We start from the raw sequence: 55,497 nt of genomic DNA, 5'->3' as shown, positions 1-55,497 counted from the left end.
ATTTCAGCGGCGCGATGGCGAGGTCACCCTGACGGTCGAGGACAATGGCGTTGGCATGAATGACAGCAGCAGCAGCTCCGGGTTGGGATCACGGTTCCTCGAAGCTTTCGCGATGCAGCTTGGCGGAACGCTAGCCAAGGCCTCGGCCGAGACCGGAACAACATTCATCGTCCGGCTTCCTATGACCGTTCTCGCCGGAAATGAAAGCTCTGCCACATTGCTCGCGTGAAGCAGGATGCTCGATCGTTTTCGGTAGCAACACCTCGTCGGGCGCGGGCATCCGGGGCGTCGCCGGCGGTGCCGTCTACGCCGCTTCCAAGCACGCGATCATCGGCCTCACCGAATCCGCCGCGATCGACTACGCCAAGTCGAACATCCGCGTGAATGCCATCCTTCCCGGCGATATCGAGATGCCCATGTTGGAACGCTTCACCGGCGGCTACATCCAGAAGGCGATCGACCTCGAGCCGGTCGGACGACTACTGTCGGCTTTCCTGCTCGTTTCGCTCCCAAGCCGACAGTCCCCTTTCCACCCACATCGAGCCATCCCTGCATGCGGTAGCGACGTTGGGTTCGCGATCCGGCAAGTTTGACCTCATCTCGGCAGTAGGGCCGTGCATCCCTTCTATTCAAAGCAGCTATTTGAATCCGGCATTGCGTTGGCCGTTACACGCCAGAAGCGGTGATAGAAAACCAATGCGATGTGCGGTGGACCGCAGTAGGGGTTACAGCCTGCTGTTATGGCCTGAGTATCACCGGTCCGGCGGACCGACCGATCTCGATGGCCTCATGGGCGGCAGCGGCCTCCCTGAGGGGGAACTCCTTCCAGAACGTCGTTGAGAATACGCCCGTCATGGCTGCATCGAGAACATCTGCGGCTCGTTCCCTGTATTCAGTCGCCTCAGTCGCATGGGCTGCGAGCCCTGGACGAGTAAGATACAACGAGCCCTTGGCGTTCAGCGTGCCTACTTCGACGGGCGGAGGTGCGCCGGTGGAGGCCCCGAAGGACACCATTAGCCCGCGCGGGCGCAGACTGTTTATGGAAGCCTCGAAGGTGAGCTTGCCGACGCCGTCGTAGACGACATCGGCCTTGTGGCCATCGGTGAGGGCTGCGACTTTCTCGGCGAGATCACCTTGCCCCCAAACCAGGACATCGTCGCATCCAAGCGTACGCGCTCGGTCCACGCTCGACTCCTTCGAAACGACACCGATCACCGTCGCCCCAAGGTGCTTTGCCCAAGGTGCCATGATCTGGCCGAGCGCTCCCCCTACGCCGTAAAGCAACACGACTGTACCCTGGCCGACCGCGTAGGTTGATTTCAGGAGGTACTGCGCCGTAATGCCCTTGAAAAGGACGGTCGCTGCGGTTTCGAAAGAAACCCCATCAGGCAGCGGGACGACCCGATCCGCGGAAATGGTGCGGCTCTCGGAATAGGCTCCTACAGGTCCCAGGATGTAAGCGACCCGATCTCCGACCTTGAAATCCGTCACACCCGCACCGACCGCGCTGACAACTCCGGCAGCCTCAAGCCCGAGACCGGACGGCAAAGGTATCTTCACCGCGCCATTTCTCTGCGTGATGTCGAGGTAGTTCACGCCAATGGCTTTGTGATCGATAACAACTTCATTCGGACCCGGCGCGACGGCATCAATTTCAGTGGCGTGCAGTACATCGGGACCACCGGTTTCGGTTAGTCGGATTGCTAAAGGCACGAGGAACCTCCTTGGTTACAGGATGGAGCGGGCTGTAATGGCTGAGCGGTAGACATTATTACCTGCGTATTCAGATTAGGCTGCCTCCGACGCCCAGTCGTGATCGCCGGAGGATTGGATGCTACATGAACAATGTCCGACTTACACGGACCCCGAAATCAGCGTCCGGGTTCGTCTTCGGGTCTCCCATCCTCTCGAGGAAGGCCCCAACCGCAAGATCGCGCCGCCTGGGAAGGCGAGCTTATCGGCCGCTGCCAGCGCATCTGGCATCTCGTCGCGTGTGAGATCGGTGGAATACGCCGGAGCGCCCGGCTGCTGCCGCCAGGAATCCGCGATGGTGCCAGAGTAGACGGCGTCGAGGCCTGAATCCTCTACGAGCGTCATCGCGACCTCGCGGTCCTTGTCTCTGTCGGCCGCGACGGGAATGGCAATGCGGTCCGAACTGCCTGCAGGCTTGCCCTTCCTCGCAAAGGAGTCGGAGCCGATCATTTGGGGGTAGCGTCTCGAGGCGTAATCTTCGTCGTCTCCTTATAGGTTTCGACGGCGAACAGCGTCGTGTAGCGGACCACGTCCGGATCACTGTCGAAGAGCCGGTCACAGAACGCCTGATATTCTTCCATGTCGCCGAAATGCCCGATCAGCACCGCGTCCAGATCGCCAGTGACACCGAACGCTTGGGTGATCGCCGGTTCCTCTGAAACGCGCGCGGCGAAGGACGACCGCACGTCCTTGGTGTGGTTGCGCGTCGTGACAGTGACGATAGCCCGAATGCTGCGCCCGAGTTTGGCCGGGTCCGCGAGATAGACGCAGGCTTTTAGGACGCCCGTTCGCCGCAGTTCCGCGACCCGGCGTAGGCAGGTCGAAGGCGTCGAGCCAACCGCCTCTGCCAGCTCCGCCTTGGTGAGCGTACCGTCTGTCTGAAGCGCGGCCACGATCCGCAGGTCCAGTTCATCCATATGCAGCGCCTCCTGTGGTCTGAATCGCCATAATTTCGAATATTTTGGCCACCCTATCCGCCATTTTCGCCGTATCAAAATAAAAAATCGGTGTGGTGAGACGATGAATAATGCAACGCTTGGGTTGATCTGGGCCTTCTCCTTTGTGATCCTGGAAGCGGCACAGGCCGTGTTTTTTGGTGGTGTATTTCAGGACTACGACTCGTTCCTGATCGGCGGGGCAGTCTTTGGATTCACGGCTGCTGGAGCGCTGATCTGGGTGAAGGCGCGGACCCCGGAGCAACTGAGAATTGCGTGGGCCAACAGAGCCAGCCTGTTCGGGTTAAATCTCTCGACGGCCCTTGTCTGGATCGCATATTTCTTCGCGCTTCAAATGATCGAACCGGCTGTGGTGTTCACCGTGTTTTCAGGGCTGGTTCCCATTGCCATCGTGATTGCCTCGGCTTGCGGGGTTCCGGAAGCGTCACCGTTGCGCAACCGGGTCGAAGGCGTCGGCCTGATCACTGTGGTGATCGGCGTTGGTTATCTGGCGGCGATCACGCTGCTTGGACAGTCAGGCTTCGTGCGAGGCGGCTGGACCGCCGCGCTGGCCGGACTGCTGCTGACCTGTGTGTCGGCCGTCAGTCTCGCGGCGATGATGATCTACAGCCGGAGACTCGACAGCCTCGGCATCGCACCGGTTGCGCAATATGGGCTGCGGTATCCTCTTTACGTAGTGGTGGCGCTTTCGGCCGCATGGCTCGGCCTTGATGGGAAAGGTCCGGTCGATCCAAGCGGGCTACTCGCTGTTGTCGTGATCGGCTTCGCGATCATGGCGTTTCCGGTCTTTGCGATGCAGAAGGCGATATCGCTGATGTCCACCCTGACACTGGCCGCGATCACGGCGCTCGGTCCACTGTTCGTTTTCCTGTTTCAGATCATCGAAGGTCGCGTGGCTTACGCACCAGCCACGATGACGGGTCTGATGATCTATTTCTCAGGGGCTGTTCTGGCAGCCTATGGCGAGGCCAGACACTCGGGTGGAAAGGTCTCAGTGACATGACGGACACAGGGCCAGCCTTTTGTCGCAAGGGTAGAATCCCGCGACATGATTTTCGACAGGGAGAAGCCATGAACACCGCAGCATATCCTTTCGTCGCTCCTGTCGATCAGCCGTGGCCCCGCACTACTTGGCAAGGCTGTCCGGGCATGACGTCGCCGCTTGAAGGCAAGATTGCCGCAGCGCGACGAATCAGATCGTCAACGTAAAAACAGACCCGGCACTTGCTGTTTGGGAGTGCCAGTGCCGCGCATGAACGACCCGTTCATGGCTTATTCAGCCAGGACAGTTTAACCAGTCAGGATCGCTTTTACCTGATTGGAGGTTGCTATGAAGAAGTTCGTGTCTGCGCTTTGCGCTGGGTCTCTCAGTCTTACATTTGGACTGGTGCCCGCTGTTCCGTCTGTTGCGGCATCCAATGATGCCAAAAGTAGAGAGCTTTTCCCAAGTTCAGACTGTTCAGTACCGGGACGAGTGGCGTAGGAAAAACCGGAACCATAGCTCCCGTTATCAAAGGGACCATAACCGAAGGGGCTACTGGAAAGGCCATCGCGGCGAGCGGCATAAGCGCCATGGTTATCGTCGTCACAATGATGGGCTTTGGTACCCGCTGGCTGCATTCGGCTTAGGCGCGATCATCGGCGGCGCAATCGCTAACCAGCCGGCACCGGTCTATCGCGAACGTCGCGGCGGCAATGCTCACGTTCAATGGTGCTACGGCCAGTATCGGTCCTATCGGGCTTCGGACAACACGTTCCAGCCCTACAACGGGCCTCGGAAGCAGTGCTATTCGCCTTACTAAGCGATGATCAATGGGAATTGGAAAAGGCGGTCCTCGGGCCGCCTTTTCTATGGGAACAAGAGCGCGTCATCCAGTGTACGGCCAACGCCAGCGGCGGCTTAAGGCTTTGAACCGAATGCGCTCGTCGGCTGGTCGTCCGTTGATCTCACCTCCGCGCCCGCCGCCTTTGTCAGTGGCCTGCCGGTCGGTGCGCGGGTGCAATCCACCTGGCCGAACCTTGATCGGGGCGGCTCATTCCTACGGGGGACTTGACCATGGCGGATGGCAACTACCTCAGCTTTTTCGGCGTGCCGGGTCTGAACTATTCGACCAAGCTTCGCCATTACGAGGGCTTCGTGCGGGAAAGGCTGGCCGGCTGCGCCATCACCGACCCGCTCGACGTGCATCTCGCCTTCGGTGGCGACCTCGATGACTTCACCCAGGAGTCGTGTCGCGCGACCACCGGCCTATTGCTGATCTTTGGCTACGAGCCGCGCGAGGAAGGCGTCTATTTCCGCAAGGAGGTTTGGCCCGAAGACAAGGCGGCCGTTGGGCGTCGTGCGCGACGGGCGAGCATCGAGCGCCTGCACTTCGGACCCAAGCGCGGAAAGCAGAGGTAGATCATGGCCGGACTTGACGGTTTTTCCAAGCGCATGAGCCGAATTTCTATCGAGGTCGAAGGAGGCGTCGAGCACGCGGTGAAAGACTGCGCCGGTGCGGTCGCCCGGAGCGTCATCTCGAACACGCCGGTCGATACCGGCAGGGCGCGCAGCAACTGGACTGCTCAAATGGATGCCACCTTCGCCGGGCTGTTTCCGGCGCATGTCCCAGGCGTGAAGGGCAGCACGGCAACGGCCAATGCCGAGGTGGCCATCGAGAAGGCTGAAGCCGTGATCGAGCAATTCGACATCAGCAAAAATAGCTCGATCCATATCTCGAACAGCCTGCCCTATATCAGGGCGCTCAATGACGGGCATTCAAAGCAGGCGCCAGCCGACTTCGTAAAGCTGGCCGTCATGGATGGTCTGGCTACCGTCCGAAACGCCAAAATCCTGAAAGACTGAAGGCGGGCACTTCTTTGCCGGTGTCAGCAGCGCCGCAGGGGTAGTCTTGAGCCGTTCGGCCAGCTTGACGATCAAGGTGAGTGACGGATTGCGCTTGGCCCGTTCAATGCCGGAAATGTAGGTCCGGGCGATCTCCGTCTCCAAGGCAAGCGCTTCCTGCGAGAGGTCGAGCGCCTTGCGCACCGCCTTCACGTTTCCTGCCAGGATTTTTGCGTAATCCGCCATCCCCGCATGACGCTGGAATGTTGACTAATCGTCCACGGACTCATCGTCACATTTAGATTCGCAAACGCCAATGTAGACGATACTCTACAGGCCAATCGATCCGGTGGATGCCCTTGGGCTTTCTTTCCGTCGCCATGACTTGGATTTATGCGGGCATCGCCACCTGGCACGGGGCGGCGGTCGTCGGCGGCGTTCTGATCTTGATAGCCGAGCGTTTCGACCGCAGGCGAGAGCCGTCCGAAGCTGACGTGCGCCAGGTCGCTGTTCGCTATCGCCAGCACGATCGCCCGATCTTCGCGGAACCACTCGTGATGTTCGACCGGTTCGTTTCCTGCGAACCCGACAATTGTTGCTATGAGCCGTATTCGGTCTGCTGGCTCAGGGCAGCCGCCATAGAAATCGTGCTCAGTCAGGGACCGGACCATGCGATCGCGACCGAAGAGGAGAGCCATGGCTTCGATGATGGTTGTCTTGCCACAGTTATTCGATCCGACAAGAACCGTGTGGGGTCCAAATCGGATGCTACCGACGTTGATTCCGCGGAACCCTTCGATCCTTAATTCCGCGATCTCCATTCAGCGTATCCCCTAGATCAAATTCTCAGGTACGTTGCCATTCAACTACTTCTGGTTATCCAAGTGCGGTGACACTAGCCAAGCGTATCCGATCCTTGACCCATTTACGGCCAGGGGCTAGGCTTTGACGATAGTCGTCGGCCGCCATCGACAAAGATTCGGGGGATGTGGCCCGCTCCAGGTCCTCTGTTGACCAGTCATCAAGCAATCGTTTGGCGAGCGCAAAGCAGGTTGCCTTGCCAACACGATAGGCAAGTGTCCGCTGAGACGCTTGAAGAGCAATTGAGCGCGCTTCATCTGGGTCCTCGGCATCGCTGAATTCGTTGGCTAACTCGTCCGCCATCTTCGTGACTACCGGATAAAGCCCGTTAACGAAGAGCGTTTGGACCTCACCATAAAACCTAGCGGCCCTTCCTTTGAGACCACGATCTGAAATTTCATCAGGATCAGTCAAGATTTTGATCTCGGGAGCGCGCTCCAGCGCACGTGTCAGCTTAGAGGCGGTGGCGCCGTCAGGTGCATAACGCACACGCGACTTTGAAGCCCGTGGTTCGTTCCGTTTGGTCGGCGGCACCATCCCTTCGGGGCTGTCTTCATCCTGCTCCGATAGCAGAGTTGTCGCTTCTGGTTCCGCCATGCCGGCTGAGTTTGGTTCCGTAAATGCTGCCGGCTCCGGCGTGCGCTTCATGACTTTGGTAGGAACTCGCAATTCATCGAGTAGCGTCTGCAGGTCCGATTGAAGGTCAATAAGGTCATCTGCGCTATCAGGGGATTCACTGCGGATCACATCCTTGACCCAGTCGGGCATCAATTCGCGGACCAAATAGGCGTAGTGATCAGCGGTGAGAGGAGACCTGTCATGGCGCCACGTTAGCGAATCCCGATACTGACTCGGAAAGGCAGCCTGATCTGGAAGGCGAATCTCAATGGTGAGCACCTTTGAGCCGAATGGGATGCCGAAGATAGGTGCAACTGAGGACCAAACCTTCTGGGTTCGGAAATCGTAGCGCTCGTCCCGATAGACCAGCGCACAAAAAGTGGTGGAACCCGTTGCGGCGTTTGCGCGGGCGCTATAGGTGTGGCTCGACCCCTCATGTTTCGGATCATGAATGTAGCGGACAGTAATTCCAGATAAGTCGTCCGCAACATCTTCGTACCGAGGGAGACGATCAAGTACGTCGTCTAGGGTCTTCAATTGGCGAAACCTGCCAGTCTCGTCTTTACCGCCGCCTTTTGTCATTGCAACATCGACACGAACCTGAACGCCCGGAGAAAACTGTACAAAGCGACGAAAAATGGATGTAGCTATGAAACTTCGGTCGACGTCGACGCCGGCACCAATTGGTTCGGCAACAGTGTCGTGCCCCGGCGCTTCGCCGAATAGCACCACCTCGGTCCAGTCCTCGTCGACGGCTTTCCCTTCGGCTAAAACAGTCGAGGTGACGTCATAGATGGACTCGCTGCTGCCATCCGATAATTGAACTGCGAAACGAACGTAAGTTTCCTCGTCTTCGTCGTAGCCGATGGTGACCTCGTTCACCTCACCATCCTTGCAAGAACGATAGCGGATGCCGTCGGGCGATGCTGCGAGCCCGGACACTTTCGCACCGATGCCAAAATTGCCGTCTAGCGACATTAGCTTGTTAACCGATGCGCTAAGTTCGGTTGCTGTTTTCAATTCCGCAGCCGACATACCGACACCGGTGTTCCAAAAGGTCAGCTTGCGCACACCGTTGATGACCGTTGGGAGTATCTCGATCGTGCGATGACCTTCGGGCGCCAGAGCGGCATTCTCATCTGCATTCTTAAAGAATTCACGGATCAGCGTGTTGATTGGCGCCTGCTGGATGAGACGATTGATGAGGAAGGTGCGGTCCCCAATCCCGAGATGCTCTGAACGCATATTCCCCCCAAAGGCTACAACTTAAAGCTATCGGATACGTCAGTCGACGAACCAAACCGCCTCTCAAGATCAGTGACCGCCTCCTTCAACGCCTTACCGATCTTCCGGATATCCGCTTCCGTGAATTCGTAGGCCCGCCTGTTCGACAAATTGCCGAGCTTGCGAATGGCATCGAGCGCTGCTTGCGTCCGCCCCTCTGCCAACCTCACGAAATTTGCGCGCCGATCTTCTTCGTTCATATGGAGGCTCCAAGCTACATTTTTTGTATATCGAGAGCCCGTCTTGCGCAAGGATTCGGTACATTTCTCTACAATATTCCGAACAGTGTGGCGCTCAAGCGCTCAAAATCGGCCCCCCTACGTGTCGTGGGGCCAGCATTGCCGGCTGGGAGGTCATGTAGGAGCTATGGTGCCGGGCCGCATCCCCGAAGGAAACGCCTTGCCTGGTGGAAAAAGGCTATGACAATCCACATCGGTCTCGGGCCACTGGCTGCAGAGCTACGGCTGCTTGCTCAGCGGCACTGGGTTCCGAAACACCCGGCCTCGTGTCTAGCGTGCGCGATAAGAAAGGGAGGAATGGTGCCGGCGGAGAGGATCGAACTCCCGACCTTCGGTTTACAAAACCGCTGCACTACCGCTGTGCTACGCCGGCTCCGGCGGACACCGATCTCGGTGCCTATTCGGTACTTGATCGGATCGCGCGAACGTTAAGCGCATGATCCGACTCGTCTTTGACTCCCAGGCCCTCCGTTTACAAAACCGCTGCTCTACCAGCTGAGCTACAAGGGCATCGCGCACCGGTTAGCATATTTGCCGCGCCAGTAAAGTCCATTTCTGATTTAGGGCATGGCTGCCGGCGGCTTCACTCCTGGAAGCCGGCCTCAAGGCGCTTCCATTCCGCCGATCATGGCGGTTATTTGCGCTGCTGCGTCCCGCACCACCGGACCGATCTGGACGACACGCTCCGGCGTGACCCTGACGGTTGGGCCAGAAACCGAAACGCCGCCGATCGGCTCGCCGAATTCGTTGAAGATGGCGGCGGCGACGCAGCGCATGCCGAGATTGCGCTCCTCGTCGTCCACGGACCAGCCGCGTTGCCTGATTGCTTCGAGGTCATGTGCGAGGGCGGGCAGGGTGGACAGCGTCCTGTCGGTGAAGGCTTCCAGCCCGGCCTTGCGGGCAATGACGGCGACCCGGTCGCCGTCGAGATGCGCCAGCACCGCCTTGCCGATGCCCGAGGCATGGAACGCCGTGTGCGTGCCGGGGCGGAAGAAAGCGCGGATGGTCTGGTGCGTCTCCACCTGACTGACGAAAACCACGCAATCGTCTTCCGCCAGCCCCAGATTGGCGGTCTCGCCGGTCTTTTCCATCAATTCCTGCATGACAATTCGGGCGCGGTCGACCAGCTTTCGACGGCGCAGGAAGGCTGCGCCCATGCGGTAGGTCTCGACGCCGATGGACCAGAGCTGGTCCGTCTTGTCGAACTCGACCATGCCGTGGTTTTCCAGCGTGGTCAGCATCCGGTAGGCCGTCGAGGCGGCAATGCTGGAAGCCTCGGCGATCTCCGTCAGCGAAAGGCCCGAGCCTTCGGCGACGATGGCGAGGATGCGCAAGGCGCGGTCGAGCGACTGGACGGAAGTGGCCTCGGCCGGTCCGTTGAAGGCGCGCGGGCGTCCGCGCTGGCGTTTTTCAGGTGCTTCCATGTATCGATTTGCTCTCAATTCGGTTGCGCATGCAATAAAAAAGTTTTTCATTCGATGTGGTGGTCGCCACGATGAAAAATGAAAACGCCAATGGAATCAAAATATAGACCCACATTTTAAATAATGAAAAATTATTCTGAAAAAATTGAAAAATGAACGGGACGCTGGCAGGATCGCTTTATCAAACGATGATGGAGGGTTCGAAATGGCAAAGATGCGCGCTGTCGATGCGGCGGTTCACGTGCTCGAAAAAGAAGGCATCACCTGCGGCTTCGGCGTGCCGGGGGCCGCGATCAATCCATTCTATGCGGCGCTGAAGGCGAGGGGCACGGTTCGCCACATTCTCGCCCGCCATGTCGAGGCGGCCTCGCACATGGCCGAAGGTTATACCCGTGCCGCGTCCGGCAATATCGGCCTGTGCATCGGCACGTCCGGTCCGGCCGGCACGGACATGATCACCGGGCTTTATTCGGCGGCGGCGGATTCGATCCCGATCCTGTGCATCACCGGCCAGGCGCCCCGCGCGCGGCTCAACAAGGAAGATTTTCAGGCGGTCGATATCGCGGCGATCGCAGCGCCGGTCACCAAATGGGCGGTCACGGTCATGGAGCCTTATCTGGTTCCGATGGTGTTGCAGAAGGCGTTCCATTTGATGCGCTCTTCGCGCCCCGGTCCGGTTCTGGTCGATCTGCCGGTCGATGTGCAACTTGCCGAGATCGAGTTCGATATCGATGCCTATGAGCCGATGATCCCCTTCAAGCCGACCATGACCCGTGGCCAGGCCGAGAAGGCGCTGGCGATGTTGAACGCGGCACAAAAACCGCTGATCGTTGCCGGTGGCGGCATCATCAATGCCGACGCTTCCGATCTGTTGATCGAATTTGCCGAGATCACCGGCGTACCGGTCATCCCGACACTGATGGGCTGGGGTACGATCCCCGACGACCACCGTTTGATGGCCGGCATGTGCGGCCTGCAGACCTCGCACCGCTACGGCAACGCCACGATGCTGGAAGCCGATTTCGTGATCGGCATCGGCAACCGCTGGGCCAACCGCCACACCGGTTCGGTGAACGTCTATACCAAGGGGAAAAAATTCGTTCATGTCGATATCGAGCCGACGCAGATCGGCCGCGTCTTTGCGCCGGACCTCGGCGTCGTTTCCGATGCGGGCGCGGCGCTGAAAATGCTGCTCGACGTTGCCACAGAGTGGAAGACGGCAGGGAAACTGCGTGACTGGTCGGGCTGGGCGAAAGAATGCCAGGCGCGCAAGAAGACGATGAAGCGCAAGACGCATTTCGACCAGGTGCCGCTCAAGCCGCAGCGCATCTACGAGGAGATGAACAAGGCGTTCCCACGCGACACCACCTATGTCACCACGATCGGGCTCAGCCAGATTGCCGGCGCGCAGTTCCTGCATGTCTACAAGCCGCGCAACTGGATCAATTGCGGGCAGGCCGGTCCGCTAGGCTGGACGCTGCCGGCAGCGCTCGGCGTGCGTGCGGCCAAGCCCGACGCCCATATCGTCGCGCTGTCCGGCGACTATGATTTCCAGTTCATGATCGAGGAACTGGCGGCCGGCGCGCAACATAAGCTGCCCTACATCCATGTCGTCGTGAACAATGCTTATCTCGGCCTGATCCGCCAGTCGCAGCGTGGTTTTTCAATGGATTACGAGGTCAGCCTCGCCTTCGAGAACGTCAACACGGTTGGTCACGCGGAAGTCGGCTACGGCGTCGACCATGTCGCAGTCGCCGAAGCGATGGGCTGCAAGGCGGTGCGCGTGCGTCGGCCCGAAGAGTTTGCCGGGGCCTTCAAGGAAGCGGAACGCCTGATGAAGGAGTTTTCGGTTCCGGTCGTGCTCGAGTTCATCCTGGAGCGGGTCACGAACATTTCCATGGGCACCGAGATCGACAATATCACCGAATTCGAGGACCTTGCCGAACACAATGAGGATGCGCCGACCGCCATCGTCATGCTCGACTAAGAGGAAACACACATGCCTAGATTTTCAGCCAATTTGTCCATGCTGTTTCAGGAGCATGCCTTTCTCGACCGCTTCGATGCCGCCGCAGGAGCCGGCTTCAAGGGGGTGGAATATCTCGGGCCCTACGACCATACGCCGGAGGAGGTGGCCGCGCGGTTGAGGAAGAACGGCCTCAGCCAAGTGCTGTTCAACCTGCCATCTGGAAACTGGGCCGGCGGCGAGCGCGGCATTGCCGTGCTGGCGGACCGGGTCGATGAATTTCGGGCCAGCGTCGACACCGCCATCGCCTATGCCGAAGCGCTCGGCTGTCCGCAGGTCAATTGCCTGGCGGGCATCGCGCCGGCGGGCGTGGCCTACGGCCAGGTCGAGGATGTGTTCGTGGAGAATTTGAAATTCGCCGCCGACAGGCTGGAAAAGGCCGGCGTGAAACTGCTGATCGAGGCGATCAATACGCGCGATATTCCGGGCTTCTTCCTCAATACCTCGAAGCAGGCGCTGGCGATCATCGACCGCGTCGGCTCGGGCAATCTCTATTTCCAGTACGACATCTATCACATGCAGATCATGGAGGGGGATCTCGCCCGAACCATCGAGGAAAACCTCGGCCGCATCGTGCATATCCAGCTTGCGGACAATCCCGGCCGTCACGAGCCGGGGACGGGCGAGATCAATTATCCGTTCCTCTACGAGCATATCGATCGCATCGGTTACGACGGCTGGATCGGGGCCGAATACAAGCCGAAGGCCGGCACCGAAGCGGGGCTTGGCTGGTTTCGCGAACTGAACGGCAGGACAAGCGCTGCGGCGTAGTGGCAAGAGCATTGGAGGGTAAAATGGAAGCCATCGGCTTTATCGGTCTCGGCATCATGGGCGCACCGATGGCGGGGCATCTGCTGGATGCGGGCTACAGCGTCGTCACCAGCGACCATCGCGGCCCGCCGCCGGTTGACCTCGTGGCCAAGGGCCTGAAGACCGCCGCCAGTAGCGAAGCGGTCGCGAAAGCCGCCGATGTCATCATCACCATGGTGCCGGATACGCCTCAGGTGGCCGACGTTCTGTTCGGTGAAAACGGCGTTGCCGGCGGGCTTTCGAAGGGCAAGCTGGTCATCGACATGAGTTCGATTTCGCCCATCGAGACCAAGAAATTCGCTGAAAAAATCAATGAGTTGGGGTGTGATTATCTCGATGCGCCGGTGTCCGGCGGCGAGGTCGGCGCCAAGGCGGCGTCTCTGACCATCATGGTCGGCGGGGAGGACAAGGCGTTCGAGCGGGCAAAGCCGATCTTCGACAAGATGGGCAAGAACGTCACGCTGGTCGGCCCGAACAGCGTTGGCCAGACCACCAAGGTGGCGAACCAGATCGTCGTGGCGCTGACCATCGAGGCGGTGGCCGAAGCGCTGGTGTTCGCCTCGAAAGCGGGGGCTGATCCGGCCAAGGTGCGGCAGGCACTAATGGGCGGGCTGGCGGCCTCGCGCATTCTCGAAGTGCACGGCGAACGCATGATAAAACGCACTTTTTCACCCGGTTTTCGCATCGAACTGCACCAAAAAGACCTCAATCTGGCGCTGGAAGGGGCAAAATCGCTCGGAATTTCGCTGCCAAACACCTCAACCACGCAGCAATTGTTCAATTCCTGCGCCGCAAATGACGGGGCGAAAGAGGACCACTCGGCACTGGTGCGGGCGCTGGAGCGCATGGCCAACCACGAAGTCGGCGACTGAGCGCTCCGCTTACGATGTGAAGACCCGCAGCGGCAACGCAACGGGTCTTCGTCGTTGTCAAGCGCCTTCGACGGCCGAAAAGCCTTCGAACGTCGGATGGCCGAAGGTCGTCAGCTTGCTGGTGCCGGCATTCTTGTGGGAGTCGCGAAAGTTTTCGGATTTCGTCCAGGCTACGAAATCGTCCTGGCTTGCCCAAACGGTATGCGAGGCAAACAGCGTGTAGCCTTTTTCCTCGTTGAAGGCGCTGCGCAACAGGTGGAACTGCTGGAAACCCTTCATTTCAGAAAGGGTCGACTTGCGGTTCTTCCACACGTCTTCAAAGGCTTCCTCCTGGCCCGGCTTTACCTGGAAACGGTTCATGGCGATGTACATGGCTTTCCTTTCTAGCAGTAGATGAATTGGATCAAAATGGGCCGATCGGCAGGGTGAATGCCCAGCTCGAACGTCCCGCTTCCGCTGGGATCGGCGGGAAGGGGGCGGCGCGCCGGATGATGGCGAGCGCGGTTTCATCAAGCCCCGGCGAACCTGAACTCCTGACCAGCCGCACCGCGCCGACGCCGCCCTGCGCGCTTACGACAAAGGACACCTGGGCGTTGTTGCTGGCCTTGGCCTTGTCCGACCTGGACAGGCTGCGCGAGGCGCGCCGCAGTTTTGCGGCGACCTTGCCCGGATAGTTGGAGACCGCAGCGTTGCCGGCGGCAGAAGAACGCGCGCCTCCCTTGCTGGCGATCGCCGTTTCGCCGTCGATCTGTCCGCTCGCCACGCCGCGCTTGGAATCGGCCTGGTTTGCGCCGCCCGAACCGGCTTTGGGTTTGCTCGGCTTCGGCTTGGCGGGAGCTTTTTTTGCCTGCTTCTCGACCGGCTTTGGCGTCTCTGCAGGCATTTCCCGGCGGACGGGCCTGGGCTCCGGGATCGCCTCGACGATTTCAGGTGTTTTTATCTCTTCCTCGGTTACGGGCTGCGTCACCTGCGGCGGCGGCGCTTCCTGCACGGGTTCGACGGATTCGGCTTGAACCGCCTGTTGCACGACGTTGTCGGAATCCGGCTGTGGCGAAGCTGCCGCGAGTATTTCAGGTGCAGGCGTGGTCGCGGCGGCCGGATCGGGTGTCTCCGGCTGCACGCGCTCGATCTCGCTGGGGGCGGGGGCAAGATCCGTTACCGGTTCCAGCACCTCGGTTGCGGGCGCTTGCTCGGCAGCCTGCTCGACCGGCTGGGCGGCTTCGTCGGTCACGACCGCTTTTGCTTCGACGATCTCCACGGGCTTGGCATTCACCATCGGCACCAGTGTCACCTGGGTTACGTCGCCGGCCATCGCCTGATCGGCGTCGGCGTTGCCCGCCACCATCATGCCGGTCTGGTCCGCGCCTTCGATCTGCGTCGGGTCGTCCTGCGAGGGCCACCATTGCGGCGTGGTCAGAAGAACCATCGCGACGGCGGCGTGAAGCATGCAGGAGGCAACGACTGCTATCGGCCATCTTTTCGCATGGTTCACCGACCGGGCCGGGACCCCGCCGAGCTTCTCCTTTGGCGCGGGCAGCGGCTCTGCGCCCATGTCGATGCTTGTGTTGTCTTCGGTCATATCGCGTAGCGAGATTTGGAGCGCGCCGCGTGGAATGACAAGGGCCGGGTCGCTGGGCTCTAGCGGCAACGCGTCCGGCCCGGCCAAGGGCCAGGCCAGCGTGCTGCGCGAGAAAGAGGGTTCCAGTCCCAAGGCGATACTCGATTTCCGGTCACTGGCCGAAGGTAATGGGTGTCTTCGTCTGCGTCTTCAACCGTGCAAGGCAGGCTGTGGGTTCGACGCCCGCGCCGACGCATTCCGTAGCGCTGTTGACCAGCACGCGGTGCAGCTTGGCGCAGTCGATACCCGAAAGGTCGAAACGGGTGACCTTGGTCTTGCCCTCCGGCAAATCCTTGAAATCCAGCACCGTCAGGCGGTCGACCACACCTGCCTCGTTGAAAAGCGCGATCTCGAAAGCGGCCTTGGAAAGCCCGGCACCAAGATCGTTGGTCACGACGAAGGTGAGGCGACAGCCCTTCTCGGAAGGCTGCGCGCCGTTCAGTTCAAGGGTGAGCGCAGGGGCCGGCGTGGCCTCCTGCGCGACGGCACCCCATGCAAGGGATGTAGCCACGGCTGCCGAAAGAACGAAGGTTGCCGTTTTCATGTCGTCTCCTAAGGTTTGGCCTCAGAGTGTTTCATCTAGAGCGGCGGACGCTCGGGTACACCCGCGCTGCCGCTCTATCCTTTTGTTTGAGCATCGGATTTTCCGAAAACCGGATTCCACTTTTCGGTCCGATGCTCTAGCCATGAAACATTCTAGCCTCCAAAGCGCATGGTTGCAGCCAGCTTGAGCGTGACGCCGGGTTCGTAGAGTATATCCGTTGTCGTCGTATTCAGAGGGTTGGCGTATTTCACGTCGAAGAGGTTGTCGACACGAAAATCGACCTTGAGGTTGTCGTTGGCCTTGTAGCTGGCGAATGCGTTGACCAGCGTATAGTCCTCGGCGCGGTCGTTGCCCTTCGGCTTGCCATTGTACTGGACCTCGCCGCCGACCGTCAGGCTGTCTTCGAGGAACCGGAAACCAAGCTGCGCCGTGACCTGCGAGGAGGGGATCGTGGTCAAGCTCTCGCGCGATCCGGCGAAGTCCACCGTGTGGCCGCTGATGAGAGAGGCGGAAAGACCGGCAAAGCCCCAGGACGCATCATAGACGCCCTCGAACTCGAAGCCCCTGATCCTGGCATTGGCGTAGTTCTGGTACTGGGCGCAAATCGGGATGTAGGAGCCGCCGCCAAAGATCGGGCGAAGGGGCATGAACGCGCAACCGTTGGTGCCGACTTCGACTCCGTCGTTCAAGCCAATGTAATCGTCCACGTCGTTGTTGAAATAGGCTGCCTTCAGGCGCAACGCGTCGCCACCCTCGATGATGCCGTCGGCCTTGTAGTTGACGCCGAATTCCCAGGTCTTGCCGGTCTCCGGCGTCAGATTGGGATTGGGCAGGAACGGGAAGGTCACGCCGCTCGGATGCATACCGTTCATCAGCGTCTCGGTGATGGACGGAGAGCGGTAGCCCTCGGCATAGGTGCCGTAGAACTGGAGGCCTTCCAGCGCCGCCGTGTCGAATGGCGAGACGCCCACGGTGATGCGCGGCGACAGGCGATCGCCGGAGTTCTCGGCGGTTTCGCTGTCGAGCTTGTAGCTGTCATAGCGCAGGCCGGCGATCACCTCGAGCCAGTTCCAGGTCACCTTGTCCTGAATATAGGCGCCGCTCACCCGCCGCTTGCCGGAAGGCGTGTAGGTGTCCTGGCCGCCGCTTGGGTCCAGCGTCACCATGTCGTCGGTCACCAGATCGCCGCCATAGGTCAGTTCGTGGCCAAGCGAGCCGGTCTCGAAGCGTGACGTGTTCCAGATGTCAAAGCTTACGGTATCGAGGTCGTAGTTGGTCTGGGCGCCTGCCGGAATGACGGTCGGAAGGCCCGTTTGCGGGTCGAATTGGCCGGAGCTGAGCGTCTTGAGATAGGTCCGGTCGAGGCCGGTCTTGTTGTATGCGGCATTGATGTGGAGATCGAGCCAGCTCTTGTCCTCGTCGGTGATGTTGTAGCGGGCGGTAAAGGTGTTCTGGTTCATGTCGAGGGCGGAACTCGGAGAACCGCCGCTAATTTCGTTCCAGTCATCGCTGGACCCGACCCAACCGAGCTTCAATTCGCTGTTTTCGCTGGGGCGAATGGTGGTCTTGAGCAATCCGCCGAGCACATCGAAGCCAGAGCCGGTAACCTTGTTGCCGCCGCCATCCTTGTATTCGTCGTAGTCGCGGTAAACGATGTTTCCGAGCACGTCGGCATTTTCATTGAAGCGGAAGGCGCCGGTGGCGCTGGTGGTCCAGCCCTTGCCATTGGTTTCGTAGCGGCCGGTCACAGAGCCGGCCCAGGTTTCGCCGGGCTTGAGGAAGTTTTCTGCGTCCTTGGTGTCGAAGAAGACGACGCCGCCGATTGCGCCGGAGCCGTATGTGTTGGCCACGGGGCCGCGGATGACGTCGACCGATTGGATGAGGTCCGGATCGATCCAGAAGGTGGACCCGGTGCCGTGGCCGGAGCGGTTGAAATCCTGCCGTGCGCCGTCGACGATTACCTGCACGCGGCCGAAATCCTGCATGCCCCTTATGTTGACGCTGGAGGCGACGCGCTTGGCGTCGGACTGCATGGTGATGCCCGGCACGCCGAAGAATATGCCCGCCGGCGTTGTCGCCATGCGCCGGTCAAGCTGCTCCTGATCGACATGGCTGGACGATGAAAGGCTTTCGATCGCCGTCTCGTCAGTGCGGCTGAGCAGCAGGACCTTGTCGAGAAGGGTCGCGCCTGCCGCTTGCGGCTTTGGCTCGGCGTTCTCGCTCGTTTCGGATGCCGGAGCCTGCTGGGCCAGCGCCGATGCCGTGAGAAGCGCTGTCGCTGCGGCACCGGCAAGCAGCATATTTATCCCATACGCGATGGATCGATTGGTCGTTTTCGACCGAAGTGCTGGTCTCGCACCATCAACCCTGCCGGCCAAAGCCCCGTTCAACCCCATGTACCCACTCCATAAATCAAGGTTCATGCTGGCTGGCATGGGACTGGCCCGGCGCTTGCTGGCATTTTTCATGTCGCCGGCATCTTAAATGTTGACTCATTTAGTCCGGTATTGCACTGACTAGTAAACATGACTATTCGAGTCAAGAATGAATTCGCGATTGTAGAAGGGCCGGACCCCGATGAGGGGCCGTCCAGAAAGGAGCCAAGCAGATGAATACGTATAATCCTGATGCTTTCCGTAGCCGCTATCGCCGCGCGGACATGGAGGTCGCTCCCCGCCAACCGCAAACCCAGGGGCTCTCCGTCAGGACGCTATCCAGCAATTCGCTTTTCGCCGGCGGCGAGCACGAGATCGGCATCGAGCACCATGGCGCTCTTTACCGCCTCAAGATCACCCGCCAGGGCAAGCTCATTCTCAACAAGTAGGTTAAAACCATGGACCAGCGCGTAAAACCGGCTCCGCATGAAATCCGCACGGCCAGGTCGGACAATCCGAAAATGCGAGAGCGCGACCTTGCCGTCCAGCTTGGCATTTCGGAGGCCGAACTGGTTGCCGCCCATTGCGGCGACAGCGTTATTCGCCTCGAACCGCGGGTCAACGATCTGCTCAGCGGGCTTGAGGCCGTTGGCGAGGTGATGGCGCTGACCCGCAACGAAAGCGCCGTGCACGAAAAGATCGGCGTCTACGACAAGGTCGTGACCGGCACGCACAACGCAATGGCGCTGGGCAAGGATATCGACCTGCGGATTTTCCCCAAAATCTGGGCGCATGGCTTTGCCGTCGAGAAGCGCGATGGCGATGACATCAGGCGCAGCCTGCAGTTTTTCGACGAGGCGGGCGATGCCGTGCACAAGGTGCATCTGCGGCCTGCATCCAACCTCTATGCCTATCAGAAGCTGGTTGCTCAGCTTGAGTCGACGAATCAGGAAGCCGGGGTCGACATTATGGGCGCTCCGGCCGTCGATGATGGCCTGGAAGTGCCTGATGCGTCGGTGGGTCTTGCCGATCTGCGCGAGCGCTGGAGCAAGCTGACCGATGTGCATCAGTTCTTCGGCATGTTGCGCGCGCTCAAGCTCGACCGCCGGCAGGCGCTTCGGCTGGTCGGCCAGGAGTACGCGTGGCAGTTGGATGGCGGTTCGGTGGGGTCGATGCTTCACCACGCCGCCACGGAGGCGATGCCGATCATGTGTTTTGTCGGCAGTCGCGGCTGCATCCAGATCCACACCGGGCCGATTGCCAATATCAAGGCGATGGGGCCGTGGATCAACGTGCTGGACGAGACGTTCCACCTGCATCTGCGGCTCGATCATATCCGCGAGACTTGGGCGGTGCGCAAGCCGAGCAAGGACGGCCACATCACCTCGCTTGAAGCCTATGGCGAAGACGGAAAGCTGATCATCCAGTTCTTCGGCGAACGCCATGAAGGCCAGCCGGAGCGCGAGGATTGGCGTTTTCTGGCCGAAAACCTGCCGCGTGTTCCAGGCTTGAGCGCTGCTTGAGAGACGTGTGATGGGTTCGCTTTTCAAACTCGCGCGGGCGGCCGTCCTCGGTCTTTCGCTGACGGCGTTCGCGTCTTCCGGCGTGCTTGCGGCGGAAGACATTGTTGCCTTTCCGCCCGGATCGAAGATCGCTTCCATCGGCGGATCGCTGACTGAAATCGTCTTTGCGCTTGGCGAGCAGGGGCGTCTGGTGGCCCGCGATTCGACGAGCGTCTACCCAAGCGAAGCCTTGGCGCTGCCCGATGTCGGCTATATGCGCCAACTTTCGCCCGAAGGGGTGCTTTCGGCCAATCCGTCGGCAATTCTGGCTCTGCAGGGCAGCGGCCCCAGGGAAGCCATCGATGTGCTCAAGAAGGCCAGCATCCCCTATGTCGAGGTGCCGGAAAGTTTTGACCACGCCGGGATCATCGAAAAGATCCGCATTGTCGGCAAGGCGCTTGACGTGGAAAGCAAGGCGGATGCGCTGGCCGCTTCGGTCGATGCCAAGCTGAAGGCCGTCGAAAGCCGGACCGGCGCCATCAAGGAGCGCAAGCGCGTCCTTTTCATCCTGTCGATGCAGGGTGGAAAGATCATGGCTGCCGGCACGGATACCGCCGCAAACGGCATCATTGCGCTTGCCGGCGGCATCAACGCCGTCGACGGATATTCCGGCTACAAGCAGCTTTCCGACGAGGCCGTTCTCACCGCCAATCCCGACATCGTTCTGATGATGGACCGGGGCGGCGGTCCCGACAGTTCGGCCGATCCGTTCGAAAACCCGGCGATTGCGGCAACGCCCGCCGGCAAGGCGCGAAAGCTGGTGCGCATGGACGGCGGCTATCTGCTTGGTTTCGGGCCGCGCACCGCCGATGCCATTCACGATCTCGCCGTTTCGCTCTACGGCCCGAAAATCACCGATTGAGCAGGCTACCCCGATTGAGCAGGCTAAATGGCAGATGAAACGATGGCCGGCCCTGCCGGCATGACCCGCGCAAGATCCGCCGATGGCGACCGGCAGGCGCGCGCGCGGCTGGTGACGCTGGCACTCGGCGTGGCCTTGCTTGTCGTCATGCTGCTCAGCCTGGCTTCCGGCGCATCCGATGCCTCGGCGGTCGGGATCGTTCGGCATTCGCTGTTCGGCACGCTGCCCGGCGATGCGGCGCTGACGGCGCGCGACCGCCTCATCGTTTATGACATTCGCCTGCCGCGCGTCATCATGGGCGTGCTGGTGGGGGCAGCACTTGCCGTGTCGGGCGCGGTCATGCAGGGCCTGTTTCGCAATCCGCTGGCCGACCCCGGCCTGATCGGCGTTTCGGCAGGCGCGAGCCTCGGCGCGGTGTCGGTCATCGTCCTCGGCGCGACCGTGCTGGCCCCGATGACCGCCTTGCTCGGCGTGCTCGCTCTACCCCTGGCCGCGTTCTGCGGCGGGTTGGCGACGACACTGGTGCTTTACCAGGTCGCGACGCGGAGAGGCCAGACCTCGGTCGCCACGATGCTGCTTGCCGGCATCGCGCTTGCAGCCCTTGCCATGGCGCTGACCGGCATCCTCATCTTCATGGCCGACGACCGGCAATTGCGCGATCTGACATTCTGGAGTCTGGGTTCGCTGGCCGGGGCTACGTGGTCGAAGATCGGCGCGGTCGGCCCGATCATCGCGCTGGCGCTGGCGACGACGCCGTTTTTGGCGCGCGGGCTCAACGCGCTGGCACTGGGTGAGGCGACGGCCGGCCATCTCGGCATTCCGGTGCAGCGTTTGAAATATACGGCCATCATCGGCGTTTCGGCGGCGGTCGGCGCATCGGTTGCCGTCAGCGGCGGCATCGGCTTCGTCGGCATCGTGGTGCCGCATCTGCTCAGGCTGATGATCGGCCCGGACAACCGCTACCTGCTGCCGGCTTCCGCCTTGCTGGGCGGTTCGCTGCTACTGCTGGCCGATGCCGTTGCGCGTACGATCGTGGCGCCGGCGGAACTGCCGATCGGCATCGTTACCGCGCTTGCCGGAGCGCCGTTCTTCCTTTGGATGTTGCTGCGCAAGCGCGGCATCGTCGATCTGTGAGGGTGCGATGATTAGTGCAGAAGGTGTATCGGTGGCGATCGGCGGCAAGCGCATCGTGTCCGACATCGATTTCGAGGCAAGGCCGGGCGAGATCGCCACCATCGTCGGCCCGAACGGCTCGGGCAAGACCACATTCCTCAAGGCGTTGTCCGGCGAACTGGCGCATAGCGGTCGGGTGACGATCAATGGCAGCGACACGGCCCGGATGAAGCCTGCGGCAGCGGCGGCAATCCGCGCCGTGCTCCCTCAGGTGACGGCGCTGGCTTTCCCTTTTACCGTGCGCGAGATCGTCAGGCTCGGCCTCGTCGGCGGCCGGTCGGGCGTCTTGCCGGGCGAGGCGGAGCGGCTGCCGGAGCGCGCATTGGAACGGGTGGACCTGCATGGCTTTGCCGGGCGCTTCTATCAGGAACTTTCCGGCGGCGAGCAGCAGCGGGTGCAACTGGCGCGCGTGCTTTGCCAGGTATGGGAGCCGGTACATGAGGGCCAGCCGCGCTATCTGTTGCTAGACGAGCCCGTTTCCAGTCTCGACATCAAGCATCAGCTCGTCATCATGGGAATTGCGCGGGAGTTTGCGCAAGGCGGCGGCGGCGTCATCGCCATCCTGCACGATTTGAACCTGACGGCGATGGTGTCGGACCGGATTTTCGTTATGCACCGCGGCCGGCTTGCCGCAGCCGGTACGCCGCGCGAGGTGCTGCGCGATGAACTCATGCAAGAGGTTTTTGATTGCCGGCTGGTCGTTGGCGCGGTGCCCGCCGGCAACGTGCCGTTCGTGCTGCCGCAATCGGCAGCGCTGTAGCGGGCGTTACGCCGCTTTAGTTGGCGGCTATGCCGCTTTAGGCCGCCAGTTGGCGGCTACGCCACTTTAAGCTGCTAAATAGCGGCTACGCCGCCGGGGCGTGAAATTCCGGAAAGCTGATGCCCAAAAGACCGCGCATGTCTGACCGGGCGGCTACAAGACCGGCGATGGTGTGGCTCTCCAGCACGGCGAAGAAGGCGTTGAGCGCTTCGCGCAGTGCGGCATTCAGCGAACAATGGTCGATCAGCGGGCAATCGCTGGCATCGTTTTCGAAACACTCGGCCATCGCAAAGCTTTCCTCGGTCACGCGCACAACGTCGAAGAGGGTGATGGTATCGGCGCTGCGGCCGAGTTTGACGCCGCCATTGCGCCCGCGCACAGTCGCCACCAGTCCGTTTTCCACGAGCGGCTGCAATATCTTGAACAGGAAAAGTTCCGACACTGAATAGGCGGCGGCGATTTCCGGGATTCGGCTCAGCCGATCGTTGTTGGCCGTGCAATACATCAAAATGCGTATCGCATAATTAGTCTGGCGGGTGAGGCGCATTCCATATCCTCGCAAAGCACTACAGAAAACGAATATGGTCCATAGTTTGGAACAATTCCATACTGGCGAGGCGTAATAGGTGATTTTTCCTGTCATCTATTAGTGAAGACGCCCTGACCGTCCCGCACAAACGGAAAAGGCCGCGCTGCGGGCGCGGCCTTTTCTCGTGGAACCGATCTCGCCAATACGAGCGTAATTGTCAGTCTTCGTTCGCCGTGACGGTGACGCCGAGTGTTTTTGTCAGATCATAAGGGTTGGACATGGCGCCCGCCATGATCAGGGCAAACGGTACGGCGGAAGGTGGCTGCGCGGAAATTTCAAGGCTTTGCGGGTCGTCGAGAAATTTGCCGACTGCCGCGGAAACCTGCGCCGTCAGTTCAGGATTCTGAAGCTGCGCCATGCCGAACGGGATGATTGCCTTGACCTGGTTGGCGATATCCTTGGCCGACATGCCTTGCTGCTTGCCGACATAATCCAGAACCTTGTTGGTCAGTGAATCGTCGTCGTAGCGGATGCTGGTGCTGTTGAAGGTCAATTGTTGCATCAGGCCGAGAACGGCCATGCCCTGCGCGCTCTTGTCGGCGCCCTCGGGTTGGGCGGCCATCTTTTTCTGCATATCCTGCAGGGACTTGACGAAATCCAGCGTGTAGCCGCCAACGTCGAAGGTAACGCCCAGCGTTCCGGCCTCGTCGACGGTGATGTCGTACTGGGACAATTCCATCTTGCCGTCGGACGGCTGCCAGGAACCGGCCATCTCGAAACTGCCCGTGATGTTCTGGTAACCGAGCGCGTCGATGACTTCCTTGGATTTCGGATCGTCGATCAGGGTCAGGTCGGCGCTGAATTTTTCGGCATTGCCCGAGAATTCCAAGGCATTGCCGTCGGCCGGGGGCGTGATGTCGATTGCCAGATTATCCATCGAAAATGCGGTCTTGTCGGCGACCTTTGCGGTGAAGCTGGCGATTTCCATGGATTTGTAGAGCACCAGCGAACCCGTCTCGCCGGTGGCGTTTTCCGGGGGGATCGTCATTTCGTGGATGACGATGGGGCTGAGGCTGAGTTCCGCTTTGTCTTCGGTGCGGGTGAACGGCTTTGTGGTGACGGTCTGGATCGTATAGCCGCCATCGGCCTCGGTCACGCCGTCCAGCGCGATGTCGCCAATGGGCAGCTTGTCTTTTTCCGCAACGGCGTTGAGGGTAACGCCCTCCAGCACCATGTGGGCGGCGTCACCGCTGATCCTGGTCCAGTTCATCTCAATGCCCTGGGCGGCAAGGGAAGCCTTGAGACGGTCGGCAACATCGGTGGTGTCCTGGGCAAAAGCCGAAGTCAGCGGCAGGACAAGCAGGAAGCTCGACAATGCGAGCTTGCGAAAGGTGGAGCGGTGGATCGTCATCGCGTTCTCCCGAAGGGGCCTGAGAATATCGTGCATTGCCTTACGCCGCATCCTGTCTTGCAGAAACTGGACTGGAAGAAGGCGCTTGCGGAGACAATGATCAAAAGTCGGGGAGAAAGGCAATCGGACCAGGGCCCGATTTCGCCATTTGGTGAACGGACGATCGCCTAGATAAGCAACAGCCCCTTCATCGAAGCATGGCCCTTCTTGCCGATGATCAGGTGGTCGTGCACGGCAATGCCGAGCCGTTTGCCAGTTTCCACGATTTCCTTGGTCATGTCGATGTCGGCGCGCGAGGGCGTGGGGTCGCCCGAGGGATGGTTGTGCACCAGCACGACCGCGGTTGCCGACAGTTCCAGCGCCCGCTTTATCACCTCGCGCGGATAGACCGGCGTATGGTCGACCGTTCCGGTCTGCTGGACCTCGTCGGCGATCAGAGCGTTCTTCTTGTCGAGGAAAAGAATCCTGAACTGTTCGCGCTCCTCGAAGGCCATCGCCGCCCGGCAGTAATCGAGCACCTGCGTCCAGGAGGACAGCGTTTCGCGGCCTTTCAATTCGCTGTGCAGCATGCGGTGCGCGGATGCCGCGATTATCTTCAGGTCGAGAGCGACGGCAGGCCCGATGCCCTTGACCTCGCGCAGCAGGTTTTCAGGCGCGCCCAGCACTTCGGCCATCGTGCCGAATCGCGCCAGCAAGGCCTTGGCGACCGGTTTCGTGTCGGATCGGGGGATCAGGCGGAAAAGCAGCAGTTCCAGAAGCTCGTAATCGGCAAGCGCCAGGTGCCCGGCTATGGAAAAACGTTCGCGCAGTCGGTCGCGATGGCCAAGATAGTCGGGCTTCGGGGCCATGCCTTCGGCATTAGCCAGAGAAGGCATCTGCTGCTCGCCGAAGAAGCCGCGCTCGTCCTTGCCGCGTTTGACCATAGCCCGCCCGGATTGCCCCTGTCGGGGAATGTCTCTGCCCGTCAAGGATACTAGGCGGGCAGGCCCGGCCGGTCGAGGCCTTTCGGCGACAGGGTGAAAACCTCGCAGCCGGTGTCGGTGACGCCGATGGCGTGTTCGTATTGCGCCGACAGCGAGCGGTCGCGCGTCACCGCCGTCCAGCCGTCCGAGAGGACTTTCACATGCGGACGGCCGAGATTGATCATCGGCTCGACGGTGAAGATCATGCCGGGCCGCATCTCGATGCCTTCGCTCGGCGTGCCGTAGTGCAGGATATTGGGCGCGTCGTGGAAAATCTGGCCGACGCCGTGGCCGCAGAAGTCGCGCACCACCGAGCAGCGCTCAGCTTCCGCATAAGTCTGGATTGCGGCCCCGATGGCGCCCGTGCGCGCGCCCGGCCTGATCGCGGCGATGCCGCGCATCAGGCATTCATGCGTGACCTCCATCAGGCGTTCGGCGGCGCGCTTGACGGTGCCAACCGGATACATGCGCGATGAATCCCCGTGCCAGCCGTCCAGAATGTAGGTGACGTCGATATTGACGATGTCGCCTTCGCGCAGCGGCTTGTCGTCGGGAATGCCGTGGCAGACGACGTGGTTGATCGAGGTGCAGGACGATTTCGTGTAGCCGCGATAGTTCAACGTCGCGGGAATGGCATCATGGTCCATGCCGAACTCGAAAACGAAACGGTCGATCGCGTTGGTGGTGACGCCCGGCTTTACCCGGTCCGCCAACTCGTCCAGGCAGCGCGCGGTGAGGTTGCAGGCCTTGCGCATGCCCTCGAATCCAGATTCGCCGTAGAGACGAATCTGGCCGGTATTGCGCAACGGGGCCGTTTCGGCGTCGAGATAGGTGACCATGTTCATCTTGCCGATGGTTAGGGGCTCGGAGAAATTCACCGCTGATTTGGCACCAGAGCGCCCGCTGTTCAAGAGCCAAGTGGCCGGAGCGTCGATTTGTGCGCGAAGCGATGCGTCCGCACTTGGGTCACAATCCGGTGCCAGACTTGCCGAAATCAATAAAAAAGGACGGGCGGCGTTGCTCCAACAGCGACCGCGCGACGGATACGATGAACAAGTCGCAATTTGCGATACCGGTTCGCATAACCGGTGCAGCCGGCCAGCCGGTCGAGGAAATCTACAGTGTCGAGCAGGCACTGGACTTTCTTCAGGAATGGCCGGTCGGCCGCCAGGGGCCGCTTTATCAGGGGGCTTTCGATGCCTGTTTCGGCGCCAGCGTCGACGTGGTCTCGACAGAGGACGCTTGCCGGGCCTTCAGCGCCTTTTGCCGCGTCAGCGGCATCATGGCACGGGACATGTTGTTGCCGGGCGAGAAACTAGGAGAGAGCATGCCGCTGTCAGCTTGACCCGTCAGAGCGTGAACGACCAGAACAGGCACGCAAGCGTCGCCAGGGCGAAGACCACCAGGAAAAGGCTGCGCAGCAGGATATTGCGCCGAAGGTCGTTCATGACGAGGTGGCATCCGGCTATGGCTGCGACAAACAGGAACCGCCAGTTCCAGAGCGCCCATAGAACATCGCTCTGGCCGTAGGCCCAGCGCGCCAGCAAGCCGCCGACGATGGTGGCGAACAAAACGATGGTGGTCCAGAAAACGGTGTCGGCCGCATTCACCAGGACAAGGCCGGCCGCCCGGATCGGCAGGATCATCATCAACATCGCGCTGAAGAAATAGACGGCGGCGAGCGGCAGGAAGGTCGCAGCGTCGGCAATGGCGTCCAGCCGCTTCACGCCGACCGCTCCGAAAGGGTAGCCATGCCTTGCGACTGCAAGGCTGAGCGCCATGAGCAGCCCCGAAAAAACGGTAACCAGCGCGAATGAGGTGAGGGCCTTGTTCATGGCATTCCTGTTCCAGCGAATCGGGACAAGAACGTTGGTAGCCTATGGTCGTAAATGGCTGGTAAGCTTTCCTGCCCCTATTAACTCGTCCTACGAACTAGGCGAGAACGGATTGCAGCCGCTGCAACTCAGGCATCCGCGCCATTGTCACTTCATAGCCAAGGCGGATGGCTTCGTCGGCGCGGTGGAATTCGGTCATGCCGATATGGCCGAGGTTCGGGTGGAGCGCCAGATCGGGTGGGTCGCCGGCGAGCCGCGCCCGCGAAATGCGATCCTGGATGATGTTGAAGGCTTCGACCATGACGCCGGTGATGCCGAGGCGGCTTTCCTTGGCTTCCGCGTCGCTTTGACGGAACCTCGGGGCCGGAGCCTCGCGTTCGATGGTCAACTCGCCGGCATTGTGACGGATGACGGCCGCGCGTCCGAAATTGTCATTGTTGAGATTGACGGCGACGACGAGGGGCTGCTCGTAGGCGCGGCATACGGATACCGGCACGGGATTGACGAGCGCGCCATCGACCAGCATGCGGCCGTTGCAGTTCACTGGCTCGAACACGCCGGGCAGGGCGTATGAGGCGCGCATGGCGCTCACCAGCGAACCACTCGACAGCCATATCTCGTGACCGGTCCGGATTTCGGCGGCGACGGCGACGAATGGCTTGGGAAGGTCCTCGATGAGGATGCCGGCCACATGTTCGCGCAACCGTGAATCCAGCTTCATCCCGCCAAACAGGCCGTTACCGCGAAGATTGAGGTCGAGAAGGCCGAAAAGGCGTCGCTTGGTGAGGCTGCGGGCGAATTCCTCCAACTGGTCCAGCTTGCCGGCGAGGTAACAGCCGCCAACGAGCGCGCCAATGGAGGTTCCCGCGATCATCGATACTTCGATGCCGGCTTCGTCCAGCGCGCGCAGCACGCCGATATGCGACCAGCCGCGGGCGCAGCCGCCGCCAAGAGCCAGGGCGATACCGGACCTCCTGGGCGGTGCCGCGTCAACGACACCCCCTGCGGAGGCCGGGCCGTTGGCCTCCTTCAGGTCAGCTCTGCTGCGTAATGACGCCCACTCGAGCATCACGATCTCCCTTGTCCCATACCCACATTAGCATCTGGGCCGTATCGAAATAGTGAACGATGGTGTGGATTACATCAGACATTCAGTCAGGTGCTTCGATACGTCTTTTCGGCATCGAACAGTGGCTCGCTACCATCAATGGCAAGGTTGGCCCTGCCATCGACGAGTTCCACCGTCCGATAGAAACAGGAACGCCGGCCGGTATGGCAGGTTGCATCGTGGCCCAGAACTTTTACGCGAAGCCACACGGCGTCCTGGTCGCAATCGGTGCGAATTTCGACCACCTGCTGAACGTTTCCCGAAGTCTCGCCCTTTTTCCACAAGGCGGAACGGGAGCGCGACCAATAGTGAGCGATGCCGGTTTCCAGCGTAAGCGCCAGGGCTCTAGCGTTCATATGCGCGACCATCAGCAGCATGCCGTCGGTGGCGTCGGTGACAATGGCGGTAACCAGCCCACTGGCATCGAAGCGCGGCGAGAAGACCGTGCCTTCTTCCAGATTTCTCTTATCAGGGGAGGGCTGAAGAAAATCGAGCGCCGACATGGCCGTCCTTGTCTTCGGGTTGGCCTTATTTGCCGCCGCTGCGAACCAGGCTGATGAAACGCGCCTGCTCTTCGGGATTGTCCTTGAACACGCCGGTGAATGTCGAGGTCAGTGTGGTCGATCCCTGCTTGCGAATGCCGCGCATGGCAATGCACATATGCTCGGCTTCGAGCATGACGGCGACGCCGCGCGGGTTGAGAACGTCCTGAATGGTGCTGGCGATCTGCGCCGTCATCGCTTCCTGCGTCTGCAGGCGATGGGCGAAAATATCGACCACGCGGATGATCTTGGAAAGGCCGACCACCTTGCCGTCCGGCAAATAGCCGACATGCGCCTTGCCGATGATCGGCACCATGTGATGCTCGCAATGCGAGTGAAATTCGATGTCCTTGACGATGACGAGATCGTCATAGCCGGCGACTTCCTCGAAGGTCCGGCCAAGTTCCTCGGCCGGGTTCATGTCGTAGCCGCCGAACATTTCGCGATAGGCCTTGGCCACGCGCTTGGGCGTATCGACAAGGCCCTCACGCTCCGGATTGTCTCCAGTCCAGCGCAAAAGCACACGGACGGCGGCCTCCACTTCGGCCTGGCTAGGCCGCTCGGCAGGCGCGGCTGCGGCATGTTCCACGGGCGAGAAAGAATTGCGGATAATGGCGTCCATAGAGGCTTCTCCCGTAGTCCCTCTCGATGGAGGGACGAGTTAAACGGACCACAGCCTTTTGCGGATCGCCTGAAATACGGCCCGAAGCGGCGTGACGTGGTTCCGAAATGTTAGACGCGCTAGTCGCCTTGCCGTTCCCGGAACACCAGCATTATATAAGGGTTGGCGTTGCAAATGAAAGATGCGCAAGCGGCAATCGCTGTTCGTCGGGCGGCGAGGGAGCGAAAAATCATGATCGACGATATCTACAACACGAAAATTCTGTCTTTTGCCGGCAATATCGCGCGCATAGGCAGGCTCGAGCAACCGGACGCCACGGCCAAGGCTCATTCCAAACTATGCGGCTCGACCGTGACCGTCGATCTCACCATGGACAACGGGGTCGTCACCGACTTCGCCCACGATGTGAAGGCTTGCGCGCTCGGCCAGGCTTCGTCGTCCATCATGGCGCAGCATGTCGTTGGGGCGACCGCCGAAGAATTGCGCGGCCTGCGCGAAACGATGCTGAAGATGCTGAAGGAAAATGGCCCGCCGCCGGAAGGCCGTTTCGCCGACCTCAAATATCTGGAGCCTGTGCGCGACTACAAGGCGCGCCACGCCTCGACCATGCTGACCTTCGACGCGGTGGTCGATTGCCTCGACCAGATCGAGAAGAAGCAGGCGGAAGAGGCGGCCTGAGCCGCCTCGGTTCACGCGCGGTATTGGCAGGAAAGAAAATGGCGGTGGATCGCTCCGCCGCCGTTTCCTTTTCGGTCGAAGGCTCAGGCCTTCAGGTCGGGCGGCACTGCTTCCTCGGTCAGCATCGCCACGGCCTCGGCAAGACCCAGCGAATGCTGGTCTCGCGACCCCAGCCGGCGGATATTGACCGTTTCTTCCTCGGCCTCGCGCTTGCCGCAGACCAGCATGACCGGCACCTTGGCCAGCGAATGCTCGCGGACCTTGTAGTTGATTTTCTCGTTGCGCAGATCGGCTTGCGCCATCAGGCCCGCCGCTTTCAACCGTTTGACGACTGTTTCGGCGTATTCATCGGCGTCCGAGGTGATGGTCGCCACCACCACCTGCAACGGCGCGAACCATAGCGGCATCTGGCCGGCATGGCTCTCGATCAGGATGCCCAGAAAACGCTCCAGCGAGCCGCAGATGGCGCGGTGGATCATCACCGGCTGCTTCTTTTCCGAATCCGAACCGATATAGAAAGCGCCGAAACGTTCCGGCAGGTTGAAGTCGACCTGCGTCGTGCCGCATTGCCATTCGCGGCCGATGGCGTCCTTCAGCGTATACTCGAACTTGGGCCCGTAGAATGTGCCTTCGCCCTCGTTGATGCCGGTCTTGATGCGGTTGTCTTCGCGCGCCATGCGCGTTAGGGCACGCTTGAGAATCTCCTCCGCATGATCCCACATGACATCGGTGCCGACGCGCTTTTCCGGCCGCGTGGCAAGCTTGACGACCACTTCCTCGAAGCCGAAATCCTTATAGACCGACATCATAAGATCGTTGATCTTCATGATCTCGGCTTCAAGCTGCTCTTCCGTGCAGAAAATATGCGCGTCGTCCTGCGTGAAGGCGCGCACCCGCATCAACCCGTGCAACGCGCCGGAAGGCTCGTAGCGGTGGACGTTGCCGAATTCCGCAAGCCGGATTGGTAGATCGCGGTAGGACTTCAAGCCATGCTTGAAGATCTGCACATGGCCCGGACAGTTCATCGGCTTCAAGGCAAAGATGCGCTGGTCGGCCTCCGGGTCGTCCGGATGCATGAAGGCATGCGCCGACTTCACCGCGAACATGTTCTCCTGATACCAGCCCCAGTGGCCGGACGTTTCCCACAGGCTCTTATCGAGGATCTGCGGGGCGTTGACCTCCTGGTAGTCGTCGCCGAGGCGGCGGCGCATATAGGAAATCAGGTTCTGGAACATCTTCCAGCCTTTGGCGTGCCAGAAGACGACGCCCGGCCCTTCCTCCTGGAAGTGGAACAGGTCCATCTCGCGGCCAAGCTTGCGGTGGTCGCGCTTTTCGGCCTCCTCCAGCATGGTGAGGTAGTCGTCGAGCTGCTTCTGGTCGACCCAGGCGGTGGCGTAAATGCGCGTCAGCATCGGGTTGTTGCTGTCACCACGCCAATAAGCACCGGCCACCTTCATCAGCTTGAAAGCGTTGCCGATCTGGCCGGTAGTGGCCATGTGCGGACCGCGGCACAGGTCGAACCAGTCGCCCTGCGCGTAAATTTTCAAATCCTGATCTTCGGGGATGGCATCGATCAGTTCGATCTTGTAGGCCTCGCCCTTGTCGGAAAACACCTTTTTCGCGCGCTCGCGCGACCAGACTTCCTTGGTGAACGGCTTGTTGCGCTGGATGATCTCGCGCATCTTCTTCTCGATCGCCGGGAAGTCTTCGGGCGTGAACGGCTCGTTGCGGGCGAAATCGTAATAAAAGCCGTTCTCGATCACCGGGCCGATGGTGACCTGCGTTCCCGGCCACAGTTCCTGCACGGCCTCGGCCAAAACGTGTGCCGCATCGTGGCGAATGAGTTCCAGCGCGCGAGGATCGTCGCGCGTCACGATCTCGACCTTGCCGGATTTTTCGAGCGGATCGGAAAGATCGCGCACGGTGCCGTCCAGCGCATAGGCGACGGCCTTCTTGGCCAGCGACTTCGAGATGGATTCGGCAAGACCAGCGCCGGTCGTCGCCGCGTCGTATTCGCGGACGGAACCATCGGGGAATGTGAGGGAAACGGAATTCGACATTTTCTTCTCCTGTCCAGTCCCGCAAACGAGCGCGGGTGGCGATATGCCGGATGCGTCCGGCAACGGCGGTGTTCTAGTCAGCCAATTCAGGTGCGTAAAGGCGTAGTGCGGTCAGTTTTCGGCATCGCGGCGCTTTTTTCCGATGGACCAGTAGCGCCAGGGCGTGAACCAGCGGAGGCGCGAAGCCAACGCGTCGGGAACCGGGTCGATCCCATGCGTACCGCCCGGTCCGCAGCGCATCACGCGGAAAAGCCCCATCCAGCCGCCCGCCCAAAGCCCATGCCGCGCAATCGCCTCATAGGCATATTCCGAGCAGGTCGGCAGATGCCGGCACGAATTGCCGACGAAACCGGAAAGCGTCAACTGGTAGAGCCGCACCAGCGCCGTGCCCAATACACGGCCGGGCGTCTTGCGCCACGGGCCGGGCCAGTTGCGGGTGCGGTCCTTGGCCGGCCGATTATGGACATGGTCGTGCATATATTTCTCCGCCCCCAAGATAGGCGCTTCGTTGCCGCCGCGCGAGGCCGGGCGGGCGCGGCATGATCGTCAAGCATTGGTGAACAGTGAGTGCTGTTCGTTCAGTTTGAAGAACATGGCAGATGACCCTATCTTTGGCATCAAGCAACCTGGGGCAGTATACGGTTTCACCCAAACAAGCGCCCCTTTCGCGACCGGCAGGACCGGATTTCCCGCGGATCGAGAACGACCATGAGCAAGCAAATCGAATTCGGGATGGACACTTTCGGCGACGTCACCGTCGACGCCGACGGCAAGCTGCTGCACCAGGCGCAAGTCATCCGCAACGTGCTGGACGAAGCCATTCTCGCGGACGAGGTCGGCATCGATTTCATCGGTGTCGGCGAGCATCACCGCTCCGACTTCGCCGTCTCGGCGCCGGAGGTGCTGCTGGCCGGCATGGCCACCCGTACCAAGCGTATCAAGCTGGGCTCGGCCGTCACCGTTTTGTCGTCCGATGACCCGATCCGGGTATTCGAGCGGTTTTCCACGGTCAACGCTTTGTCGAACGGGCGCGCCGAAGTCATTCTCGGGCGCGGCTCCTTCACCGAATCCTTCCCGCTGTTCGGCTACCAGCTCAACGATTACGAGACGCTGTTCAACGAGAAACTCGACCTGTTCGCAGCCCTGTTGAACAACGAACCGGTAAGTTGGGAAGGCAGCCATCGCACGCCGCTCAAGGATGTCAGCGTCTATCCGCAGATCGAGACAGGCAAGCTGAGTGCCTGGATCGGCGTCGGCGGTTCGCCTGAATCGGTGATGCGCTCGGTGCACTACAAGATCCCGATGACGCTTGCCATCATCGGTGGCGACCCGAAGCGGTTCTTGCCGTTCGTCGATCTCTACAAGCGCGCCCAGAACCAGCTTGGCACCGAGCCGATGCCGCTTGGCGTCCATTCGCCCGGCCTTATCGCCGATACCGACGAGCAGGCGCGCGAGGACCTTTGGCCGGGCTACAAGGCCATGCATGACCGCATCGGGCGCGAGCGCGGCTGGCCGGCGACGACGAAAGAGAGCTTCATCAACGAGATCGAGCATGGCTCGACTTATGCGGGCTCGCCCGAAACCGTGGCCCGGAAGATCGCGGCAACCGTAAGGGCGCTGGGCAATGATCGCTTCGACCTCAAATACTCGTCAGGCACGACCAGCCACGAGAAGATGATGAAGAGCATCGAACTCTACGGCACCAGGGTGATCCCGATGGTGCGGGAGATGCTGGCCGAAAAGGAAAAAGCTGCTTAAGTCAGCGATTGCCCCGGCCAGGAGGCGGCTCAGGCCGCCTCCGACTGCTGACGAATGTCCCCAACAGTCGTCTTCCTCGGGCTTGTCCCGAGGATCTACAAACGTCGCCCGAATAGTTCCGACGTGCGCAGATGCTCGGGACAAGCCTGAGTATGCCGAGAAAGTAACGGAATCGATTGCCAGGCGCTAATCCGCACCCTCTTCGGGATCGATGGCGGAGTCTTCGGAGGCGATGACTTCGACCTCGGTGTTTTTCCCGGCCTCGACGGTGAAATCCTTTTGATAGGCCCGGTCGCGGTTCTTGGCGATCACCGTGTAGTCGCCTTCGGCCAGCACCATCGGCGCGAAGGCGCCAACCGTCTCCTTGACCGTGTCGCCGGAATCGGTGAGCACCATCCATGACGTATCGGCGATGGCCTCGCCGCCTGTTTCCCGCACCAGCTTGAGCGTCACCTGGGCGGCCCTGTGCTCGACCGTTGCCTCGGTCAGCTTTCCGGCCTCGACGCGGATATCGGAGCGGATGACGGCGTTCAACGAGCCATAGGTCGAGACGATGTGATAGGTGCCGGCGTTGAGCCTGACCACGGTGTTGGGCTGGACGTTGGGCAGGATGAGGGTCCCGTCGTTGCCGGCCTTGGCTTGGCCCTCATAGATCGAGAAACGCAGTTTTTCGCGCGGAATATGGGCGCCGCCGGAAAGAACCGCATCCAGTTCAAGACCACCGGCATCGAGCACCAGCGTCTCGTGCCGGGCGTCCTTGGTGACGGTAATGCGTTTGGTTGCGCCGGCCCTACCGTAAGCGGCATGAACGAGATAGCTGCCGGGTTCGAGGTCGAATTTCGCATTGCCGCCATGCGCGGACGCGACCAGCGGCAGCTTGCCGTGTTCGTCGGCCTTGGGACTGAAGACGCGCCAGACCATGCCACGGGTGATGTCGGCGCCCTTTTCCGTCAACTGGGCGCTGAGCGTTATTTCGCCGCTGGTGGAACTGGCAATTGTCGCTTCGTGCCTCGGGTTGATATAGTTCGAAATGCCGGGCAGCTTCAGCTGGCCCAGGCCGTCCTTGTCCTGCGCGCTGGCGAGCGTGACCGGCATCGCCACAAGGGCGATCCCAAGGACAATCTGCCGAAGGCGTAAATTCCCCTCAATCATGCTTGCGTTGAAGCCCAAGGCGGTGGCAATTTCAAGGCTTATTCTCTAGCGCATTCGCGCCCCTCCGAAGTCAGCCAATCTTACCCGCAGCCCGCTTTGGTTCAAATCACAGGAAAGTTGTGCCAATGACATCGCCGATCATCGATTTTCTGCTGACCAGAAGCTCCGTGCCGATTGCCGATTTGCGCGCGCCAGCGCCAAGCGACGAACAGATCGCCACGATGATTGCCGTTGCATCGCGCGTGCCGGACCATGGCCGGTTGGCGCCTTGGCGCTTCATTGTCTACCGGGGCGATGCGCGAGCCGAGATCGGCACGAAGCTTGCCGCGCTGGCCGAACAGCGTGAGGGGCCTTTGGCGGAAGCCCGGCACAATCAGGAACTGGCGCGCTTTGCCCGCGCGCCGTTGGTTGTCGGCGTGGTTTCCAGCCCGAAGGAGAGCATCAAGATTCCCCAATGGGAAATGCTCCTTTCGGGTGGTCTGGCGGCGATGAACCTGATTCTGGCTGCGAACGCGCTTGGCTTCGGCACCAATATGATCACCAACTGGTATTCGGACGTGCCGGAGGGCAGGGCGATTTTGGGGCTTTCGCCGCAGGAGCGCGTCGTCGGTTTTGTCCATATCGGCACGCATGCCGGAGACGTGCCGCAGAGGCCACGGCCCGATCCGGCAACCCTCTATGCGGATTATTCCGGGCCCTGGGTGGAATAGACCCCGGCGGCTTTCGCCCGCGCCAGCAGGCGTTCGGCCAGTTTCAGGTGCGGGCGGTCGACCATCTTGCCGTCGATGCCGACAACGCCGGGGTTTCCGGCAGCCTTGAAGGCCGCCACGATCGCCGCCGAATGCGCGATGGATTGCGCCGAGGGCGTGAAGGCGGCGTTGATGACGGGAACCTGTGCGGGGTGGATCGCCATCTTGGCGGTAAAGCCGTCGCGCTCGGCCGCAAGGCACTCGGTTTCGAACGCGGCCATGTCGCGAAAATTCGGAAAGACCGTATCGACGGCTGCGACTTCCGCTGACGATGCGGCAAGCAGGGTGAGGGTTCGCGCTAGGCGGAAGACGTCCGTATAGGCTCCGTTTTCGTCGCGGGCGGTGCGCGCGCCGATGGCCGCCGAAAGATCCTCCGCTCCCCAGGTCACGCCGGCAAGCCGGGCACTTGCGCCCGCATAGGTCGACGCCGCCAGCACGCCGGCTGCCGTTTCGGTGATGATCGGCAGGATTTTTATGCCGCCGTCCGGCAGCCCGTTTTCGGCCTCGCTTACCCTCAATTTGGCGGAAAGCTGCTGCACGTCGCGGCCGCCGTTTGATTTCGGCAGCATGATGCCATCCGGCTGGACCGGAACGAGGGCTGCGAGGTCGTCGTCGGTCAGGCCGGTGGAAAGGTCGTTGACGCGCACATAGATCGCGGCGCGTGTCTCGAGCCGATGCGCCGCGATGAAGCCGGATGCGATTTCGCGTGCAAGAACCTTGTTTTGGGGGGCGACGGAATCCTCCAGATCGACGGTCACCACGTCGGCGTCGGATGCAAAGCCCTTTTCGAGCTTCTTTTCCGAATCGCCGGGAACGAACAGCAGCGAGCGCATCGGTCAGGCCGGCTTCTTCAGCATCATCGCCTGCCGGATGCACGTGGCGACCAGAACGTCGTGCTGGTTGTAGGCGCGGTGCTCGAATTCGACGATGCCCCGGTCCGGCTTCGATTTCGATTCGCGTGACGAAACCACGGTCGTCTCGACGCGGATGGTGTCGCCATGGAAGACCGGATGCGGGAACACGGTTTCCTTCATGCCGAGATTGGCGACCGTTGTGCCGACCGTGATGTCGTTGACCGAGATGCCGATCATCAGGCCGAGCGTGAACAGCGAATTGACCAGCGGCTTGCCCCATTCGGATTTGGCGGCGAAGTCGAAGTCGATATGCAGCGGCTGCGGGTTCAGCGTCATCACCGAAAACAGCATGTTGTCGCTTTCGGTCACCGTCTTGCGCAGCGTGTGCCGGAAGACGTGGCCGACGTGGAACTCTTCGAGGTATAGGCCGGCCATGTTCGATCTCCTGACCTGATTTTGATAAGCACTGGATGCGATGCCCGCAAGCGTCGACGCAGGCCAAGTTCTTAACGAACAAGGTGAACCGTTTGTAAATGTTTTCGCCCTACCGTTCCAAGGCCAGGGTTTGGCGGGGCGGTAAGCGGGCAGGCATGGTTGTTGTTTCGCATTTTCTCAAATGGATAGGAACGGCGCGGGTTGCCGAGCGCATGGCTGCGGCCACGGCGCTTGCGCATGCCTATATCGACGTCGATCTTCAGTTCGAGGACCGTTGTGCTGCGGAAGCAGCGCTTACGCTGCTGCTCGACGATCCGTCGTCGAAAGTGCGGCTGGCGATGGCCGAAGCGCTGTCGATGAGCCGTCACGCGCCGATCCAGGTCATTGCCGCCCTTGCTTCCGACCAGCCTGAAGTCGCCGGGCTTGTGCTGGCGCGTTCGCCGCTGCTCAGCGACGCCGATCTCATCGATCGCGTCGCTACAGGCCAGCGGGCGACGCAAGGCCTGATTGCAGATCGGCCGGTGGTTTCCATGGCGCTTGCCGCCGCCATTGCCGAGATCGGTGAACCCGAGGCCTGTGCGATCCTTCTGGGCAATAGCGGTGCCGAAATCGCCTCGCTCAGCTTTCGCCGCATGGCCGAGCGGCACGGGCATATTCCGTCCGTGCGGGAAGCGCTGATCGCCGATCGCCGCCTTCCGGCGGATTGTCGGCACATGCTGCTGGTCAAACTGGGCGAGACGCTGAGAGGTTCGCCGCTGGTCGTGGCGCTGATGGGCGCGGCGCGGGCCGAGCGCGTGACGCGCGATGCCTGCGTGAAGGCGTCCCTTACCCTGATCGAGGGTATTCGCACCGAAGAGCATGCGGCGCTGATCGAGCATCTGCGCTTGCGCGGCGATCTTACCGCCAGTTTCATCATCCGCACCATCGCGCATGGCAAGGTCGACTTCTTCGGTTCGGCGCTGGTTGCGCTCACCCGCCAGTCGGAACAGCGGGTGAGGGCCTTGCTGGCCTCGGGGCACGACGTGGCGCTGCATGCGCTGTTTCGCAGCGCCGGGCTTGCCGCGGCAACCCACTCGATCCTGTTGCGCGCGCTGAAAATCTGGCGAGAGGTTGCCAATGGCAGGCGTCTGGCAGGCGTGCAGGAAGTGACCTGGCTAATGCTGAAGGAACTGGGCGGACAGGCGGCGCAAGGCGATCTGGCGGGACTGGTCAAGTCGATCCATCTCGACGCGTTGCGCGAGAACGCCCGTGAACACGCTTTGGCGATAGCCGCCGCTTAAGTTTTGCCACTGAAGAATTCGGGATAGCTTTCGGCAGCGGCGGCGATGACGCGCATCGAAGCGGCTGCCCGCAAGGCCGATGCATCGTCGCCTTCAGCCGCGACTGTAGCGGCGTTTTCCCGTGTTCTGGCGATGGTCTGCGCCCATGTCTGCGTGGATTCGGGAGCAAGAAACTCGGCCGCCAGGTCCTTCAGGAAATTCGTTACCGCATTCGTGGTCCGCGCAGACATGCCGCCGGCCTTCAGTGCGTGGCGCAGCTTGAGGATTTCCAGGCCGATGGCGACCGTCATGATGCTGCCGCCGAGAAAGGCGTCACCTCTGCGGCCCAGCATCCGCATCAACGGCATCAGTTGGTTCGCCCTGTCATAGGCGAGAGCCTCGAACGCCGATCGCCGTGGAATTCGCTCATGCAGGCAAAGCCGCGCCAGATCCTCGCGCATTGCCTTTGCGACGCGGTTCGCGGTTTCCCATGGGCTTGCCGGCAAGACGACCTTGAAGACACCAATGGCCAGAAGGATGCCGATCAGGATGGAAACCGAGCCGCCCAGGAATTCCGCGGGATTATAGACCATGACCTTCTGCGGGCTGAGGAAGGCCAGGAAATTGATGGCGAAGGCGGTAGCCACACCCACCATGCGCGGATTGGCCATTGCCAGAGCCGCCGGCATGAGGACCGGAACGACGAAGACGATGAACCATCCGAAGCCCGGAAAGGCCGGCAGCAGGAGTTGCCCGACAACATAGGCGAAGGGCAAGGCAAGCAGCGTTCCCTTGAAGAAGCCCCAGGCCACCTGCACGGGCGAGGGCCGCGGTGCGAACAGGCTGGCCACGACGGCGACGATGATGACGACGCCGACCGCTTCCGCCCATTGGGTTGCCAGCCAGAAGGCCGCCACCAGCATCGTGGCGACCGTGGCGCGCACGGCATTGCGCCACGCCGCATGATGGTCGCGGTGGATGACAAGGGCTGGCTGGCGGCGCTCGCGCACGCGGTCGGCCGCCGGCGCGGTCAACGCTTTCAAGCCAAGCAGCACCTCCTTCAGCGCGTCGGCGAATTCGGCCGCGATGGTCAGCCGGGTAAGCGTGCCGACGGTGCGGGCGTCTGCGCCGGCCTTGGATGCCTCGCTGGAGATTGCGGTCAGGCGCGCGACCCATGGGCCGACGTCGTCCAGCGCGTCGGCTTTGGTGGCCATATCCCTGACAACGGCCTCCAGGTCGCGCCGTGCCGGTGCCAATGCCACGTTTTGCGGCGCGCTATGGGCGTGCAGCAGGCGGGCCGCCGAGAGCGCCGACAGCAAGAAGCCGATGGTGCGCCGGACAGGATGCGCCCGCGTCGTCAGGCTGGCGGCTTCCAGCCTCGCATAGGTCCGCATCTCACCGAGCGACTGAGCGTCAGCCACCAGATTTCGATGCAACGTCTTCAGTTTTGCCACATCCCCGTCGCCAAAGGCGCCGCTGGCATAGGCCGCAAGATCGAGGATGCAGCGCTCGAGTTTCGACCGGATTGCGTCCCTTGCCAGTTGCGGCAACAACAGCCGGCTCGTCACGCCCGCACAGACGATGCCGACTATGATTTCGGCGCAACGTGCTGTTGCGAGTTCCATGACCAGGTGCGGATGACCCAAGGCAGGCAAGCCGATGATCGTGGCCGTATAGCCCGCGAGCGCCGCGCCATACGCTTCAGGATTGCGTAAAATGGACGAGACATAGGTGCAGCATCCGATCCACAAGGAAAGCACCCCGATAAACACCCACGGACTGCCGCCAAGGACGGAAGCGAGACCGATACCCGCGAGCGCCCCGGCAAGCGTGCCCAGCAAGCGGAAAAAGCCCTTGGCCAGCACCATGCCCGCCACAGGCTGGGCAACGATGAACACCGTCATCATCGCCCATTGCGGGTGTTCGAGGTTCAGGGCGTAGGCGGCCAGCAAGGCGACAAGCCCGGCCATGGTTGTGCGCAGCGCGAAAATCCAGTCGCTGCGCGTCGGCCGGGGCAGGGCGCCCGACCATGCCGCGACATGTTTCTTGATCCACGTCCAGATCACGCCAGTTCCCGCATGCGACAAGCCATGACCCAAGGCGTAGCATCCTGACGGGCGACGGGAACCCTCTTTTCGGAAAATTTTGCTTGAACGGGCTCGCGACTGCTCAGATGTCGAGCGCGTCGGCGGTCGCGAATTCGGCGCGCTCCTGAATGAAGCGGAAACGCGCTTCCGGTTTCGTGCCCATCAGCGCGTCGATGGCGTCCTTGGTCTCTTTTTCGGTATCGATCACGTCGACGCGAAGCAGCGTGCGCTTTTTCGGGTCCATGGTCGTTTCCTTGAGCTGCGCCGCCATCATCTCGCCAAGCCCCTTGAACCGGCCAAGCTCGATCTTGCCGCGCCCGCTAAACTCGGTGCGCAGCAATTCGTCCTTGTGCGCGTCGTCGCGGGCGTAGGCGACCTTGCCGCCCTGCCGGATCGAGTAGAGCGGCGGCACCGCCATATAGAGGTGGCCGCCATGCACCAGCGCCGGCATCTCCTGATAGAAGAAGGTGATGAGCAGCGAGGCGATATGCGCACCGTCGACGTCGGCATCGGTCATGATTATGACGCGGTCGTAGCGCAAATCCTCGTCGCGGTATTTGGAGCGCGTGCCGCAGCCGAGCGCCTGGATCAGGTCGGAAATCTGCTGGTTGGCGGTCAGTTTGTCATGGCCGGCGCTGGCGACGTTGAGGATTTTTCCACGCAAGGGCAGCACGGCCTGGCTGGCGCGGTCGCGCGCCTGTTTGGCGGAGCCGCCAGCCGAATCGCCCTCGACGATGAACAGTTCGGCACCTGCCGCCGCGTTTTGCGTGCAGTCGGCCAGCTTTCCGGGCAGGCGCAATTTGCGCACCGCGCTCTTGCGCGACACTTCCTTTTCCTGGCGTCGGCGAACGCGCTCGTCGGCGCGCGCGATCACCCAGTCGAGCAGCTTCGAGGCTTCCTGCGGGTTCGCGGCGAGCCAGAGGTCGAAGGGGTCGCGGATGGCGTTTTCGACGATGCGCACCGCTTCGATGGTTGCCAGCCGATCCTTGGTCTGGCCAACGAATTCCGGCTCCCGGATGAACACGGACAACATGCCGGCAGCCGAGATCATCACGTCTTCCGAGGAAACGATCGATGCGCGCTTGTTGCCGACCAGATCGGCATAGGCGCGCAGGCCCCGCGTCAGCACGTTGCGGAAGCCGGCTTCGTGCGTGCCGCCTTCGCCGGTCGGGATGGTGTTGCAGTACGAGTTGAGGAAACCGTCGCCGCCGAACCAGGTCACCGCCCATTCGATCGAGCCGTGGCCGCCCTGCTTGTCGCTTTTACCGGCAAAGATTTCGCGGGTGACCTGGAAATCGTCGCCAAGCGAAGAACCGAGATAATCCTTGAGACCGCCGGGGAAATGGAACACCGCCTTGGGCGGCGTCTCGTCCTTTTCCTTGATGAGCGACGGGTCGCAGGTCCAGCGGATTTCGACGCCGCCGAACAGATAGGCCTTTGAGCGCGTCATGCGGTAAAGCCGCGCCGGCTCGAACGCCGCGCCCTTGCCGAAAATCTGTTCGTCGGGGTGGAAGCGGATCTTGGTGCCGCGCCGGTTGTGCACGTCGCCCAGTTTTTCGAGTTCGCTGACGGCAATGCCGCGCGAAAAGCGCTGGCGGTAGAGTTGGCGGCCGCGCGCGACCTCGACTTCGAGGTGATCCGACAGCGCGTTGACGACCGAGACGCCGACGCCGTGCAGGCCGCCGGACGTCTCATAGACCTTCGAATCGAACTTGCCGCCCGAATGCAGCGTCGTCATGATGACTTCGAGCGCCGGCTTGTTGTATTTCTTGTGCATGTCGACGGGGATGCCGCGACCGTTGTCGGTGACCGACAGGAAGCCGTCGGCCGACAATTCCACTTCGATGAAGGTGGCGTGGCCGGCGACCGCCTCGTCCATCGAGTTGTCGATGACTTCGGCGAACAGATGGTGCATCGCCTTGTCGTCGGTGCCACCGATATACATGCCGGGGCGACGCCGCACAGGCTCCAGGCCTTCAAGCACCTCGATGTCGGCTGCGCTATAGCTTTCGCTGCCGTCCGGCACAGGGGCGGTCCGCTTCGTCGCAGATTTCTGCAACGCCAGCACCATCGGGTCCAGAGGCCGCGAGGGTATGCGGGGCGATGCTTGCGGCTGCTTGTCGAGGCTGCCGAATAGGTCGTTAGCGTCATCCATGCCGGTCAATTTTCCAGTGCCGCGAATCACCGCGAATAGTGCCATGCTTTTGCAGAGCGGAGATAAAGCAGGTTCCGGTTCTGTTCAAGTTTCCGCACGTTTTTCGGGCTGGTTGCGCTCAAACGTGGCGCAGAACCCGATCATGGACGAAACTCAAGCCCAGAAGCGCCGCTGCCGGCAACCATAACGCCTGCAAGCCGAGATAGGGATAGATCGTCGCGCCGCAGATCGCACCGCTGACCAGACCGAACCATAGCAGGAGATAGGGTGCCCAGGTCCAGCGCGGGCCTCCGGTGAGGGCATTGGCGACGCGCTGCCCGAGCTTCACCAGCGTGCCGGTCATATAGGTGACGCCGACGCTCACTTCGCCGTCGCGCTGGAACATGGTGTTCATCGCGCCCATGGCAATCGGCGTCATCAGGATCGCCAGTTGTTCATGTCCCGTCGCGGCGAAGGTAGCGGCAAGCGCCAGCAGGACCGCAAGCGAGACCAGCATGCGCCGGCCATGGTCGCCTTTGAAACGCGCGGTAAGGAGTGTCCCGCCGATGACACCGACGAGGAACAGGCCCATCAGCGAGATGGGCAACAGGCCGTCCGAAAGATGTTCGGAAAGGCTAACCGCCATGCGCGTGGAATTGCCGCTCATGAACGAGACGAAATAGCCGCCGAGGTGAATGAAGCCGAGCGCATCGACGAAGCCCGCCACGAACGACAGGCTGGCCGCAAAGAGGCGAAGTGTCTTGCTCAATCGGATCATGACGGAATCATCACGGCGCGCCCCTCGACGCGCCGTCTTACGTTGCCTTCTGCTTTATTGCTATTCTGCCGCGCCGAGATAGTCCGTCAAGGGCGGGCACGAGCAGATAAGGTTGCGATCGCCAGCAACATTGTCGATGCGCGAGACCGGCGGCCAGTACTTGGCGGCGGTGTCGGCGTTGCCGGCGGGGAAGGCCGCTTCAAGACGCGAATAGGGATGCGTCCAGTCGCCGCTCAGCGCCTCGGCTGCGGTATGCGGGGCGTTGACCAGCGGGTTGTCGGCCAGCGGCCATTCGCCCTTGCGCACCTTTTCCGCCTCGCCGGCTATGGCGATCATCGCCTCGCAGAAGCGGTCGAGTTCGCGTTTGGGTTCGGATTCGGTCGGCTCCACCATCAGCGTGCCGGCCACCGGAAACGACATGGTCGGTGCATGGAAACCGTAGTCGATCAAGCGCTTGGCGATGTCCTCGACGCCGATGCCCGCACTTTCCTTGAGCACGCGGGTATCGAGGATGCATTCATGCGCAACGCGCCCGCTGCGGCCCTTGTAGAGCACCGGAAAATACGCTTCGAGGCGACTGGCCATGTAATTGGCCGACAGGATTGCGGTTTCGGTCGCCTGCTTCAGGCCCGACGCGCCCATCATGCGGATATACATCCAGGTGATCGGCAGGATCGAGGCGCTGCCGAAGGGAGCCGCCGAAACCGCACGCGCGGTGCCTTCGGCGATGTGACCCGGCAAATAGGGTTTCAGGTGCGCCTTGACGCCGATAGGCCCGACGCCGGGGCCACCGCCGCCATGCGGGATGCAGAACGTCTTGTGCAGGTTCATGTGGCAGACGTCGGCGCCGATGTCGCCGGGCCGTGCCAGGCCGACGAGTGCGTTGAGGTTGGCGCCGTCGAAATAAACCTGCCCGCCATGCGCATGGATGATCGTGCAGATGTCGCGCGCGCCTTCCTCGAACACGCCATGCGTGGACGGGTAGGTGAACATCAATGCGGCCAGGTCGCCGGCGTGCTCGTCGGCCTTGGCCCTCAAATCGTCCATGTCGATATTGCCATCTTCGGTGCAGCGCACGACGACGACGTGCATGCCGGCCATGGCCGCACTGGCCGGGTTGGTGCCATGCGCGGAGGACGGAATCAGGCAGACGGTGCGGTGGCCTTCGCCGCGCGAGCGGTGGTAGCCGCGAATGGCGAGCAGGCCGGAAAACTCGCCCTGGCTGCCGGCGTTCGGCTGCAAGGTCACGGCGTCGAAGCCGGTGATCTCGGCCAGCCAGCCGCCAAGCTGGTCGATCATGGCGCGATAGCCGACCGAATGCGCCCTGGGGGCAAAGGGATGCAGATTGGCGACGCTCGGCCAGCTTACCGGCATCATCTCGGCGGCGGCGTTGAGCTTCATGGTGCAGGAGCCGAGCGGGATCATGGCGCGGTCAAGTGCCAGATCCTTGTCGGCAAGCCGGCGCAGGAAGCGCATCATCTCGGTTTCCGAGCGGTTTTCATAAAAGACCGGCTGCGTCAGGAATTCTTTCCCGCGCGGCTTTCCGGGCATCGTAGCGCTCGAAGCGGCTCCCACCTTGGCCCCGAACAGGGCGGCAATGGCCTCCAGATCGGCTTCGGTCGAGGTTTCGTCGAAGGCGATGCTGACGCGGTCCTTATCGATGACGCGCAGCAGACGGCCCGATTTTTCGGCGGCATCGGCGATCGCGTTCGCCTTGCCCCTGGTTTCGACGGTCACCGTGTCGAAACGGCGCGATCCATCGACGCCAAGGCCTGCCGTTTTCAAGCCGGCTGCAAGGCGGTTGGCGAGCGCGTGAATACGACCGGCGATGGCCTGCAGGCCGGATGGGCCGTGCCAGATGGCGTAAGCTGCCGCCATATTGGCGAGTAGCGCCTGCGCGGTGCAGATGTTGGACGTGGCCTTGTCGCGGCGGATGTGCTGTTCACGCGTCTGCAAGGCGAGGCGGTAGCCGGGGCGGCCCATGCTGTCGACGGACTGGCCAACGAGGCGGCCGGGCATCAGCCGGGTCAGCTTTTCGGATACGGCGCAATAGGCGGCGTGCGGGCCGCCAAAGCCCATCGGCACGCCAAAGCGCTGCATCGGGCCGACCGCGATGTCGGCACCAAGCTTCGCCGGCGCATCGGTGAGGGTGAGGCCGAGCGGATCGGCAATGAAGACGACCAGCGCGCCGGCGGCGCGGGCCTTTTCGATGGCCGCCTTGTGATCGCCATAGACGCCGAACGTATCCGGCCACGACACCAGCAGGGCTGCCGTGTTTTCGTCGATGGTCTCGCCGTCGATCTCGATGTTGAGTGGTTCCGCGCGGGTGTGCAGCACATCCAGCGTCTGCGGATGCGGCGTGCCGGCGAGAGCGATCTTGCTGCGCTTGTCGCGATGGTGGCGAACGGCGATGCCGACGGCTTCGGCCACGGCGGTCGCCTCGTCAAGCAGGGAGGCGGATGCAACCGGCAGGCCGGTCAGTTCCGTCACCAGCGTCTGGAAATGGAACAGCAATTCCAGCCGGCCTTGGCTGATCTCGGCCTGGTAGGGCGTATAGGCGGTGTACCATGCGGGGTTTTCAAAAAGGTTGCGCTGGATGACCGGCGGCACATCGACACCGTGATAGCCCGCGCCGATGAAGCTTTTCAGGACTGTATTGCGGCCCAGAATGGCCGACAGTTCCGCCAGGGCTTCGGCTTCGCTGGCTGGTGCCGGCAGGTCGAGCGGGCGGTCCAGCCGGATCGACTTCGGTACGGCCTGCGAGATCAGCGTCTCCAGGGAGGGAACGCCAAGCGTTGCCAGCATGGCGCGGGTGCCGGTCAGGCTCGGGCCGATGTGGCGGGCGGAAAATGGATGCGGTGCCGTGGTCATTCGTTGGCTTCCTATCAACCGATATGGGCTTTGTAGGCGGCTTCGTCCATAAGGCCGTCGAGTTGGCTTTCATCGGCAAGCCGCATCTTCCACAGCCAGCCGTCACCGGCGGGGGCCGAATTCACCAGGGCGGGATCGGCGGAAAGAGCGTCATTGGCTTCCGTGATTTCGCCGTCGACGGGCGCATAGACGTCCGACGCTGCCTTGACCGATTCGACCACCACGGCCGTGTCGCCCTTTGCGAGCGTCTTGCCCGCTTCCGGCACTTCGACGAACACGATGTCGCCAAGCTGTTCCTGCGCATAGTCGGTGATGCCGATGGTGGCGACGCCGGCCTCGACGCGCAGCCATTCATGGTCTTCGGTGAAATAGGTCCTGAGCATGGAATTCATCCTTTGCGATAGCGATGAGGCGTGAAGGGCAAAGCGTGGATTGCAATGGGAATTTTGGTGCCGCGCACGTCGGCGAAAAGTTTCGTGCCGGGCGTGGCCAGCGCGGCGGTGACATAGCCCATGGCGACCGGAAAACCCGCCGAGGGGCCGAAGCCGCCGGAGGTGACGCGGCCGGCGGGATTGCCGTCTGCGTCGAACAGTTGCGTGCCGGCGCGGACCGGCTGGCGGCCCTCGGGCTTGAGGCCGACGCGCTTTTCAACGGCGCCGCGCGCAATTGCCTCGCGCAGGGCGTCCGCCCCGACGAAGCTTCCCGAAGCGCGGATGTCCTTCGGGATCGCCCACATCAGCCCGGCATCGACGGGGTTGGTTTCGGGCGTGATATCCTGGCCGTGCAGGCAAAGGCCGGCTTCCAGCCGCAGGCTATCGCGCGCGGCAAGGCCAACCCATTGCACGCGCTCGTCTTCAAACAGTTTTGCCAGCAATTCGCGCGCATCCGCTTCCGGCAGGCCGACCTCGAAACCGTCTTCGCCGGTGTAGCCGGAGCGGGTCAGGAACCAGTCCTTTTTCGGCTCGACGCCGTTCATGAACACAAGGGAACCGGTCTCTATGCCGACTTTAGCCAGCGCGGATGCGGCTTCCGGTCCCTGTATGGCGAGGAAGATGCGGTCGAGTGCATCGATGGTGACGTTCAGGCCCTTGGCGAGATCACGCAGATGCGCCTCGTCGGCGGCGGCATTGCCGGCGTTGGCGACGACCATGAAACGGTCCTGCGCCAGCCGCGTGACGATGACGTCATCGGAAACGCCGGCCTGCTCGTTGAGAAGGAGCGTATATTTGGAGTGCGAAACCGCCAGCGCGCCGGCGTCGAGCGGGCAGGCGTGGTCGATGAGGGCGATGGCGTCCGCACCGCTGACCTCGAACAGCTTCATATGCGAGATGTCGAAAATGCCGACATGCTCGCGGGCATGAAGATGCTCCTTCATGACGCCGGCCGGATAGGTCAGCGGCATGGACCAGCCGGCGAATGCGCCGAATTTGGCACCAGCTTGCCTGTGCAAGTCTTCCAGGGGGAGGTGTCTTGTGTCATCGCCCGTCATGTCGTCTCCAGAAAAAAGCACACAGTTGACCGCAAACGGCGGTCGGTCGGTGCCCCTCTGTCTGAAGCCTGAGAGACTCGCGCAGCCGAAATTCCAGCGGCTGCGCTTACACCTTCGGCGCGGAGGTTTTCAGGCCTCCGACTTTCCAGAGTGTCTTCCCGTTAACGGTTCTTTTGCCTGAGAGATTTCGGGCGATTTCCCCTTCGGCGGCAGCTTTCGCTGCTCTCTCCCGCAAACGGCAGGGCTCGCAAAAGCCCTCGACACGGACTCCATAGCCGAGCGGCGACGCTTTGTCACCTAGCTGCGACACGCAATCCCGTAATTGTTGTCGGACCCAAAATTGTTGTCAGGCCGATAATTTGGCGCAAATGGAAATTCAGCGCATGCCGGAGCCGGCCAAGCGATCCAGGTCACCCTGAATCCTGCCGATGAGCTGGCCGGTTTCCAGATGCAGAGATTTCAGCTTTGCCAGTTGTTCGCCGACGGTTTCGGCGGTGTCGACGGGTTCTATCGGGCCGATGCCGATGCCGTGAAGCAGCCAGGACAGGCTGACGCCGAGCAGGCCGGAAAGTTTTGCCAAACGGTGGGAGCCGGGCTGTGACCGGTCGGTTTCCCATGCCTGGATCGTGGAGGTTTTGACGCCCAGCCGCCAGGCCAGATCTTTTGTACTTAGCCCGATGGTATCGCGGGCTCGCGAGAAACGCCCGCCGAACGTATCCATATCCGGCGTTTGTTCAAAAATATTCGTGGTGTCGGACACCCGATACACCTCCTTTTGATGATTTATTGGGGTTGTGTCGCCAGTCGTCACGACCCGGTAAACATGACGGCATGCGCCCATCATCGCAAGGTTCAGATGCAGGATTTGTCGTAAGCTATTGATATCGCTGAAATGTAATTTCAGTCAGGCGGGCTCATCAGGCCGTGGGCGAAAAAAATCAGATGCCGCCGTACCAATCATAGCCATTGTCTTCCCAATAACCGCCGCGACCTCCGCCGATATGGGCGAAACCGTCGATCAGCTCGATCTTGTGGACGTATTTGGGCATCTTGTAGCCAAGCTGGCGCTCGACACGGACCCGCAAGGGCGCGCCGTTTTCCACCGGCAGCGGCTTGCCGTTGAGGCCGTAGGCAAGGATCGTTTGCGGATGGCGGGCGTCGATCAGGTCGATCGAGCCGTAATATTTGATGTCGCCGGAAAGACCCTGGTCGATCGTATCCAGGCAATGAAACAGGACGTAGCGTGCCTGCGGCTTGACCACGGCCTGATCCAGCACCAGCGAAAGCGGCGTGCCGGTCCATTTGGCGATGCAACTCCAGCCCTCGACGCAATCGTGCCGGGTGATCTGGGTGCGGCTTGGCATGGCGATAAGCTGGTCGCGGGTCAGCGACAGCGGCTTTTCCACAAGGCCGGTTACTTCCAGCCGCCAATCGGCGAAATTATTGGCGAGCAGGTTCTTGTAGGTATCGTCGCCCGGCGCGGTAATGCCGTTCGGCCGCATCGGCTGGCGGATGTCGGCTTCGGCAAACTCCTTCGCGAGCGAATCGCGCCCGGCAAGCAGGCGCTGCGCCTTGTGCGTCAGGTCGTTGGCGCTTTCCAGGAAGGTACGCAGCCCGTCGCCCATGCCAAGCTGGCTGTCGAAGGCGTCGCAGCCCGATAGGGCCACGCTCGTCAGGCCAAGACTGGACGCGGTGAGGAATTTCCGGCGGCTTATTTCAATTTTCGCCATGTCATTGCCTTCCGTTCGGTTCGTCTTCCGGCGGATCGGTGCGATACCAGCCGGTGACGATGGAACGTAGTTCGTTGATCGGCCCGGCCGCGACGATCATCAGCATGTGAACGATGAAGAACAGCACCAGCAGCGTCATCACGATGAAATGGATGGTGCGCGCGGTTTGGCGGCCGCCGAACAGTTCCGGCAGGAAAGGCAGCACCGTGTTCATGCTGGGCGACATGGACAGGCCGGTAAGGATCATCAGCGGCAACGCCACGAAAAGCACGCCGCCATAGGCCAGCTTTTGCAGCGTATTGTATCGGCCTGTGTGGTGAAATTTTAGCCGGGCATGATCGGCAATATCGTGCGGCAGTCGGCGCAAATCGTCGAGGCGGGGTGCAAGGTCGCGGCGCAGATGGCCGTTGAGCAGGCTGGCCACCAGCCACAGAAGAAGCGTGGCGCTCAATACCCAGGCAAAGAAGAAATGGACGACGCGGGCGGTGCCGAGGTCGTAATAGGACGGGATTGTCGCCCAGGAAGGGAAGGCGCGGGGTCTTTCCTGGCCCGCAGGGCCGGACCAGCCCAGTACCCCGGTCGTGTCGAAGCGCTTGCCGAAGATTTCCGTAAACCCGCGCGGGCCGGCATCGGTGTTTTCCGCGCCAATCCGAAAAATGGTGTTGTCATAGCCGAACCCGGATTCCTGCCCGATATAAAGCTGCGGGCGGGCGTTGAAGATTTGCAGGCCGCTGAGCAGCATGAAAAACAGCGTTATCGCCCACAGCCAATGGGTCAGCCGGGTCCAGCCCGATTGCCGATAGATCAATCGTCCACTTTCGGCAGGAGCGATTTCGGGGATTTCAGTCTCGGCTCTGGCAACGGTTTCCATTTCTCTTCCCGCGGCTTCGTGTCGTCATGGCCTTCTTACTCCAGTACGACGCCCGAGACTTCGTAGTTTCGTCGCGCTCACGACTTTTTGCGAAGGCGTGAACGCGGGTCAGTCGCCGAGACTGACCGCGAGATTGACGGCGGCGGCGACAATCACCGTGTTGAAGAAAAACGACACGATGGAATGAACGAGCACGACACGGCGCATCCGCGTGGTGGTGATGCCGGTATCGGCGGTCTGTGCCGTCATGCCGATCACGGTCGAGAAATACAGGAAGTCCCAGCCCTGCGGCCGCTCGGTCTTTGGGAAATCGAGGCCGCCGACCGGCATTTTCTTTCTCGATTTGCTCTCCGAAACGGTCTCCGCATCGTCCATCCAGTAAATATGGGCGTAGTGCAGGGCGGTCATGGAGTGGATGGTGAACCAGCCGAGCGGAATGGAAAGCAGCGCGAAGGCCAGTGCAAACATACCGACACTATTCTTGCTGTTGATCAACTGGAACAGCGACACGGTTGCGACGCCCACGACAACCAGCGTCACCACGAAGATGATGAGGACGGGCTGGTCGGTGGCGCGGGCGTTGCGGCTGAGATAATCGGCGCTCAGCCGTGGCATCTGTGCCACGACGAGTGCGATATAGGCGATGAAGAACGCATTGGCGCCGATCGTGTAGGCAAGCGGTGCACGGAAAAGCAGCGCTACGAGCAACGCCAACACGCCAACGCAGGCGGATACGGCGAACTGCGCATGCCGGTGCAGCGGCTTCTTTTCCTGCGGTCGGGTTGCCATGGTCAGCTTGGTGTGGCGGATTTCAGGGCGCGCCGCAAGATGCGGTCGAGTTCGCCCAGAAAGCGTGAGCGATCCTGTGGCGCGAAGCCGGCATTGTAGCCCTTGCTTTCGCCGGTTTCGCGCAGATGCTGCTTGAGGTCGCGCATCGCCACCGCCATGCCGATGGTTTCCGGCGTGAACGGGCGACCGGTCGGTCCCAGGACATGCGCGCCCAGCGCCACCGCGCGAGCGGCAAGCGGGATGTCCGCCGTTACCACGATGTCGTTGGCGTTTGCGTTTTCGACGATCCAGTCGTCGGCGGCGTCCGCGCTTTTCGATACCACGACATTGCGAATCATCGGGTCGCGCGAGGGGCGCAAGCCCCCGTTGGAGACGAAGGTGACGAGAACGCCATGCCGTTGCGCCACCTTCTCGATCTCCGCCTTTACCGGGCAGGCATCGGCATCAACGAGGATGGCGGGCGGCGGCATGGCGTTCTGGATCAGTAGAGCACGACGGAGCGGATCGACTTGCCCTGGTTCATCAGGTCGAAGCCCTTGTTGATGTCTTCCAGCGGCATGGTGTGGGTAATCATCGGATCGATCTGGATTTTGCCTTCCATGTACCAATCGACGATCTTGGGCACGTCGGTGCGGCCGCGCGCGCCGCCAAAGGCGGTGCCCATCCAGGTGCGGCCGGTGACGAGCTGGAACGGACGGGTGGAGATTTCCTGGCCGGCACCCGCAACGCCGATGACCACCGACTTGCCCCAGCCGCGATGCGAAGCTTCCAGCGCTTGGCGCATCACCTTGGTGTTTCCGGTGCAATCGAAGGTGTAGTCGGCGCCCCCGATCTGATCGGCTCCGCGTTTGGTCAGGTTGACTAGATAGGGCACGATGTCGCCGTCGATCTCCTTCGGGTTGACGAAATGCGTCATGCCGAAGCGCTCGCCCCATTCCTTCTTGTCGTTGTTGAGGTCGACACCGATAATCATGTCGGCACCGGCAAGGCGCAGCCCCTGCAGCACGTTGAGGCCGATGCCGCCGAGCCCGAACACAACAGCCGTAGCCCCGATCTCGACCTTGGCGGTGTTGATGACCGCGCCGATGCCGGTGGTGACGCCGCAGCCGATGTAGCAGATCTTGTCGAAGGGCGCGTCCGGGTTGACCTTGGCCAGCGCGATCTCGGGCAGCACGGTGAAGTTCGAGAAGGTCGAGCAGCCCATGTAATGGAAGATCTTGTCCTTGCCGATGGAGAAGCGGCTGGTGCCATCCGGCATAACGCCCTGGCCCTGCGTGGTGCGGATGGCGGTGCACAGATTCGTCTTGCGCGACAGGCAGGAATAGCATTCGCGGCATTCTGGCGTGTAGAGCGGGATGACATGGTCGCCCTTCTTGAGCGAGGTCACGCCCTTGCCGACATCGACGACGATGCCCGCGCCCTCATGGCCGAGGATGGCCGGAAAAATGCCTTCCGGATCAGCACCCGACAGCGTGAACTCGTCGGTGTGGCAGATGCCGGTCGCCTTGATCTCGACAAGGACCTCGCCTTCGCGCGGGCCTTCGAGATCGACCTCCATGATCTCCAGCGGCTTTCCGGCTCCAACGGCAACTGCGGCACGGGTCTTCATAAGGCGATTTCTCCAGGATAATTCGACAATCGGGGATTTGAGTTCGCAGAAGCTATCAGTCCGGGCGCGTGGGGCAAGCCGGATTGCGTAATGTTCCCCGACCATGATGCCGCAATAGGGCCAGACGTTGTTCCTGCTTGAGCGGCGTTGCCGATGACCATACAAGGAGGCTCCGCTTATGAGGATGACGCCCGCATGTTTTCGAAAATTCTGATCGCCAACCGGGGCGAAATCGCTTGCCGCGTCATCAAGACGGCCCGCAAGATGGGCATCGCGACGGTCGCGGTCTATTCGGATGCCGACCGTCACGCGATGCATGTCGAAATGGCGGACGAGGCGGTGCATATCGGGCCGGCGCCTGCGGCGCAAAGTTATCTTCTCCCCGAAAAGATCATCGCCGCCTGCAAACAGACCGGCGCGCAGGCCGTGCATCCCGGCTACGGTTTCCTCTCCGAGCGCGCCAGTTTCTGCGAGGCGCTGGAGGCCGAAGGCATCGTCTTCATCGGGCCGAAGCCGAAAGCCATCCGCGCGATGGGCGACAAGATCGAATCGAAGAAGTTCGCCAATGCCGCCAAGGTTAGTACGGTCCCCGGTTATCTCGGGGTCATCGAAAATGCCGATCATGCCGAGAAGATCGCGGGCGAGGTTGGCTATCCGGTGATGATAAAGGCATCGGCCGGCGGCGGCGGCAAGGGCATGCGAATCGCCTGGAGCCAGGCGGAGGTGCGCGACGGCTTCGACCGCGCCCGCTCCGAAGCCAAGAGCTCGTTCGGTGACGACCGTCTCTTCATCGAGAAATTCGTGGTCGATCCGCGCCATATCGAAATCCAGGTACTGGGTGACGCGCACGGCAACTGCATTTATCTGGGCGAGCGCGAATGTTCGATCCAGCGCCGCAACCAGAAGGTCGTCGAGGAAGCGCCGTCGCCGTTTCTGGACGAAGCGACGCGAAAGGCCATGGGCGAGCAGTCCGTGGCGCTGGCGAAAGCCGTCGATTACCAGAGCGCGGGCACCGTCGAGTTCATCGTCGATGCGCAGAAAAACTTCTATTTCCTTGAAATGAATACGCGTTTGCAGGTCGAGCACCCGGTGACGGAACTCATCACCGGCGTCGATCTGGTCGAGCAGATGATCCGGATTGCTGCCGGCGAAAAGCTGGCGATCCAGCAATCCGACGTGAAGCTGAACGGCTGGGCGGTCGAAAGCCGGCTCTACGCCGAGGACCCTTACCGGAACTTCCTGCCCTCCATCGGCCGCCTGACCCGCTACCGGCCGCCGGAGGAGGGGAAATTCGGCGATATCGTCATTCGCAATGATACGGGTGTGACCGAAGGGTCGGAAATCTCGATGTTCTACGACCCGATGCTGGCCAAGCTGTGCACCTGGGCGCCGACGCGGCTTCAAGCCATCGACGCGATGTCGCGGGCGCTCGACAGTTTCGTGGTCGACGGCATCGAGCATAACATCCCGTTCCTTTCCGCCCTGATGCAGCATCCGCGCTGGCGCGAAGGGCGGCTTTCGACCGGCTTCATCGCCGAGGAATATCCGGACGGCTTTTCGCCCATCGTTCCGAACAAGGACGAAAAGGCGGTGCTCGCCTCGATCGCTGTCGCGGTCGAATTGCTGCGCAAGGACCGGCTCGACCGGCTGGGCGGCCGGCTGGCGCCGCATTCGGGCGCGTTGCAGCGCGATTGGATGGTCAAGCTGAGCGAGGACTATCTGCCTGTTGAAATCCTCGAGGGCATGATCTCCATTCCGATGGAAGTCGACCTGTCGATCGAGCGCGGCAAGGGACTGACGGTGGCGTCGGACTGGCGGCCGGGCGATGCCGTCTGGCGCGGCACGGTTGGCGACCGTCTGGTTGTCGCGCAGTTGCGGCCGCTGCCCAACGGTATCCGCATCGCGTGGAAGGGCATGGCCGTCACCGCGCTGACCATGCTGCCCGCCACCGCCGCACTGGAAAAACTGATGCCGGAGAAGGTCGCGCCGGACACTTCGAAGCTGCTTCTTTGCCCGATGCCGGGCCTGATCGTGTCGATTTCCGTTACCGAGGGGCAGGAGGTCAAGGCCGGTGACACGCTGGCAGTGGTCGAGGCGATGAAGATGGAAAACGTGCTGCGCGCCGAGCGCGACCTGACGGTTTCCAAGCTGAACGCCAAGCAGGGAGACAGTCTGGCGGTCGATGCGGTGATCATGGAGTTTGCGTAAGGTGAGGTGAAGCGGTAATTTGCCTATTCCGGCCATTCATCGTGAGGCCAATTGCGTGAAGTGTGGATCACACGCAGGATAGATATGATCTCCCGGCTGTTTTGGGCACGGATCGTGTAAGCGATGATATAGGGCAGGCCTGTCACAGGTTTTTCATACGTTCCTGAAACGCGCCCCGGCCGGCCTGTTGCCATTTCACCTAACAGCGTACCTGTGCCGTGTATGCGATCTGCAATCCGGTGGGCGGCGTTCGGGTTATCTTGGATGATGTATGCAATCTGGCCTTTGAGGTCGTCCAGGGCATCACGCGACCATTGGACGGCGCGTATCAATCCTTTCGACCTCTTGCGTTTTCGATGATGGCGTGGATTTCCGCCATCGCATCTTCATGTGGAACGACACGACCGGCGTCCACAT

The 55,497-nt window shown here is 61.5% G+C and carries 58 protein-coding genes, 1 tRNA gene, 1 pseudogene and 1 riboswitch (2 of these 61 only partly in view); of the genes and pseudogenes, 20 read left to right on the top strand and 40 right to left on the bottom strand.

The genetic code is table 11. The features are described 5' to 3' along the window. Together ACX3P1_RS05565 and ACX3P1_RS05560 are read left to right on the top strand one after the other, a co-directional pair. On the top strand, positions 1-229 hold the 3' portion of the coding sequence (locus tag ACX3P1_RS05565) for a sensor histidine kinase (protein WP_459078550.1). 1,181 nt of this gene lie to the left of the window's left edge; the window shows 229 of its 1,410 coding nt (coding positions 1,182-1,410); the start codon falls outside the window, past its left edge; the stop codon is at positions 227-229. Next, complete coding sequence (locus ACX3P1_RS05560; protein ID WP_459078549.1) at positions 201-593, top strand: SDR family NAD(P)-dependent oxidoreductase; 393 nt, start codon at positions 201-203, stop codon at positions 591-593. Before ACX3P1_RS05565 ends, ACX3P1_RS05560 begins: the two co-directional genes overlap by 29 nt. Before the next feature lie 145 nt (positions 594-738). Here ACX3P1_RS05560 and ACX3P1_RS05555 read toward each other — a convergent pair whose 3' ends face one another. From ACX3P1_RS05555 to ACX3P1_RS05545, 3 genes are all read right to left on the bottom strand, one after another. Then, a complete protein-coding gene (locus ACX3P1_RS05555) occupies positions 739-1,713 on the bottom strand; it encodes a quinone oxidoreductase family protein (protein WP_459078548.1) in 975 nt (324 codons plus the stop codon). A 141-nt stretch (positions 1,714-1,854) separates the two neighbouring features. After that, entirely contained in the window at positions 1,855-2,202 is a 348-nt protein-coding gene (locus ACX3P1_RS05550) for a hypothetical protein (RefSeq protein WP_459078547.1), read from the bottom strand. Beyond that, complete coding sequence (locus ACX3P1_RS05545) at positions 2,199-2,669, bottom strand: Lrp/AsnC family transcriptional regulator (protein ID WP_459078546.1); 471 nt, start codon at positions 2,667-2,669, stop codon at positions 2,199-2,201. The genes ACX3P1_RS05550 and ACX3P1_RS05545 overlap by 4 nt, the downstream gene beginning before the upstream one ends. A 103-nt stretch (positions 2,670-2,772) precedes the next feature. On the opposite strand from ACX3P1_RS05545, the gene ACX3P1_RS05540 reads away from it, so the two are divergent. From ACX3P1_RS05540 to ACX3P1_RS05525, 4 genes and pseudogenes are all read left to right on the top strand, one after another. Then, positions 2,773-3,711 carry a hypothetical protein gene (locus tag ACX3P1_RS05540; RefSeq protein WP_459078545.1) on the top strand — a complete coding sequence of 313 codons (939 nt, stop codon included), beginning with the start codon at positions 2,773-2,775 and terminating at the stop codon, positions 3,709-3,711. 327 nt (positions 3,712-4,038) lie between these two features. Further along, positions 4,039-4,510: pseudogene (locus ACX3P1_RS05535) on the top strand (BA14K family protein). Positions 4,511-4,764: 254 nt separating this feature from the next. Next, on the top strand, positions 4,765-5,109 hold the full coding sequence (locus tag ACX3P1_RS05530; protein WP_459078544.1) for a hypothetical protein: 345 nt from the start codon (positions 4,765-4,767) through the stop codon (positions 5,107-5,109). Between the two features lie 3 nt (positions 5,110-5,112). Then, positions 5,113-5,553: an HK97 gp10 family phage protein gene (locus ACX3P1_RS05525; protein ID WP_459078543.1), complete on the top strand. Its 441-nt coding sequence runs from the start codon at positions 5,113-5,115 to the stop codon at positions 5,551-5,553. Here the strand turns inward: ACX3P1_RS05525 and ACX3P1_RS05520 are convergent. From ACX3P1_RS05520 to bhcR, 6 genes are all read right to left on the bottom strand, one after another. Continuing rightward, positions 5,467-5,745, bottom strand: a complete 279-nt coding sequence (locus ACX3P1_RS05520; protein WP_459078542.1) for a helix-turn-helix domain-containing protein — start codon at positions 5,743-5,745, stop codon at positions 5,467-5,469. The genes ACX3P1_RS05525 and ACX3P1_RS05520 overlap by 87 nt on opposite strands. Then, positions 5,742-6,353 carry an ATP-dependent nuclease gene (locus ACX3P1_RS05515; RefSeq protein ID WP_459078541.1) on the bottom strand — a complete coding sequence of 204 codons (612 nt, stop codon included), beginning with the start codon at positions 6,351-6,353 and terminating at the stop codon, positions 5,742-5,744. Before ACX3P1_RS05515 ends, ACX3P1_RS05520 begins: the two co-directional genes overlap by 4 nt. 55 nt (positions 6,354-6,408) lie before the next feature. Then, positions 6,409-8,256, bottom strand: coding sequence for a hypothetical protein (locus ACX3P1_RS05510; RefSeq protein WP_459078540.1), 1,848 nt, complete (start codon positions 8,254-8,256; stop codon positions 6,409-6,411). A 14-nt stretch (positions 8,257-8,270) separates the two neighbouring features. Then, positions 8,271-8,495: a hypothetical protein gene (locus tag ACX3P1_RS05505; protein WP_459078539.1), complete on the bottom strand. Its 225-nt coding sequence runs from the start codon at positions 8,493-8,495 to the stop codon at positions 8,271-8,273. Between the two features lie 337 nt (positions 8,496-8,832). Then, a tRNA-Thr gene (locus ACX3P1_RS05500) sits at positions 8,833-8,907 on the bottom strand. 229 nt (positions 8,908-9,136) lie between these two features. Continuing rightward, complete coding sequence (gene bhcR / locus ACX3P1_RS05495) at positions 9,137-9,958, bottom strand: HTH-type transcriptional regulator BhcR (RefSeq protein ID WP_459078538.1); 822 nt, start codon at positions 9,956-9,958, stop codon at positions 9,137-9,139. A gap of 205 nt (positions 9,959-10,163) precedes the next feature. Between bhcR and gcl the strand changes: the two genes are divergently transcribed. From gcl to ACX3P1_RS05480, 3 genes are read left to right on the top strand one after another with little or no spacing between them, the layout of a single operon-like run. Further along, positions 10,164-11,945: a glyoxylate carboligase gene (gene gcl, locus ACX3P1_RS05490; protein WP_459078537.1), complete on the top strand. Its 1,782-nt coding sequence runs from the start codon at positions 10,164-10,166 to the stop codon at positions 11,943-11,945. A gap of 12 nt (positions 11,946-11,957) precedes the next feature. Next, a complete protein-coding gene (gene otnI, locus ACX3P1_RS05485; RefSeq protein WP_459078536.1) occupies positions 11,958-12,755 on the top strand; it encodes a 2-oxo-tetronate isomerase in 798 nt (265 codons plus the stop codon). A gap of 23 nt (positions 12,756-12,778) precedes the next feature. Continuing rightward, positions 12,779-13,666, top strand: a complete 888-nt coding sequence (locus ACX3P1_RS05480) for a 2-hydroxy-3-oxopropionate reductase (protein WP_459078535.1) — start codon at positions 12,779-12,781, stop codon at positions 13,664-13,666. A 57-nt stretch (positions 13,667-13,723) separates the two neighbouring features. Here ACX3P1_RS05480 and ACX3P1_RS05475 read toward each other — a convergent pair whose 3' ends face one another. The 4 genes from ACX3P1_RS05475 to ACX3P1_RS05460 all read right to left on the bottom strand — a co-directional run bounded on the left by ACX3P1_RS05475 (position 13,724) and on the right by ACX3P1_RS05460 (position 18,128). Next, positions 13,724-14,038 (bottom strand): antibiotic biosynthesis monooxygenase family protein, encoded by a 315-nt coding sequence (locus tag ACX3P1_RS05475; protein ID WP_459078534.1) that lies wholly within the window; start codon positions 14,036-14,038, stop codon positions 13,724-13,726. A gap of 31 nt (positions 14,039-14,069) precedes the next feature. Then, complete coding sequence (locus ACX3P1_RS05470) at positions 14,070-15,377, bottom strand: energy transducer TonB family protein (protein ID WP_459078533.1); 1,308 nt, start codon at positions 15,375-15,377, stop codon at positions 14,070-14,072. 19 nt (positions 15,378-15,396) lie between these two features. Next, positions 15,397-15,828, bottom strand: a complete 432-nt coding sequence (locus ACX3P1_RS05465) for a hypothetical protein (RefSeq protein ID WP_459078532.1) — start codon at positions 15,826-15,828, stop codon at positions 15,397-15,399. A gap of 152 nt (positions 15,829-15,980) precedes the next feature. Next, positions 15,981-18,128: a TonB-dependent hemoglobin/transferrin/lactoferrin family receptor gene (locus ACX3P1_RS05460; protein ID WP_459078531.1), complete on the bottom strand. Its 2,148-nt coding sequence runs from the start codon at positions 18,126-18,128 to the stop codon at positions 15,981-15,983. Positions 18,129-18,436: 308 nt separating this feature from the next. Here ACX3P1_RS05460 and hemP point away from each other — a divergent pair, with 308 nt between their 5' ends. Genes hemP through ACX3P1_RS05435 form a run of 5 tightly spaced genes read left to right on the top strand, consistent with a single transcriptional unit; the run spans position 18,437 to position 22,560 of the window. Next, the gene (gene hemP, locus ACX3P1_RS05455) at positions 18,437-18,652 is read left to right on the top strand and encodes a hemin uptake protein HemP (RefSeq protein ID WP_459078530.1); all 216 of its coding nucleotides are present in this window, start codon (positions 18,437-18,439) and stop codon (positions 18,650-18,652) included. A 9-nt stretch (positions 18,653-18,661) separates the two neighbouring features. Then, positions 18,662-19,726 (top strand): hemin-degrading factor, encoded by a 1,065-nt coding sequence (locus ACX3P1_RS05450; RefSeq protein WP_459078529.1) that lies wholly within the window; start codon positions 18,662-18,664, stop codon positions 19,724-19,726. A 10-nt stretch (positions 19,727-19,736) separates the two neighbouring features. After that, entirely contained in the window at positions 19,737-20,627 is an 891-nt protein-coding gene (locus tag ACX3P1_RS05445; protein WP_459078528.1) for a heme/hemin ABC transporter substrate-binding protein, read from the top strand. Positions 20,628-20,654: 27 nt separating this feature from the next. Then, positions 20,655-21,761, top strand: a complete 1,107-nt coding sequence (locus tag ACX3P1_RS05440) for a FecCD family ABC transporter permease (RefSeq protein ID WP_459078527.1) — start codon at positions 20,655-20,657, stop codon at positions 21,759-21,761. A gap of 7 nt (positions 21,762-21,768) precedes the next feature. Next, positions 21,769-22,560, top strand: coding sequence for a heme ABC transporter ATP-binding protein (locus ACX3P1_RS05435; RefSeq protein ID WP_459078526.1), 792 nt, complete (start codon positions 21,769-21,771; stop codon positions 22,558-22,560). An 85-nt stretch (positions 22,561-22,645) separates the two neighbouring features. Here the strand turns inward: ACX3P1_RS05435 and rirA are convergent, their stop codons facing one another. From rirA to map, 4 genes are all read right to left on the bottom strand, one after another. Continuing rightward, positions 22,646-23,107, bottom strand: coding sequence for an iron-responsive transcriptional regulator RirA (gene rirA, locus ACX3P1_RS05430; RefSeq protein ID WP_459078525.1), 462 nt, complete (start codon positions 23,105-23,107; stop codon positions 22,646-22,648). 199 nt (positions 23,108-23,306) lie between these two features. Next, entirely contained in the window at positions 23,307-24,500 is a 1,194-nt protein-coding gene (locus ACX3P1_RS05425; protein ID WP_459078524.1) for a hypothetical protein, read from the bottom strand. 167 nt (positions 24,501-24,667) lie between these two features. After that, positions 24,668-25,423, bottom strand: coding sequence for a RadC family protein (radC, locus tag ACX3P1_RS05420; RefSeq protein ID WP_459078523.1), 756 nt, complete (start codon positions 25,421-25,423; stop codon positions 24,668-24,670). 50 nt (positions 25,424-25,473) lie between these two features. Further along, positions 25,474-26,301, bottom strand: coding sequence for a type I methionyl aminopeptidase (gene map, locus ACX3P1_RS05415; RefSeq protein WP_459078570.1), 828 nt, complete (start codon positions 26,299-26,301; stop codon positions 25,474-25,476). 242 nt (positions 26,302-26,543) lie between these two features. Between map and ACX3P1_RS05410 the strand changes: the two genes are divergently transcribed. Beyond that, complete coding sequence (locus ACX3P1_RS05410; RefSeq protein WP_459078569.1) at positions 26,544-26,807, top strand: DUF982 domain-containing protein; 264 nt, start codon at positions 26,544-26,546, stop codon at positions 26,805-26,807. A gap of 4 nt (positions 26,808-26,811) precedes the next feature. On the opposite strand, the gene ACX3P1_RS05405 is transcribed toward ACX3P1_RS05410, so the two are convergent. The 4 genes from ACX3P1_RS05405 to folE all read right to left on the bottom strand — a co-directional run bounded on the left by ACX3P1_RS05405 (position 26,812) and on the right by folE (position 29,569). Further along, positions 26,812-27,297 (bottom strand): hypothetical protein, encoded by a 486-nt coding sequence (locus tag ACX3P1_RS05405; RefSeq protein WP_459078522.1) that lies wholly within the window; start codon positions 27,295-27,297, stop codon positions 26,812-26,814. A 97-nt stretch (positions 27,298-27,394) separates the two neighbouring features. Further along, positions 27,395-28,366, bottom strand: a complete 972-nt coding sequence (locus ACX3P1_RS05400) for a patatin family protein (RefSeq protein ID WP_459078521.1) — start codon at positions 28,364-28,366, stop codon at positions 27,395-27,397. A gap of 86 nt (positions 28,367-28,452) precedes the next feature. Beyond that, positions 28,453-28,908 carry a phosphoribosyl-AMP cyclohydrolase gene (hisI, locus tag ACX3P1_RS05395; RefSeq protein WP_459078520.1) on the bottom strand — a complete coding sequence of 152 codons (456 nt, stop codon included), beginning with the start codon at positions 28,906-28,908 and terminating at the stop codon, positions 28,453-28,455. A 25-nt stretch (positions 28,909-28,933) separates the two neighbouring features. Further along, entirely contained in the window at positions 28,934-29,569 is a 636-nt protein-coding gene (folE, locus tag ACX3P1_RS05390) for a GTP cyclohydrolase I FolE (protein ID WP_459078519.1), read from the bottom strand. A 231-nt stretch (positions 29,570-29,800) separates the two neighbouring features. Between folE and ACX3P1_RS05385 the strand changes: the two genes are divergently transcribed. Then, positions 29,801-30,247, top strand: a complete 447-nt coding sequence (locus ACX3P1_RS05385; protein WP_459078518.1) for an iron-sulfur cluster assembly scaffold protein — start codon at positions 29,801-29,803, stop codon at positions 30,245-30,247. 83 nt (positions 30,248-30,330) lie between these two features. Here the strand turns inward: ACX3P1_RS05385 and thrS are convergent, their stop codons facing one another. Next, positions 30,331-32,307: a threonine--tRNA ligase gene (gene thrS, locus ACX3P1_RS05380; RefSeq protein WP_459078517.1), complete on the bottom strand. Its 1,977-nt coding sequence runs from the start codon at positions 32,305-32,307 to the stop codon at positions 30,331-30,333. Between the two features lie 111 nt (positions 32,308-32,418). Further along, entirely contained in the window at positions 32,419-32,784 is a 366-nt protein-coding gene (yidD, locus tag ACX3P1_RS05375; protein WP_459078516.1) for a membrane protein insertion efficiency factor YidD, read from the bottom strand. Between the two features lie 231 nt (positions 32,785-33,015). Here yidD and ACX3P1_RS05370 point away from each other — a divergent pair, with 231 nt between their 5' ends. Then, complete coding sequence (locus ACX3P1_RS05370; RefSeq protein ID WP_459078515.1) at positions 33,016-34,065, top strand: LLM class flavin-dependent oxidoreductase; 1,050 nt, start codon at positions 33,016-33,018, stop codon at positions 34,063-34,065. 186 nt (positions 34,066-34,251) lie between these two features. Here the strand turns inward: ACX3P1_RS05370 and ACX3P1_RS05365 are convergent, their stop codons facing one another. Then, a complete protein-coding gene (locus ACX3P1_RS05365) occupies positions 34,252-35,217 on the bottom strand; it encodes a hypothetical protein (RefSeq protein WP_459078514.1) in 966 nt (321 codons plus the stop codon). A 125-nt stretch (positions 35,218-35,342) separates the two neighbouring features. Here ACX3P1_RS05365 and ACX3P1_RS05360 point away from each other — a divergent pair, with 125 nt between their 5' ends. Then, a complete protein-coding gene (locus ACX3P1_RS05360) occupies positions 35,343-35,927 on the top strand; it encodes a nitroreductase family protein (RefSeq protein WP_459078513.1) in 585 nt (194 codons plus the stop codon). On the opposite strand, the gene ACX3P1_RS05355 is transcribed toward ACX3P1_RS05360, so the two are convergent. Further along, positions 35,903-36,799: an HpcH/HpaI aldolase/citrate lyase family protein gene (locus ACX3P1_RS05355; protein ID WP_459078512.1), complete on the bottom strand. Its 897-nt coding sequence runs from the start codon at positions 36,797-36,799 to the stop codon at positions 35,903-35,905. The genes ACX3P1_RS05360 and ACX3P1_RS05355 overlap by 25 nt on opposite strands. A gap of 3 nt (positions 36,800-36,802) precedes the next feature. After that, entirely contained in the window at positions 36,803-37,255 is a 453-nt protein-coding gene (locus ACX3P1_RS05350) for a MaoC family dehydratase (protein ID WP_459078511.1), read from the bottom strand. A gap of 155 nt (positions 37,256-37,410) precedes the next feature. Between ACX3P1_RS05350 and ACX3P1_RS05345 the strand changes: the two genes are divergently transcribed. Beyond that, on the top strand, positions 37,411-38,535 hold the full coding sequence (locus ACX3P1_RS05345; RefSeq protein WP_459078568.1) for a DUF2336 domain-containing protein: 1,125 nt from the start codon (positions 37,411-37,413) through the stop codon (positions 38,533-38,535). Here ACX3P1_RS05345 and ACX3P1_RS05340 read toward each other — a convergent pair. The 12 genes from ACX3P1_RS05340 to ACX3P1_RS05285 form a co-directional block, all read right to left on the bottom strand. Next, entirely contained in the window at positions 38,532-40,580 is a 2,049-nt protein-coding gene (locus ACX3P1_RS05340) for an FUSC family protein (RefSeq protein ID WP_459078510.1), read from the bottom strand. The genes ACX3P1_RS05345 and ACX3P1_RS05340 overlap by 4 nt on opposite strands. 103 nt (positions 40,581-40,683) lie before the next feature. Beyond that, entirely contained in the window at positions 40,684-42,756 is a 2,073-nt protein-coding gene (parE, locus tag ACX3P1_RS05335) for a DNA topoisomerase IV subunit B (RefSeq protein ID WP_459078509.1), read from the bottom strand. A 118-nt stretch (positions 42,757-42,874) separates the two neighbouring features. Further along, positions 42,875-43,513: a YoaK family protein gene (locus tag ACX3P1_RS05330; RefSeq protein ID WP_459078508.1), complete on the bottom strand. Its 639-nt coding sequence runs from the start codon at positions 43,511-43,513 to the stop codon at positions 42,875-42,877. Between the two features lie 60 nt (positions 43,514-43,573). Further along, positions 43,574-46,384, bottom strand: coding sequence for an aminomethyl-transferring glycine dehydrogenase (gene gcvP / locus ACX3P1_RS05325; RefSeq protein WP_459078507.1), 2,811 nt, complete (start codon positions 46,382-46,384; stop codon positions 43,574-43,576). A gap of 14 nt (positions 46,385-46,398) precedes the next feature. Beyond that, positions 46,399-46,767, bottom strand: a complete 369-nt coding sequence (gene gcvH / locus ACX3P1_RS05320) for a glycine cleavage system protein GcvH (protein ID WP_459078506.1) — start codon at positions 46,765-46,767, stop codon at positions 46,399-46,401. Between the two features lie 5 nt (positions 46,768-46,772). Further along, positions 46,773-47,873, bottom strand: a complete 1,101-nt coding sequence (gene gcvT / locus ACX3P1_RS05315; RefSeq protein WP_459078505.1) for a glycine cleavage system aminomethyltransferase GcvT — start codon at positions 47,871-47,873, stop codon at positions 46,773-46,775. Positions 47,874-48,028: 155 nt separating this feature from the next. Further along, a riboswitch (glycine riboswitch) is annotated at positions 48,029-48,115 on the bottom strand. Between the two features lie 134 nt (positions 48,116-48,249). Continuing rightward, a complete protein-coding gene (locus ACX3P1_RS05310) occupies positions 48,250-48,717 on the bottom strand; it encodes a helix-turn-helix domain-containing protein (RefSeq protein WP_459078504.1) in 468 nt (155 codons plus the stop codon). A 94-nt stretch (positions 48,718-48,811) separates the two neighbouring features. Next, on the bottom strand, positions 48,812-49,603 hold the full coding sequence (locus ACX3P1_RS05305) for a molybdopterin-binding protein (protein WP_459078503.1): 792 nt from the start codon (positions 49,601-49,603) through the stop codon (positions 48,812-48,814). Position 49,604: 1 nt separating this feature from the next. Further along, on the bottom strand, positions 49,605-50,474 hold the full coding sequence (locus ACX3P1_RS05300; RefSeq protein ID WP_459078502.1) for a cytochrome b/b6 domain-containing protein: 870 nt from the start codon (positions 50,472-50,474) through the stop codon (positions 49,605-49,607). 108 nt (positions 50,475-50,582) lie between these two features. Continuing rightward, positions 50,583-51,263 carry a DUF1345 domain-containing protein gene (locus tag ACX3P1_RS05295; protein WP_459078501.1) on the bottom strand — a complete coding sequence of 227 codons (681 nt, stop codon included), beginning with the start codon at positions 51,261-51,263 and terminating at the stop codon, positions 50,583-50,585. A gap of 2 nt (positions 51,264-51,265) precedes the next feature. Next, positions 51,266-51,733 carry a YaiI/YqxD family protein gene (locus ACX3P1_RS05290; protein ID WP_459078500.1) on the bottom strand — a complete coding sequence of 156 codons (468 nt, stop codon included), beginning with the start codon at positions 51,731-51,733 and terminating at the stop codon, positions 51,266-51,268. Positions 51,734-51,744: 11 nt separating this feature from the next. Continuing rightward, on the bottom strand, positions 51,745-52,872 hold the full coding sequence (locus tag ACX3P1_RS05285; protein WP_459078499.1) for an S-(hydroxymethyl)glutathione dehydrogenase/class III alcohol dehydrogenase: 1,128 nt from the start codon (positions 52,870-52,872) through the stop codon (positions 51,745-51,747). 195 nt (positions 52,873-53,067) lie between these two features. Between ACX3P1_RS05285 and ACX3P1_RS05280 the strand changes: the two genes are divergently transcribed. Next, a complete protein-coding gene (locus ACX3P1_RS05280; protein ID WP_459078498.1) occupies positions 53,068-55,080 on the top strand; it encodes an acetyl-CoA carboxylase biotin carboxylase subunit in 2,013 nt (670 codons plus the stop codon). Between the two features lie 23 nt (positions 55,081-55,103). Here ACX3P1_RS05280 and ACX3P1_RS05275 read toward each other — a convergent pair whose 3' ends face one another. Continuing rightward, entirely contained in the window at positions 55,104-55,412 is a 309-nt protein-coding gene (locus ACX3P1_RS05275; RefSeq protein WP_459078497.1) for a type II toxin-antitoxin system RelE/ParE family toxin, read from the bottom strand. After that, a protein-coding gene (locus ACX3P1_RS05270) for a CopG family ribbon-helix-helix protein (RefSeq protein ID WP_459078496.1) crosses the window boundary here: on the bottom strand, positions 55,409-55,497 show its 3' portion. The gene runs 172 nt beyond the window's last position; the window shows 89 of its 261 coding nt (coding positions 173-261); its start codon lies off the right edge, out of view; its stop codon occupies positions 55,409-55,411. The genes ACX3P1_RS05275 and ACX3P1_RS05270 overlap by 4 nt, the downstream gene beginning before the upstream one ends.

It is taken from the genome of Mesorhizobium sp. A623 (genome assembly GCF_054489405.1).
Note: the sequence above shows the minus strand (reverse complement) of the source record. Positions and strands in the feature narration are given on the sequence as shown.

Coding starts and splice junctions, on each gene's coding strand:
- ACX3P1_RS05560 (WP_459078549.1), top strand. CDS start 201: ATGAAAGCTCTGCCACATTGCTCGCGTGAAGCAGGATGCTCGATCGTT.
- ACX3P1_RS05550 (WP_459078547.1), bottom strand. CDS start 2,202: ATGATCGGCTCCGACTCCTTTGCGAGGAAGGGCAAGCCTGCAGGCAGT.
- ACX3P1_RS05545 (WP_459078546.1), bottom strand. CDS start 2,669: ATGGATGAACTGGACCTGCGGATCGTGGCCGCGCTTCAGACAGACGGT.
- ACX3P1_RS05540 (WP_459078545.1), top strand. CDS start 2,773: ATGAATAATGCAACGCTTGGGTTGATCTGGGCCTTCTCCTTTGTGATC.
- ACX3P1_RS05530 (WP_459078544.1), top strand. CDS start 4,765: ATGGCGGATGGCAACTACCTCAGCTTTTTCGGCGTGCCGGGTCTGAAC.
- ACX3P1_RS05525 (WP_459078543.1), top strand. CDS start 5,113: ATGGCCGGACTTGACGGTTTTTCCAAGCGCATGAGCCGAATTTCTATC.
- ACX3P1_RS05515 (WP_459078541.1), bottom strand. CDS start 6,353: ATGGAGATCGCGGAATTAAGGATCGAAGGGTTCCGCGGAATCAACGTC.
- ACX3P1_RS05510 (WP_459078540.1), bottom strand. CDS start 8,256: ATGCGTTCAGAGCATCTCGGGATTGGGGACCGCACCTTCCTCATCAAT.
- ACX3P1_RS05505 (WP_459078539.1), bottom strand. CDS start 8,495: ATGAACGAAGAAGATCGGCGCGCAAATTTCGTGAGGTTGGCAGAGGGG.
- bhcR (WP_459078538.1), bottom strand. CDS start 9,958: ATGGAAGCACCTGAAAAACGCCAGCGCGGACGCCCGCGCGCCTTCAAC.
- gcl (WP_459078537.1), top strand. CDS start 10,164: ATGGCAAAGATGCGCGCTGTCGATGCGGCGGTTCACGTGCTCGAAAAA.
- otnI (WP_459078536.1), top strand. CDS start 11,958: ATGCCTAGATTTTCAGCCAATTTGTCCATGCTGTTTCAGGAGCATGCC.
- ACX3P1_RS05480 (WP_459078535.1), top strand. CDS start 12,779: ATGGAAGCCATCGGCTTTATCGGTCTCGGCATCATGGGCGCACCGATG.
- ACX3P1_RS05475 (WP_459078534.1), bottom strand. CDS start 14,038: ATGTACATCGCCATGAACCGTTTCCAGGTAAAGCCGGGCCAGGAGGAA.
- ACX3P1_RS05465 (WP_459078532.1), bottom strand. CDS start 15,828: ATGAAAACGGCAACCTTCGTTCTTTCGGCAGCCGTGGCTACATCCCTT.
- ACX3P1_RS05460 (WP_459078531.1), bottom strand. CDS start 18,128: ATGCTGCTTGCCGGTGCCGCAGCGACAGCGCTTCTCACGGCATCGGCG.
- hemP (WP_459078530.1), top strand. CDS start 18,437: ATGAATACGTATAATCCTGATGCTTTCCGTAGCCGCTATCGCCGCGCG.
- ACX3P1_RS05450 (WP_459078529.1), top strand. CDS start 18,662: ATGGACCAGCGCGTAAAACCGGCTCCGCATGAAATCCGCACGGCCAGG.
- ACX3P1_RS05445 (WP_459078528.1), top strand. CDS start 19,737: ATGGGTTCGCTTTTCAAACTCGCGCGGGCGGCCGTCCTCGGTCTTTCG.
- ACX3P1_RS05440 (WP_459078527.1), top strand. CDS start 20,655: ATGGCAGATGAAACGATGGCCGGCCCTGCCGGCATGACCCGCGCAAGA.
- ACX3P1_RS05435 (WP_459078526.1), top strand. CDS start 21,769: ATGATTAGTGCAGAAGGTGTATCGGTGGCGATCGGCGGCAAGCGCATC.
- rirA (WP_459078525.1), bottom strand. CDS start 23,107: ATGCGCCTCACCCGCCAGACTAATTATGCGATACGCATTTTGATGTAT.
- ACX3P1_RS05425 (WP_459078524.1), bottom strand. CDS start 24,500: ATGACGATCCACCGCTCCACCTTTCGCAAGCTCGCATTGTCGAGCTTC.
- radC (WP_459078523.1), bottom strand. CDS start 25,423: ATGGTCAAACGCGGCAAGGACGAGCGCGGCTTCTTCGGCGAGCAGCAG.
- map (WP_459078570.1), bottom strand. CDS start 26,301: ATGGTCACCTATCTCGACGCCGAAACGGCCCCGTTGCGCAATACCGGC.
- ACX3P1_RS05405 (WP_459078522.1), bottom strand. CDS start 27,297: ATGAACAAGGCCCTCACCTCATTCGCGCTGGTTACCGTTTTTTCGGGG.
- ACX3P1_RS05400 (WP_459078521.1), bottom strand. CDS start 28,366: ATGCTCGAGTGGGCGTCATTACGCAGCAGAGCTGACCTGAAGGAGGCC.
- hisI (WP_459078520.1), bottom strand. CDS start 28,908: ATGTCGGCGCTCGATTTTCTTCAGCCCTCCCCTGATAAGAGAAATCTG.
- folE (WP_459078519.1), bottom strand. CDS start 29,569: ATGGACGCCATTATCCGCAATTCTTTCTCGCCCGTGGAACATGCCGCA.
- ACX3P1_RS05385 (WP_459078518.1), top strand. CDS start 29,801: ATGATCGACGATATCTACAACACGAAAATTCTGTCTTTTGCCGGCAAT.
- thrS (WP_459078517.1), bottom strand. CDS start 32,307: ATGTCGAATTCCGTTTCCCTCACATTCCCCGATGGTTCCGTCCGCGAA.
- yidD (WP_459078516.1), bottom strand. CDS start 32,784: ATGCACGACCATGTCCATAATCGGCCGGCCAAGGACCGCACCCGCAAC.
- ACX3P1_RS05370 (WP_459078515.1), top strand. CDS start 33,016: ATGAGCAAGCAAATCGAATTCGGGATGGACACTTTCGGCGACGTCACC.
- ACX3P1_RS05365 (WP_459078514.1), bottom strand. CDS start 35,217: ATGATTGAGGGGAATTTACGCCTTCGGCAGATTGTCCTTGGGATCGCC.
- ACX3P1_RS05360 (WP_459078513.1), top strand. CDS start 35,343: ATGACATCGCCGATCATCGATTTTCTGCTGACCAGAAGCTCCGTGCCG.
- ACX3P1_RS05355 (WP_459078512.1), bottom strand. CDS start 36,799: ATGCGCTCGCTGCTGTTCGTTCCCGGCGATTCGGAAAAGAAGCTCGAA.
- ACX3P1_RS05350 (WP_459078511.1), bottom strand. CDS start 37,255: ATGGCCGGCCTATACCTCGAAGAGTTCCACGTCGGCCACGTCTTCCGG.
- ACX3P1_RS05345 (WP_459078568.1), top strand. CDS start 37,411: ATGGTTGTTGTTTCGCATTTTCTCAAATGGATAGGAACGGCGCGGGTT.
- parE (WP_459078509.1), bottom strand. CDS start 42,756: ATGGATGACGCTAACGACCTATTCGGCAGCCTCGACAAGCAGCCGCAA.
- ACX3P1_RS05330 (WP_459078508.1), bottom strand. CDS start 43,513: ATGATCCGATTGAGCAAGACACTTCGCCTCTTTGCGGCCAGCCTGTCG.
- gcvP (WP_459078507.1), bottom strand. CDS start 46,384: ATGACCACGGCACCGCATCCATTTTCCGCCCGCCACATCGGCCCGAGC.
- gcvH (WP_459078506.1), bottom strand. CDS start 46,767: ATGCTCAGGACCTATTTCACCGAAGACCATGAATGGCTGCGCGTCGAG.
- gcvT (WP_459078505.1), bottom strand. CDS start 47,873: ATGACGGGCGATGACACAAGACACCTCCCCCTGGAAGACTTGCACAGG.
- ACX3P1_RS05310 (WP_459078504.1), bottom strand. CDS start 48,717: ATGATGGGCGCATGCCGTCATGTTTACCGGGTCGTGACGACTGGCGAC.
- ACX3P1_RS05305 (WP_459078503.1), bottom strand. CDS start 49,603: ATGGCGAAAATTGAAATAAGCCGCCGGAAATTCCTCACCGCGTCCAGT.
- ACX3P1_RS05300 (WP_459078502.1), bottom strand. CDS start 50,474: ATGGAAACCGTTGCCAGAGCCGAGACTGAAATCCCCGAAATCGCTCCT.
- ACX3P1_RS05295 (WP_459078501.1), bottom strand. CDS start 51,263: ATGGCAACCCGACCGCAGGAAAAGAAGCCGCTGCACCGGCATGCGCAG.
- ACX3P1_RS05290 (WP_459078500.1), bottom strand. CDS start 51,733: ATGCCGCCGCCCGCCATCCTCGTTGATGCCGATGCCTGCCCGGTAAAG.
- ACX3P1_RS05285 (WP_459078499.1), bottom strand. CDS start 52,872: ATGAAGACCCGTGCCGCAGTTGCCGTTGGAGCCGGAAAGCCGCTGGAG.
- ACX3P1_RS05280 (WP_459078498.1), top strand. CDS start 53,068: ATGTTTTCGAAAATTCTGATCGCCAACCGGGGCGAAATCGCTTGCCGC.